The sequence below is a fragment of the Herbaspirillum sp. genome (assembly GCF_035644555.1).
GTDB lineage: Bacteria > Pseudomonadota > Gammaproteobacteria > Burkholderiales > Burkholderiaceae_D > Herbaspirillum.
The window spans coordinates 1-57,671 of record NZ_DASQOH010000005.1 but is presented as its reverse complement, the minus strand read 5'-3'; the positions used below and the strand labels follow the sequence as shown (position 1 = coordinate 57,671).

43 protein-coding genes and 2 tRNA genes (1 of these 45 running past the window's edge) are annotated in these 57,671 nt (G+C 58.6%); 21 read left to right on the top strand and 24 right to left on the bottom strand.

What is annotated here, in order from left to right; genetic code table 11:
• The 6 genes from VE092_RS01405 to VE092_RS01380 all read left to right on the top strand — a co-directional run.
• Positions 1 to 455, top strand: partial view of a magnesium and cobalt transport protein CorA gene (locus VE092_RS01405; protein WP_324873081.1) — the end only. 532 nt of this gene lie to the left of the window's left edge; the window shows 455 of its 987 coding nt (coding positions 533-987); its start codon lies beyond the left edge, outside the window; it ends in the stop codon at positions 453 to 455.
• A gap of 317 nt (positions 456 to 772) precedes the next feature.
• Complete coding sequence (locus VE092_RS01400; protein WP_414653384.1) at positions 773 to 2,905, top strand: TonB-dependent siderophore receptor; 2,133 nt, start codon at positions 773 to 775, stop codon at positions 2,903 to 2,905.
• A gap of 10 nt (positions 2,906 to 2,915) precedes the next feature.
• Complete coding sequence (locus VE092_RS01395) at positions 2,916 to 4,526, top strand: ABC transporter substrate-binding protein (RefSeq protein WP_324873077.1); 1,611 nt, start codon at positions 2,916 to 2,918, stop codon at positions 4,524 to 4,526.
• Complete coding sequence (locus tag VE092_RS01390; protein ID WP_182994379.1) at positions 4,517 to 5,491, top strand: ABC transporter permease; 975 nt, start codon at positions 4,517 to 4,519, stop codon at positions 5,489 to 5,491. Before VE092_RS01395 ends, VE092_RS01390 begins: the two co-directional genes overlap by 10 nt.
• Positions 5,488 to 6,321 carry an ABC transporter permease gene (locus VE092_RS01385; protein ID WP_324873073.1) on the top strand — a complete coding sequence of 278 codons (834 nt, stop codon included), beginning with the start codon at positions 5,488 to 5,490 and terminating at the stop codon, positions 6,319 to 6,321. Before VE092_RS01390 ends, VE092_RS01385 begins: the two co-directional genes overlap by 4 nt.
• Positions 6,318 to 7,775 carry an ABC transporter ATP-binding protein gene (locus VE092_RS01380; RefSeq protein ID WP_324873071.1) on the top strand — a complete coding sequence of 486 codons (1,458 nt, stop codon included), beginning with the start codon at positions 6,318 to 6,320 and terminating at the stop codon, positions 7,773 to 7,775. Before VE092_RS01385 ends, VE092_RS01380 begins: the two co-directional genes overlap by 4 nt.
• Positions 7,776 to 7,778: 3 nt before the next feature.
• Here VE092_RS01380 and VE092_RS01375 read toward each other — a convergent pair whose 3' ends face one another.
• The 6 genes from VE092_RS01375 to VE092_RS01350 all read right to left on the bottom strand — a co-directional run bounded on the left by VE092_RS01375 (position 7,779) and on the right by VE092_RS01350 (position 19,726).
• Positions 7,779 to 9,284: a PepSY domain-containing protein gene (locus VE092_RS01375; protein ID WP_324873069.1), complete on the bottom strand. Its 1,506-nt coding sequence runs from the start codon at positions 9,282 to 9,284 to the stop codon at positions 7,779 to 7,781.
• Positions 9,285 to 9,287: 3 nt separating this feature from the next.
• Entirely contained in the window at positions 9,288 to 11,483 is a 2,196-nt protein-coding gene (locus VE092_RS01370; RefSeq protein ID WP_324873067.1) for a TonB-dependent receptor, read from the bottom strand.
• Between the two features lie 229 nt (positions 11,484 to 11,712).
• Entirely contained in the window at positions 11,713 to 12,066 is a 354-nt protein-coding gene (locus tag VE092_RS01365; RefSeq protein WP_324873065.1) for a hypothetical protein, read from the bottom strand.
• Positions 12,067 to 12,069: 3 nt separating this feature from the next.
• The gene (locus VE092_RS01360) at positions 12,070 to 13,629 is read right to left on the bottom strand and encodes a sensor domain-containing diguanylate cyclase (RefSeq protein WP_324873063.1); all 1,560 of its coding nucleotides are present in this window, start codon (positions 13,627 to 13,629) and stop codon (positions 12,070 to 12,072) included.
• A 220-nt stretch (positions 13,630 to 13,849) separates the two neighbouring features.
• The gene (locus tag VE092_RS01355) at positions 13,850 to 17,869 is read right to left on the bottom strand and encodes a translocation/assembly module TamB domain-containing protein (protein WP_324873061.1); all 4,020 of its coding nucleotides are present in this window, start codon (positions 17,867 to 17,869) and stop codon (positions 13,850 to 13,852) included.
• An 81-nt stretch (positions 17,870 to 17,950) separates the two neighbouring features.
• Entirely contained in the window at positions 17,951 to 19,726 is a 1,776-nt protein-coding gene (locus VE092_RS01350; protein ID WP_324873059.1) for an autotransporter assembly complex family protein, read from the bottom strand.
• A gap of 385 nt (positions 19,727 to 20,111) precedes the next feature.
• On the opposite strand from VE092_RS01350, the gene VE092_RS01345 reads away from it, so the two are divergent.
• Both VE092_RS01345 and VE092_RS01340 read left to right on the top strand, forming a co-directional pair.
• Positions 20,112 to 20,903: a ferredoxin--NADP reductase gene (locus VE092_RS01345; protein WP_414653383.1), complete on the top strand. Its 792-nt coding sequence runs from the start codon at positions 20,112 to 20,114 to the stop codon at positions 20,901 to 20,903.
• A 392-nt stretch (positions 20,904 to 21,295) separates the two neighbouring features.
• Complete coding sequence (locus tag VE092_RS01340) at positions 21,296 to 21,961, top strand: response regulator transcription factor (protein ID WP_324873055.1); 666 nt, start codon at positions 21,296 to 21,298, stop codon at positions 21,959 to 21,961.
• Between the two features lie 650 nt (positions 21,962 to 22,611).
• Here the strand turns inward: VE092_RS01340 and VE092_RS01335 are convergent.
• Together VE092_RS01335 and VE092_RS01330 are read right to left on the bottom strand one after the other, a co-directional pair.
• Positions 22,612 to 23,292: a dUTP diphosphatase gene (locus VE092_RS01335; protein WP_324873053.1), complete on the bottom strand. Its 681-nt coding sequence runs from the start codon at positions 23,290 to 23,292 to the stop codon at positions 22,612 to 22,614.
• Positions 23,293 to 23,324: 32 nt separating this feature from the next.
• Positions 23,325 to 23,639, bottom strand: a complete 315-nt coding sequence (locus VE092_RS01330) for a helix-turn-helix transcriptional regulator (protein ID WP_324873051.1) — start codon at positions 23,637 to 23,639, stop codon at positions 23,325 to 23,327.
• 66 nt (positions 23,640 to 23,705) lie between these two features.
• Here VE092_RS01330 and VE092_RS01325 point away from each other — a divergent pair, with 66 nt between their 5' ends.
• Complete coding sequence (locus tag VE092_RS01325; RefSeq protein WP_324873048.1) at positions 23,706 to 24,917, top strand: N-6 DNA methylase; 1,212 nt, start codon at positions 23,706 to 23,708, stop codon at positions 24,915 to 24,917.
• Between the two features lie 6 nt (positions 24,918 to 24,923).
• Here VE092_RS01325 and VE092_RS01320 read toward each other — a convergent pair whose 3' ends face one another.
• The 4 genes from VE092_RS01320 to VE092_RS01305 all read right to left on the bottom strand — a co-directional run bounded on the left by VE092_RS01320 (position 24,924) and on the right by VE092_RS01305 (position 31,499).
• Positions 24,924 to 25,826, bottom strand: coding sequence for a hypothetical protein (locus VE092_RS01320; protein ID WP_324873046.1), 903 nt, complete (start codon positions 25,824 to 25,826; stop codon positions 24,924 to 24,926).
• Entirely contained in the window at positions 25,823 to 27,790 is a 1,968-nt protein-coding gene (locus VE092_RS01315; protein ID WP_324873044.1) for a hypothetical protein, read from the bottom strand. Before VE092_RS01315 ends, VE092_RS01320 begins: the two co-directional genes overlap by 4 nt.
• 1 nt (position 27,791) lies before the next feature.
• The gene (locus VE092_RS01310) at positions 27,792 to 28,685 is read right to left on the bottom strand and encodes a phosphoribosyltransferase-like protein (RefSeq protein WP_324873042.1); all 894 of its coding nucleotides are present in this window, start codon (positions 28,683 to 28,685) and stop codon (positions 27,792 to 27,794) included.
• A 519-nt stretch (positions 28,686 to 29,204) separates the two neighbouring features.
• Positions 29,205 to 31,499, bottom strand: a complete 2,295-nt coding sequence (locus VE092_RS01305; protein WP_324873189.1) for an ATP-binding protein — start codon at positions 31,497 to 31,499, stop codon at positions 29,205 to 29,207.
• A gap of 503 nt (positions 31,500 to 32,002) precedes the next feature.
• Here VE092_RS01305 and VE092_RS01295 point away from each other — a divergent pair.
• The 3 genes from VE092_RS01295 to VE092_RS01285 are packed head-to-tail and all read left to right on the top strand — an operon-like array spanning position 32,003 to position 34,463.
• Positions 32,003 to 32,218, top strand: a complete 216-nt coding sequence (locus VE092_RS01295; RefSeq protein WP_324873040.1) for a hypothetical protein — start codon at positions 32,003 to 32,005, stop codon at positions 32,216 to 32,218.
• A gap of 38 nt (positions 32,219 to 32,256) precedes the next feature.
• Entirely contained in the window at positions 32,257 to 33,717 is a 1,461-nt protein-coding gene (locus tag VE092_RS01290) for a radical SAM/SPASM domain-containing protein (protein WP_324873038.1), read from the top strand.
• Complete coding sequence (locus tag VE092_RS01285; protein ID WP_324873035.1) at positions 33,714 to 34,463, top strand: hypothetical protein; 750 nt, start codon at positions 33,714 to 33,716, stop codon at positions 34,461 to 34,463. The genes VE092_RS01290 and VE092_RS01285 overlap by 4 nt, the downstream gene beginning before the upstream one ends.
• 222 nt (positions 34,464 to 34,685) lie before the next feature.
• Here VE092_RS01285 and VE092_RS01280 read toward each other — a convergent pair whose 3' ends face one another.
• On the bottom strand, positions 34,686 to 34,910 hold the full coding sequence (locus tag VE092_RS01280) for a type II toxin-antitoxin system MqsA family antitoxin (protein WP_324873033.1): 225 nt from the start codon (positions 34,908 to 34,910) through the stop codon (positions 34,686 to 34,688).
• Between the two features lie 152 nt (positions 34,911 to 35,062).
• Positions 35,063 to 35,860 (bottom strand): hypothetical protein, encoded by a 798-nt coding sequence (locus VE092_RS01275; RefSeq protein ID WP_324873031.1) that lies wholly within the window; start codon positions 35,858 to 35,860, stop codon positions 35,063 to 35,065.
• A 234-nt stretch (positions 35,861 to 36,094) separates the two neighbouring features.
• Between VE092_RS01275 and VE092_RS01270 the strand changes: the two genes are divergently transcribed.
• The gene (locus tag VE092_RS01270) at positions 36,095 to 36,397 is read left to right on the top strand and encodes a hypothetical protein (protein ID WP_324873029.1); all 303 of its coding nucleotides are present in this window, start codon (positions 36,095 to 36,097) and stop codon (positions 36,395 to 36,397) included.
• 240 nt (positions 36,398 to 36,637) lie between these two features.
• Positions 36,638 to 37,741 carry an IS1595 family transposase gene (locus tag VE092_RS01265; RefSeq protein WP_324873027.1) on the top strand — a complete coding sequence of 368 codons (1,104 nt, stop codon included), beginning with the start codon at positions 36,638 to 36,640 and terminating at the stop codon, positions 37,739 to 37,741.
• Here the strand turns inward: VE092_RS01265 and VE092_RS01260 are convergent.
• The 5 genes from VE092_RS01260 to VE092_RS01240 all read right to left on the bottom strand — a co-directional run bounded on the left by VE092_RS01260 (position 37,719) and on the right by VE092_RS01240 (position 41,668).
• Entirely contained in the window at positions 37,719 to 38,234 is a 516-nt protein-coding gene (locus VE092_RS01260) for a hypothetical protein (protein ID WP_309985270.1), read from the bottom strand. The genes VE092_RS01265 and VE092_RS01260 overlap by 23 nt on opposite strands.
• Before the next feature lie 108 nt (positions 38,235 to 38,342).
• A tRNA-His gene (locus VE092_RS01255) sits at positions 38,343 to 38,418 on the bottom strand.
• Positions 38,419 to 38,543: 125 nt separating this feature from the next.
• Positions 38,544 to 39,437 (bottom strand): glutamate racemase, encoded by an 894-nt coding sequence (gene murI / locus VE092_RS01250; protein ID WP_324873022.1) that lies wholly within the window; start codon positions 39,435 to 39,437, stop codon positions 38,544 to 38,546.
• Between the two features lie 37 nt (positions 39,438 to 39,474).
• A complete protein-coding gene (locus VE092_RS01245) occupies positions 39,475 to 41,016 on the bottom strand; it encodes a fumarate hydratase (RefSeq protein ID WP_324873020.1) in 1,542 nt (513 codons plus the stop codon).
• A gap of 31 nt (positions 41,017 to 41,047) precedes the next feature.
• Positions 41,048 to 41,668, bottom strand: coding sequence for a YqhA family protein (locus tag VE092_RS01240; protein ID WP_324873018.1), 621 nt, complete (start codon positions 41,666 to 41,668; stop codon positions 41,048 to 41,050).
• A gap of 416 nt (positions 41,669 to 42,084) precedes the next feature.
• Between VE092_RS01240 and acs the strand changes: the two genes are divergently transcribed.
• The 3 genes from acs (at position 42,085) to VE092_RS01225 (ending at position 46,632) form a co-directional block, all read left to right on the top strand.
• Positions 42,085 to 44,067: an acetate--CoA ligase gene (gene acs / locus VE092_RS01235; RefSeq protein WP_324873016.1), complete on the top strand. Its 1,983-nt coding sequence runs from the start codon at positions 42,085 to 42,087 to the stop codon at positions 44,065 to 44,067.
• Positions 44,068 to 44,251: 184 nt separating this feature from the next.
• Positions 44,252 to 44,342 (top strand) — tRNA-Ser (locus tag VE092_RS01230).
• A 556-nt stretch (positions 44,343 to 44,898) separates the two neighbouring features.
• Positions 44,899 to 46,632 (top strand): methyl-accepting chemotaxis protein, encoded by a 1,734-nt coding sequence (locus tag VE092_RS01225; RefSeq protein ID WP_324873014.1) that lies wholly within the window; start codon positions 44,899 to 44,901, stop codon positions 46,630 to 46,632.
• 553 nt (positions 46,633 to 47,185) lie between these two features.
• Here the strand turns inward: VE092_RS01225 and VE092_RS01220 are convergent.
• Positions 47,186 to 48,226 (bottom strand): AraC family transcriptional regulator, encoded by a 1,041-nt coding sequence (locus VE092_RS01220; protein WP_324873012.1) that lies wholly within the window; start codon positions 48,224 to 48,226, stop codon positions 47,186 to 47,188.
• A 129-nt stretch (positions 48,227 to 48,355) separates the two neighbouring features.
• Between VE092_RS01220 and VE092_RS01215 the strand changes: the two genes are divergently transcribed.
• The 4 genes from VE092_RS01215 (at position 48,356) to VE092_RS01200 (ending at position 53,270) form a co-directional block, all read left to right on the top strand.
• Positions 48,356 to 50,011, top strand: a complete 1,656-nt coding sequence (locus VE092_RS01215) for an AMP-binding protein (protein ID WP_324873010.1) — start codon at positions 48,356 to 48,358, stop codon at positions 50,009 to 50,011.
• A 38-nt stretch (positions 50,012 to 50,049) separates the two neighbouring features.
• Entirely contained in the window at positions 50,050 to 50,814 is a 765-nt protein-coding gene (locus VE092_RS01210; RefSeq protein ID WP_324873008.1) for an SDR family NAD(P)-dependent oxidoreductase, read from the top strand.
• 68 nt (positions 50,815 to 50,882) lie between these two features.
• Positions 50,883 to 52,085 carry an acetyl-CoA C-acyltransferase gene (locus VE092_RS01205; RefSeq protein WP_324873187.1) on the top strand — a complete coding sequence of 401 codons (1,203 nt, stop codon included), beginning with the start codon at positions 50,883 to 50,885 and terminating at the stop codon, positions 52,083 to 52,085.
• A gap of 36 nt (positions 52,086 to 52,121) precedes the next feature.
• Entirely contained in the window at positions 52,122 to 53,270 is a 1,149-nt protein-coding gene (locus tag VE092_RS01200; RefSeq protein WP_324873184.1) for an acyl-CoA dehydrogenase family protein, read from the top strand.
• 71 nt (positions 53,271 to 53,341) lie between these two features.
• On the opposite strand, the gene VE092_RS01195 is transcribed toward VE092_RS01200, so the two are convergent.
• The 4 genes from VE092_RS01195 to nthB form a co-directional block, all read right to left on the bottom strand.
• Positions 53,342 to 54,265 carry a helix-turn-helix domain-containing protein gene (locus VE092_RS01195; protein WP_324873006.1) on the bottom strand — a complete coding sequence of 308 codons (924 nt, stop codon included), beginning with the start codon at positions 54,263 to 54,265 and terminating at the stop codon, positions 53,342 to 53,344.
• Between the two features lie 469 nt (positions 54,266 to 54,734).
• On the bottom strand, positions 54,735 to 55,784 hold the full coding sequence (locus tag VE092_RS01190; RefSeq protein ID WP_324873004.1) for a phenylacetaldoxime dehydratase family protein: 1,050 nt from the start codon (positions 55,782 to 55,784) through the stop codon (positions 54,735 to 54,737).
• Between the two features lie 24 nt (positions 55,785 to 55,808).
• Positions 55,809 to 57,050, bottom strand: a complete 1,242-nt coding sequence (locus VE092_RS01185; RefSeq protein ID WP_324873002.1) for a GTP-binding protein — start codon at positions 57,048 to 57,050, stop codon at positions 55,809 to 55,811.
• Positions 57,047 to 57,671, bottom strand: a 625-nt coding sequence (nthB, locus tag VE092_RS01180) for a nitrile hydratase subunit beta (protein ID WP_324873000.1), incomplete at its 5' end; no start/stop codon positions are given. The genes nthB and VE092_RS01185, both read right to left, overlap by 4 nt.

Sequence of the window (57,671 nt, the reverse complement as noted above, 5' to 3'; positions counted from 1 at the left end):
CCATCAGCGGCAAGGCCTACCTGCAGGAGCTTTACCAGTTGAAGCGCCAGCTGATCCGCCTGCGCTCGGCGGCCTCGCCGCTGCTGGATGTCTGCACCCAGCTGCTGCGTTTCCATGAAGGGCTGATCACCAAGGACGGCAAGGCCTACTTCCGCGACATCTACGACCACGTGGTGCGCTTCATCGACACTGGCGACCGCCTGCGCGAAATGGTGGAGTCGGCGGTGCAGATCAACCTGGCCCAGGTCACCATCCACCAGAACGAGATCGTGCAGACCCTGGCTGGCTGGGGTGCCATCCTGGCCATTCCCACCATGGTCTTCAGCCTCTATGGCATGAACTTCGCCAACATGCCGGGGCTGTCGTGGCAATGGAGTTTCCCGCTGGTGTTGGGCGGCATCTTCACCGCCTGCTCGCTGCTGTGGCGGCGCCTGCGCAAGGCCGGCTGGCTCTAGGCTGCCGCTCCAGTCCAAGCGGTCTTTTCCTTTCAGATCATAGCGAGGTGGGTGCGACAATTGGTCGCAGCCACCGGCTCGCCTGCGCTTTTATACTCCCGCCTGCCTTGATCGGCGGCACGAAGAGGCAGCGTCAGACACGCATGGCCGGGCCTGGTTCGGCTGGCTCGTGTTTCCAATGCCTGACTTTCTTCTTGCTAAATGCAACACTGTTGCATAAAATGCCGGCCTGACCGCGTGAGCCGGTCACCACGCTCGCGGCAAGGCAGCTCAGCACCCAGCCGCTACACACAAAAAACACAAGGGAAAAGATGAAAATGACCGCACTGCGGGCGGCCGTGCTGGGCGCGCTCGCCATGAGCCAGGCCCACAACCTGGCCTGGGGCGCTGATACCACCACCAACACCACCGCCACCACCGTCAGCGCTGACAGCGGACTGGGGCAGGTCGTGGTGACCGGCACCGGGGAGCGCCAGCAATACCGCCAGAACGCGACCTCCAGCGCCACCCGCAGCGAGACCCCTTTGCAGGAGTTGCCGCAATCGGTCCAGGTGGTGTCGCGCCAGCTGATCGACGACCTGGCCGCCACGCGGCTGGACGACGTGCTGCTTTACGTGAGCGGTGTGGCCAAGCAAAACAATTTCGGCGGTCTGTGGGACAACTATTCCATCCGCGGCTTTTCCGGTAGCGACAATGGTGGCATGAACATCCTCTGGAACGGCTTCGCCTCCAACCGTGGTTATGCGCCGCCGCGCGACATGGCCAACGTCGAGAGCGTGGACTTCCTCAAGGGACCGGCGGCGGCCCTGTACGGCAACAGCGAACCGGGCGGTACCATCAACGTGGTCAGCAAGAAGCCGCAGTTCAAGTCGGCCAATGCGCTGGACCTGTCCATCGGCACCAACAACACCTATCGCAGTGCCGTCGATTCCACTGGCGCCCTCAACAGCGAAGTCGCCTACCGCATCAACGCCGCTCTCGAGCACAAGGGCAGCATGCGCGACGACGTCACCAGCCAGCGCGAATTCCTGGCGCCGGCCTTCACCTGGGTGTTGTCGGACCGTACGATCCTGAACTACGAAGGCGAATTCCTGCGCCAGAAGGCGCCGCTGGATCGCGGCATCGTCGCCGTCAACGGTAATCCTGGCGTGCTGCCGGTCTCGCGCTTCCTGGGCGAGCCGCGCGATGGCGACATCAAGATGGAAAACCGCAACCACCTGCTGACGCTGGAACATCGCCTGGACGACAACTGGCATGTGCGCACCGGCGTGTTCCACAAGGATGGCAGCCTGGATGGCTTCTCCACCGAGGCCTTCGCCCTGCAGGCCGACAACGCCACCCTGCGCCGCCAGCGCCGCTATCGCGACTACAGCTGGCACGACACCTCATTACAGGCCGAACTGGGCGGCAAGCTGCAGACCGGTGGCATCGGCCATGAGGTGCTGGTCGGCACCGAGATCGACTGGCTGACGCTGGACCAGCGCATGCTGCGTATCAATCCCAGCGCCGCTGCGCCCTATGCGGTCAACATCTACGCCCCGGTCTACGGCCAGGCGCAACCAACGCCCCTGCCCAACACCGCTACCAGCGAGCGCCAGATCAGCACCGCGCTCTATCTGCAGGATCAGGTGAGCCTGTCGGATCGCTGGAAATTGCTGGCCGGCGTGCGCGCCGATTCCTTCCGCTCCACCCTGAACAACTGGCGCAGCGGCGCCACCACGCGCCAGGACAAGAGCGCCGTTTCGCCGCGCCTGGGCCTGACCTACCTGATCACGCCCGCCTGGTCGGTCTATGCCAGCGCCAGCAAGTCCTTCCGCCCCAACAGCGGCAGCGACGTGCAGGGCAATGCCTTCAGTCCCGAGACCGCCCGCGCAGCCGAAGCGGGCCTGAAGTTCCAGAGCGAGGACCAGCGCAGCGGCGCCACCCTGGCCGTGTTCGATATCACCAAGCAGAATGTGCTGACCACCGATCCGTCCAATCCTGCGTTCTCGGTGGCGGCCGGCAAAGTGCGCAGCAAGGGCGTGGAACTGGATGCCAATGCCAAGCTCGGGCGCCACTGGCGCCTGACCGGCAACCTGGCCTATACCGACGCCTATGTCGCCAAGGACAACACCCTCACCGTCGGTGCGCGGCTGCTCAACGTGCCGCGCGTGTCGGGCAGCCTGCTGGCAGTGTTCGAGGATGTCGATACGCACGGCGCCCCCTTTGGTGTGGGCGGCGGCGCCAGCTATGTCGGGGCGCGTACGGGCGACCAGGCCGGCAGCTTCCGGTTGCCCGCCTATGCCACGGCGCGGGCGCTGGCCTACTGGCAGTTCACGCCGCGCATGAAGCTCTCGCTGGACGTCAATAATCTTTTCAACAAGCGTTACTACACCAGCTCCTACAACAACCTGTGGATCATGCCGGGTGACGAGCGCAATGCCATGCTGGCGTTGAACGTCCGGTTCTGAGGGCGGCCCTGTGTCCCATGACCTGAAGGCAGTACGCCGCCGGGCCTTGCTGGCGGCCGCCGCCCTGGCCGCTGTCCAGCCCTGGCGCAACGCATTGGCGCACGGCGACGATGCGCCGCATTCGCATGCCGTCACCCGGGCCGATGCCGGCGTGCTGACCGTGGTCGGCCCCTGGGAAATGACCGGCCTCGATCCCTCGCGCTCCGGCTACATGTTCGCCCGCATGGAGGTGGTTGAGACGCTGCTGGAGGTGGACGACAGCGGCCACTTGCGTGCGGGCCTGGCCACTACCTGGCGGGTCAGCGATGACGGTCTGCAATGGCGCATCGCACTGCGCAGCGGGCGGCGCTACCACGACGGTAGCACGCTCACGCCGGCCAGCGTGCTGGCCTGCCTGCAGCGCGCTGCCCAGCGGCCGGGCGTATTGCAGCTGGCGGCGATCGCGGCGATGCAGCTGGAGGGCAGTGACCTGGTCATCACCTTGCGCCAGCCCTTCGGTCCTTTCCCCTATCTGCTGACGCACTACACGACGCAGATCCTGGCCCCGGCCTCCTTCGACGCCCGGGGCAATGTGCAGGCCATCATCGGTAGCGGGCCGTATCGCATTCGCTCCCTGAGCCTGCCGCAGCAATTCGATGTCGAACGCGTGGCCTTGATCGAGTCCGGGCAGGGCAGGCCGATCCAGCGGGCGCGCTACATCAGCGTTTCGCGTGCGGAGACGCGTACCCTATTGGTCCAGAGCGGCCAGGCCGATCTCGCCTTCTCGCTGGACCCGCCCAGCATACGGGCGCTGCAAGACCATCCACGCGCGGCCCTGCTGTCGACCATGCTGCCGCGTACCACCATTCTCAAGCTCAACGCCGGTCATCCCTTCCTGGCCGATGTGCGCGTGCGACGCGCCATCGCGCTGTGCATCGAACGCGAGGGCATCGCCCGCGCCCTGCTGCGCGACCCCGACCTCGGTGCTACGCAACTGTTTCCCCCCGCGCTGGCGCGCTGGCACGATGCCAGCCTGCCGCCCTTGCAGACTGACCTGAAACAGGCCCGCCGCCTGTTGGAGGAGGCCGGCTGGCGCCTCGGTGCGGACGGCGTACGGTGGCGTGAGGGCCAGCGGCTGGCCTTGAATCTGACGACCTTCGTGGATCGTCCCGAACTGCCCCTGATCGCCACCGCCTTGCAGGAAGAGATGCGCCAGATTGGTATTGCCGTGCGGGTGGTGATCGGCAATTCCAGCGATATCCCGGCCGGTCATCGCAGCGGCTTGCTGCAGATGGCGCTGGCGGCGCGCAACTACGGCAATCTCCCCGAACCGGTAGCCAGCCTGCTGCAGGATTTCGGCCCCGAGGGCGGCGACTGGGGCGCCATGGGCTGGCGCAATGCCGAGGTGCCCGCATTGCTGGCGCAACTGGCGGCCGCGCCGGCCGTGCCTGCCGACCGAGACCGAGACCGAGACCGAGACCGCAGCCTGCGCCAGCGCATTACCGCCGTGCTGCAGGAGCAGTTGCCGGTGATCCCGGTGGTCTGGTATCGCCAGACCTGCGCTGTCAGTCGGCGCCTGCGTGGCGCCAGCATCGACCCCTTTGAACGCAGTTACCGGATCTCTTCCCTGCAATGGACCTGAATCGATTATTGAGCGCGGCCACCCGGCGCCGCTTGCTGCTCGCGCTGGGGCAGCGCCTGCTGCAGGCCGCTCTGGTGGCGCTGCTGGTGGGCACGCTGTGTTTCTTCATGACGCGCATGCTGCCCGGCGACATGGCCTACCGCATTGCTGCCGGGCGCTACGGCTATGACATGGTCACCACCGAGGCCGCGCTGGCCGTGCGTGCGGAATTGGGTCTGGACCGGCCCTGGTTCATGGCCCTGAGCGAATGGTGGGGCCGCCTGTTGCATCTGGACCTGGGAATGTCCCAGGTCACTGCCTTGCCGGTGCTGGTGGAGATCGGTCATCAATTGGGCCCGACGCTGCGCCTGTCGCTGCTGGCGATGGCGCTGTCGCTGGCCATCGGCCCCACTGCCGGCGTGCTGGCCGGGCTGCACCCGGGCGGCTGGCTGGACCGTGCCACGCTGGCCGTGTCGGTGGTCCTGCGGGCCTTGCCGTCCTTCCTGCTGGGGCTGTTGCTGGTGCTGCTGTTTTCGGTGCAGCTGGGCGCCTTGCCGGCAGCCGGCCATGGTGATCATGGCGGTATCCTGCTGCCGGCCCTGACGCTGGCGCTGGGCCTGGCGGCGGTGTCCTGCCGCGTGGCGCGTGATGCCATGGTGCAGGTCCGACGTTCCGAATACTTCAGTTTTGCGCTGACCAAAGGTTTGACCTTATCCCAGGCGCTGGCGCGCCATGGCCTGCGCAATGTGGCCGTACCGGTGGTGGCTTACCTGGGCGTGCAACTGGTGATGCTGGTCGAAGGCGTGGTGCTGGTGGAAACCATCTTTGCCTGGCCCGGCATCGGCCACGCGCTGGTGCATGCCATCTTCGGCCGCGACGTGCCGATGATCCAGGGCACTGCCCTGGTGCTGGGCCTGATGTTCGTCCTCTTCAATGCGCTGGTGGATGCCGCCTGCGCCTTCCTTGATCCGCGAGGCCGAGCATGAGCCGCCTTTCTGCTTCCGATGTCCTTGTCGAGCGCGGGGCTACCCGCTGGACCTGCGGCCAGTCCACCGGGCTGCTGCTGTTGCTGGCGGTGGCGCTGCTGGCGCTGGTCGGGCCGATCGCCATCGACATCGACCCTGCGCGCCAGCATCTGGCGCGCTTCCTTGAAGCGCCCAGCCTGGCACAGCCGCTGGGTTACGACCAGCTCGGGCGCAGCATGCTGGCCCGGCTGGCGCATGGCGCCCGGCTATCCTTGTCGCTGGCACTGGTAAGCGTGCTGTCGGCGGCCGTTCCCGGCTTTCTCATCGGTCTGCTGGCGGCCTGGTGCGGCGGCTGGACCGAGCGCGTGCTGGCGGCGCTGGCCGATGCCGTGCTGGCCTTGCCGGGCCTGTTGCTGGTGCTGCTGCTGGCGGCCTTGGCGCCGGGTGGCTTCTGGCCCTTGTACGTGGGCATTTCGCTGGCGCTCTGGGTGGAATATTTCCGCGTGGTGCGTGCCGCATGCCGCGTCCTGCTGGCCAGCCCGCAGGTGGAGGCCTCGCGGCTGCTGGGCTTTGGGCCTGCTTACATTATCCGCCGTCATGTATTGCCGGCTTTGCTGCCGCGTCTGCTGACACTGATGCGCTTCGGCCTGGCCGGCGCGGTGCTGGCGATGTCGGCACTGGGCTTCGTGGGCGTGGGCCTGCAGCCGCCGACGCCGGAACTGGGCGTCATGATGATCGAACTGTTGCCCTATTACCGTGAGGCGCCCTGGCTGGTCGGTGCGCCGGTGCTGGTGCTGTTCATGACCCTGCTGGGTTTGCTGCTGCTGTCGCCGCAGAAGGAGGCCGCATGAACGCGCAGGCGCCGGTGCCGGCGCTGTGCGTGCAAGACCTGGCGGTGCTGCACGGGGAGGATGTGCTGGTCGATGCGACCAGCTTTTCCATCCCGGCCGGTGGCGTGCTGACGTTGCTGGGCGAGAGCGGCTCCGGCAAGTCCTTGCTGGCCCAGGCCATCATGGGGCATTTGCCGGCCAACCTGCGCTGTACCGGGCGCATCAGCATCGATGGCGAATCGGGCGAGGCTGCCGATGTCGCCCCGCGCCAGGCAGGGTGGGGCCGCCGTATCGCGCTGCTGCCCCAGGAACCCTGGCTGGCACTGGACCCGACCATGACCGTGGCGCAGCAGGTGGCCGAGACCTATGAGCTGGTCAGCCTGCCGGCCGTCGATACCCAGAACGACAGTCTGCGGACTGCCCGCAGCAACGCCCGGACGTCGGCGCTGGATGCGCTGGCCAGCCTGGGCCTGCGGGATGCGGCGGACAAATATCCTTTCATGATCTCCGGTGGCATGGCGCAGCGGGTGGCGTTCCTGGCCACGCATGCGGCCGGCGCACCGTTGCTGATCATCGACGAACCCACCAAGGGACTGGATGCCGACCGCCGTGGCGAAGTGCTGGCCCTGCTGCAGGCGGCCCGCAAGGAGGGGATGAGCCTGCTGTGCATCACCCACGACGTCTGGCTGGCGCGAGCGCTGGGCGGACAACTGGCGGTGATGCTGGAGGGGCGCATGGTGGAGCGGGGCGAGGCCGAGGCAGTACTGGCCGCGCCGCAGCACACCTATACCCGGCGCCTGCTGGCGGCAGATCCAGCGTGCTGGCCACTGCCTGCGCCAGTGCAGGCCGCAGCCGGCGAGGTCGGCCGGGTCATTGCCGAGATCAGCGGCGTCAGCAAGGCCTTCGGCGAGCGTGTGTTGTTCAGTGATGTCAGTGCGCGCATCCACGCCGGCGAAATTCTGGCCATCAGCGGGCCCAGTGGTGCGGGCAAGACCAGCTTCGGCAATCTCCTGCTGGGCCTGCTCAAGCCCGATGCGGGAACCGTCACCCGCGCCGCCGGCCTGGCGCCCACGGCGTTCCAGAAGATCTACCAGGACCCGGCGGCGGCCTTTGCGCCCACCGTCAGCCTGCGCCAGTCCCTGCGGGATGTGGTGCGCCTGCACCAGCTGGACTGGAACCGGCTGGAGGCGCTGCTGGCGCGCATGCGGGTCGATACCGGGCTGCTGGATCGCCTGCCGCGCCAGGTATCGGGTGGCGAACTGCAGCGCATTGCATTGGCACGGGTGCTGTTGATGAAACCGACGCTGATCTTTGCCGACGAGCCCACCTCGCGGCTGGACCCGCTGACCCAGCAGGAAGTGATCGGCCTCTTGGTGGAAGAGGCCAGGGCAGCGGGTTGTGCGGTGCTGCTGGTGACGCACGACACCGATATCGTGCGCTGCGTGGCGGACCGGCAGATACGCCTGGGCAGCTGACCCTCAGGCGCGCGCGCCGAACTTGCGGCGCAGCCGCCGCCAGCCGATCACCACGCCACTGCCCGACAAGGCCAGCCCGCCGATGCTCAGCAGGATCAATACCGCCTCGCGCAACCAGCCGGTGGCCAGCATCGGCCCCAGGTCCCAGCTATGCAGCAGGCTGAACAGCCAGCGCCCGATGCGCTGGGCGCGGTCGGCGCTCAATTCCACCAGGCCGCTCTGCAGGTTGAGGTAGACCAGGGTATCACCGGCATCGGCAAACCTCAGTCTGAGTACGGGCAACTGTCGTTGCGCGCCACCCATCATGGCCTCGCTGTCGCGGCGGTAGTAGTAGGCATCGTACTGCTCCATGCGCTCCACCTGCACCAGGGGCGCGTCCATCAGCCGGGCCCCGGCACGTTCCAGCGTGGCGCGAGACCAATGCTGCGCCACCAGCAGGCGTTCCCCCTGCGCATCGGCGGCCAGGACCAGGCGTGTGCCGTCATGGGCGTCGCGGGCCAGCACGAAGGGCTGGCCGGCCAGCGTCAGCCATTCCAGTTCCACCGGACGAAACCCGCTATCGGCCAGACTTTGCAGGATGGCTCCGGTAGGGGCCGCCAGCAGGCCGCCTTGGGCCGGCACCGCTGCATAGCGCGCCAGGTCGGGGCGTTGCGCGGCGGAGAAGATGCCCAGCGGGTTCATCGACATCAGGCCGCTGAAGATCCAGGTCAGGGTGATGGCCGCGAAGCCCAGGCCCAGCAGGTGATGCCAGCGCATCCAGCCGGGCGCGAAGGGTGAGTGCGAGCCGGACTTGTAGGGCCGGCCGAAGCGCCAGCGCCACAGTCCCACCACGATGCCGCTGCAGGCCACCAGCACGCAGCCGGCCGAGAGCGCGATCACGGTCCAGGTCCAGACCGGATCGACCGGTTGATTCTTGAAGACATACAGCCAGTGCAGCCAGGCGCCGACATAGTTCCAGCCGCGTTGCAGGCGGGTCGCCTGCATCACCACTTCGCCGCTATGCGAGGAGACGTAGACCAGGGTGTGGGCGGCATCGTCCAGCAAGATCTGGTGCAGTGGCCGATGCGCGTCCAGCGACCGGGCATGGGTCCAGCGGTCTTCGTGCAACTGGCCCAGGTAATGGGCCTCGGCGCCCGGACGGAACAGGCGTGCCGAGCGCAGCGCGGCATCGCGATCGAATTGCGCTTGGGCTGTGCCGGAAGCCGCATCCAGCGACAGCAGGCTGCCATCCTTCTGGCGCAGCAGATAGCGCGGCTGGCCGCTGGCGGCGTTGAGCACCAGTGCGCCGGCACGCGCCTGCGGCGGTGGGCCCGGCAGCTTGCTGCCGGCTTCCAGAGCCGGGAGGGCTGCCAGCCTGTCCCAGGGCGTGAGCTTGGGATAGCCGACGAACAGCATCACCACGCCGCTGGCGAACCACAGGGCCATCAGCAGGCAGCCTGCCACGCCGCACCAGCGGTGGGTCAGGTAGGTCCAGCGGCGCAGGCGCGCCGGCCAGGAAGTCGCCGCCATCGATCAGAAGCGGTGGTTCACGCTCAACTGCAACTCGCGTCCCGGTCCGTACAGCCATTGGGTATTGGTGTAGTAGGCGGTGGTGAAGTAGTGCTTGTCGAACACGTTGTTGGCACGCAGGGTCAGGGTGGTGGCTTGCGTGGCCTTCCAGCGCAGGGCCAGGTCGGTAGTGGTGTAGGCCGGCAGCTTGAGGGTGTTGGCATTGTCGGCATAGCGCGCGCCCACGTACTGCAGGCCGCCACTGGCAGTCCAGGCGGGCAGGAAGTCCCAGCTCAGCCACAGATTGGCCAGTCGTTCCGGCACGTTGGTGGGGACATTGCCGCTGCGCGAAACAGCCACGCCGGCCACCGCTTCGGCGAAGTCGTCGAAGCGCGCCCGCAGCACGGTGGCGTTGGCGTCCAGCTTGACGGTATCGGCCAGGGCCAGCGACAGGCTGGCTTCGACGCCCCGCGAGGATTGCTGGCCGACCTGGATGCTCTGGCTGGCATTGGCCGGATCGCGGGTGACCAGGTTGTTCTTGCGGATGTCATAGAGGGCCAGGGTCCATTGGCCACGCTTGTTCCAGAACACCTGCTTGACGCCCACTTCCACCTGGCGACCGGTGGACAGGGCGAAGCGGCTGTTGGACTGCGTCAGCATGAGCAGGCCCGACACCGGTGCGGCGGCCTTGGTGTACTGGCCATAGACGGACAGGTCCGGCGTGATGGCATACACCGAGCCCAGGCGCCAGCCGAGGTTGGAGTAGCTCTGGCTGAAGTCGTTGGCGCTGTTGATCAAATCGCTGCGGGAGACGTCGGCGTGGTCGAAGCGCAAGCCGGCCAGCACGCTCAGGCGTTCGGTCAGGTCCAGCTTGTCCTCGGAGAAGACCGAATACTGCGAGGCACTGTTGCGATAGCGTGGCCGGAAGGCGGGGACGCCGGTACCGCTGGCGTAGCCGCCGGGGTCGAAGTCATAGGGATTGACGCTGCTGAAGTTGCCCACATAGGTGTTGTTGGTGTGGGTGAAGCTGCTGGAATTGATGTCGAAGCCGACCGAGACCTGGTTGCTCAGGCCCAGCAGGTGGCCCTTGAAGGTGGCGTCGGTGGTGTTGCCGGTCTGCGACTGGTCATGCCGGATCTGGGTCGCGCCGCTGCGGTCGACCAGCCCGGAGGCCGGGTTGTAGACGTAGGATTCGGCGTTGCGCCAGTTGCGGTCGCTGTTGATCTGGTAGAAGCGGGTGCGCACGGTGGTGTCGGCATTGGGTGTCCATTGTGCTTCCAGTTGTGCCCAGCGGTCCTTGTAGTCGATGTTGCCGTCACCGACATTGAAGTTCTTTTCGCGCAGCGCATCGACCTGCTGGCCATTGATCAGCGGCGTGCCGAAATAGGCCATGGGACGCTGGTGGCCCTGGGCGTAGCTCAGTTGCACGAACAGGTCGGGATTGACGTCCAGCCGCAGCGCACCGGAGAAACTGAGGTTGTTGGAATAGCCGCGATCCACCCAGCCATCGGAGCGGTCACCGCTGATATCCACGCGGTAGGACAGCATGTCGTTGATGGCGCCACCACTGCCCAGGCCGAGGCGCTGCGTGTTGTGGCTGCCGATGGTGGCTTCGACCTCGTTTTCGATCTTGCCGCGTGTGGGCTTCTTCGGCACCACGTTGACCACGCCGCCGATGGCGCCATCACCATAGATCACTGAAGCCGGTCCGCGCAGCACTTCGATGCGTTCCACGCTCCAGGTGTCGAAGGGGAAGCTCACGCCGACGCCGCCGTACTGGCGCACGCCGTCGTACAGGCGCATGACCGAGGTGGTATCGGTAAAGCCGCGTGCCGACAGCGAACTGCCGCTGTTGCCCGGGTGCGCCAGGCTGCTGTAGCCGGGGGCGCGGGTGATGGCATCGACGATGCTGGCGTCGCCGCGTTCTTCCAGCTGACGACGGTCGATCACGCTGACGCTGGCCGGAATCTGCAGGGGCGTGAGGTCGAGGTTGGAACCGGTGCTCACCGGATTCTGCAAGGGCGCGGTGCTGCTGGCGCTCACCGAGATGGTGGGCAGGGTGGGCTCGTCCGGTTCGGTGCGGATCTGGGCCTGTACGCTGGCGGCCAGGCACAGCAAGGGCAGGGCGCGCGGGCCGCAGCTCAGCGTGCGGCGCAGAGCCCGCTGGAGGTGGGTCTGGGTCAATCGCAGATGGGTGCCGCCCCGGTATGGTGTTTTCATGGTCGTTGTGGTGTGGACGGGCTTGCCGAAGCAGGGCCGCCGGGATTGAGGAAATCGCGTCGCGGCCGATTCTAAAGCGCCTGGGGCGGCAGCGGCAGCGGCGAGGTCAGGCCGGAAATTTCATGCAGCAGGCGTGGAAGCCGCGCCGGCAGTGGCATTGCGGGCGATCATGAGGGTCTTTGGAAGGATGGCGGTGCGACAATTAGCCGCAGCCTGGGCGCAACGGGTGCTAGCGTGCGGAGGTCTCTGTGGCGCTGGCCGGGCTGGATTCGCCGTTGCCCAGCAAGAGCGTGGTCCATCGTCCCTGGGCGGACGAGGCGCCTTCGGGCAGTACCATGTAGGACAGGCTTTTCAGCCCGCAATACTGTTCCAGATATTCGCGTGCGTGGGCCATGCGGGCGCGCAGCTGTGGAATGTTGTCTCGGCTATCCGCTTGTACGGGGAGGAATTCGAACATCACTTCCGGATGCAGGAACTGGGTGAGGTGCTGGATGACCATGTCGGCGTCCGGCTGCTCGGCGCTGAACTCGTGGTGCGCAGGCAGTTCTTCCTCGCGCAATTGATAGCGGATCAGGCAGCGCATGCTTCACCTCAATCCCGGATAGTCCGAGACCACGGCCAGCCGCGGATACTCATGCTGGATGGCGCGGTCGCGCCCCTGCTCCTTGGCCCGATAGAGGGCAGCATCGGCGCTGTCGATCAGTTCGCGCGCGTCGACCTGGGCACCCTTGCCGCTGGCCAGGCTGGCCGCGCCGACGCTGATGGTGACGTGGCCTACCGGGCTGCCTTCGTGCGGGATGCCCAGCGCGCGCACCGCCTGCACCAGGCGGCTGGCGATGGCAGTGGCACTGGCGGCATTGCAGTTGGGCAGGATCAGGGCGAATTCCTCGCCGCCATAGCGCGCCACGATGTCGCCCTGGCGGCGCGCCACGCCATTGAGAGCGGCGGCTACCTGCTTGAGGCAGATGTCGCCGGCGGCATGGCCGTAGGTATCGTTGTAGCGCTTGAAATGGTCCACATCCACCATGATCAGCGAGAGCGATTCGCCAGAGCGGTTCAGGCGCGCCAGTTCGGCCGTGAGCGCGGCATCGAAGTAGCGGCGGTTGAAGACATCGGTCAGGCCATCCTTCTGCGACTGCGCTTCCAGCGTGCGGTACAGCCGTTCCAGTTCGGTGCGGGCGGTGATGGCTTCCAGTTCGGCGGTCTCGCGGCCGGCCACCTGTGCCACCAGCCGGTTGCCGCCGTAGCCGATGACGACCAGCAGCATCAGCACCGCGATACCGCGTATCCAGACCCGCCGCGTCCAGTCTTCCAGGATGTCGTCCTTGGCCAGCGCCACCGCCACGAACAGTGGGTACAGGCTGCAGTGCTGGAAACTGGTGAGGCGCACGATATCGTCGCGCGGCGAGCGCATCTCGAAGGAGCCCTGGTCGGCCTTGCTCAGGTATTGCTGCTGCAACACCGACTTGGTGATGTCCAGGCCGATGGAATAACTCAGCAGCGGCTGGCGATAGATCACCGTGCCTTCGTTCAGGCCGAACAGGATGGCGCCGTCGCGCCCGATGGCGAACTGTTCGTAGTAGCGCTGGAAATGGGAGAGGTCAATGTCGGCCACCACCACGCCGGCGAAGCTGCCATCGGGATGATTGATGCGCCGGCTCATGGTGACTACCCACTGGCCGCTAACGCGGCTGCGCATGGGCTTGCCCAGATAGGCCTGGTTGGTACGCAGTCGCTGGTGGTGCAGGAAGTAGTCGTCCTGGACATAGCGGTGCTCCAGGGTTCCCTGGGAGGTGCCGATGGCCAGCCCGGTTTCGTCGTAGACCATCAGCATGGCCAGTTGCGGCACCGCCGCCACCGAGGTGACCATGAATTCGTGTGTGCGCTGGCGACCGGCCGTCGCCGTACCATCGAATTCGAGGTGCTCCTGCACCGCCAGCAGTACCACGTCGACTTCCTTGAAGGTCTGGTCGGCCTGCTGGGTCATGGCCAGTGCCATGTTGGAGGCATTGCGGGTGGCTTCGTCCAGCGCCACCTCATAGGCGCGCCAGGCAGACCAGGCTTCCAGCAGCAGGATGATCAGGCAGACCACGACCACGAACAGCTTGGCTGTCCTCGATGCGCGCTGGATTGTGTGTTCTGGCATGTCGCTTTCCCCGGAAACGGCCTTTCCCCGGCGCCATTGTTGTCAAATCCGGCTGGATCGTCCATCGGGGAATACCTGAACTTGTGAGGAGATTAACAGATTCCTCCTTCTCAAGGGCAGAGCTTGCCGGTCGGTAAGCGCCGCCGCCGGGGGGCAGCGGCTTGCCGGCAGGCATTTCTTGCTGCTGGAACGCATCTCACGACTATTTATGAGATGAGCTCTAGTCGTAACGGCGGCTGAACAGGATGTTCAGGCCGTTGATGGTGCCGGCGCGGGCCACCAGCGACCAGCGCCGCGAGATCTGCCAGGTCGCCTTGGCCACGCTGGCCGCGCCTTGCAGGCTCTGTTCATAGCCCAGCGTGATCTTCTGGGTGATGGCCTTGCCCAGGTTCACCACCTGGTCGTCGGTCAGGCCGGATTCGCTGGAGCCGATGCTGAACTGGTCCAGCCCGATATCCTTTGCGATGCGCTTGCCCCCCATGTTGCCCACCAGCGCCAGCGCCTGACTGCTGGCGGTACGCTGGCCGATGTTGGAACTGTCGGTGCCGTGGCCGAACATCATCCAGGACAGTTTTTCGTCGTCCGGCACATTCGGTTCCGACACCAGCTGCACCCGTGGCTGGTTGGCGTTGCCGGTCACCGATACCCCCGCCTCGACATCCTGGTTGCGACGCATGGCCAGGATGTTGATGTTGGGATTGGTGATCGGTCCCTGGAAGTTGATGATGCCCCGCTCGATATTGAGCTTGGTGCCAAAGGCTTCGTAGCTGCCCTCGGCCACGTTGATGGTGCCGCTGGCGCGCAGCGGTGAGAGCGGCTCGCTGCGCACCATCATGTCGCCGCGCAGGCGCAGATCGGCGCCGCTGCCGCGGAAGCGGAAATCGTTGCCCAGGTCGACCGCCAGGTTGATGACCGGGGCGAAGCGGCTGGCCGGCTTTTCGGTGGCGGCTTCCAGCTTTTCCTGCGAGGAGGCGGCCGCGCCGACACGGTTCTTCCCGCTGCGGCTGACGATGACCACATCGTCACCCAGCCGCGGGGCGCTGCTCTTGGGCAGGTCGAACAGGGCGCGGTCCACCGTGAACTTGCCATCCACCCGCAACTGCTCGTTGACGTTGCCGAGGGTGCCCTGGCCGGAGAGCATCAGTTGCCGGTCAGGGCTGGCGAACAGTTCCAGGTGATCGGCGGTGACCGTGGCGTTGAGGTCGGGATTGTCGGTGCCCAGCTGGATCTTGCCACCGGCGCGCAGGGTGCCGCGCCCGCCATGGAATTCGATCTGGCGCAGCTCGATCACGTTGCTGTCCATGACGATGCGCACGATGCCGTCCTTGAGCTGGATGCCCTGGTCGAATTCGGTCACCGCCAGGTCGTCGCCATTGACCGCGCCCGACAGCCGGGGTTGGCCCAGGGTGCCGGCGGCCTTGAGGTCGGCCGCAAGCTTGCCGTTGAGGCTGAGCTGCGGACCGATCAGGTCGCCCACCCGTTTCAGTTGCGGCACGTCCAGGCGCGCCTGCAGGTTCAGCGGGGAGGCAGCGTCCAGTGCCAGCAAGGCATCGATGCGCCGCAGCCCGATCTCGCCACCCAGGCTCAGCGTCCCGATGCGGGCGGCATCGACACGTCCGTCCAGACGCATCTGCTCGCCCTGGAAGTCGCTGCGCAGCCGTAGTTCGGACAGGCCCAGCGTGGCCTCACCGGTGCTGGTGGTGACCCTGACGTCGCCTGATCGGCGGGCGATCTGCAGGTAACCGCTGGCGCGCTCGGCCAGGGTGAAATCCCAGTCGCTGTCCAGCACCAGGTCGGTCTTGACCGGGGCGGGCGTACCGGTGAATTGCTGCACCAGTTCCAGTACGCGGCCCACGTCCAGCGCCCGCACCTGGCCGGCCGACGCCAGCCGGCCCTGCTGGTAGGACAGGCGTTTGAGTTCGATGGCCGTGCGGTCGATCTCGATGCGGGTGCTGCCGGCCTCGATGCCGTCGGCCGAGACATCCAGCGCCAGCGGACTGCCCAGAGCGATGCGCGGGAAGCCCTGGTTGCTGAACTGGTCGAGGCTGCCGGCCCAGCCATAGTGACCCCTGGTCTTTTCGGTGACCTGGCCATGGGCGCCCACGGCCAGGTCCAGCGTCTGCTGCTGCAGCTTGCCCTTGGCCTGCAGGGCCAGTGTGTGCCTGGCGTAGGTGCCATCGAGCTTGATCGCCAGGCGTGACAGTTCGGCCTGCGGGCCGCGGTAGCCCTCACCCTCCAGCGTGAGCGCCAGGCGGTTGTCGGGCGAGGCCACGCCAGCGGCCAGGTGGCTGTGCAGCTCGCTCTGGCCGGCCAGGTGATGCAGCTGGTGCGGGCCGAATTGCAATTGCTCGGCCTGGAAGCTGGCCACCAGGTCGGGGCGCTGGCGCGTGCCGCTCACGGTGCCGTCCAGGCGCAACAGGCCCGACAGCCCATAGCCCAGGCGCGCCAGTTGCGGCGCGTCGACCTTGAGCCTGAGCTTGTCGCCGGCGGCGCCGAAGCTGCCGTCCAGGTCCAGGGTATTGCCGGCCACCTGCAGATTGACCTTGGAGGGCAAGAGCCGCATGCCGGCCAGCTGGAGATCCCCCCGGCCGCTCATGGGCAGGTCGCCGTAGCGGCTATCGTGGATACGGAAACCGAGTTTGACCTTCAATTCCGGCGAGAGGGCACCGGCCGTGTCGAAGTCCATGTTGATGCGGGCCGGCACCGGTTGCGAGGGGGCCGGGCGACTGGTGCGATGCCCCTTGCTGGCCGGTGGCGGCGTGACCGCCTGCAGGACGGACGTGGGATCGAAGTCCAGCAGCCGGCCCTTGAAGGCGTAATCCATCGCGCCTGCGGTCTGCAGGGTACCGCTGGTTTCCAGGCGCGATCTGCCCGCGCTCAGCGACGCCTCGCGCACCTGCACCTGGTCGGCGCCGATGACGCTGTCCACGTGCAGCTTCAGGGTGCTGTCCTGCAGGGTCAGCAGGAGCTGTTGTGCATCGGGCGCCAGCGTCACGTCCACCGGGCCGGACAGCCGGGTCGGACGCACCTGGCGATGAATCTGGCTGAGGTCCAGTTCGCTCACGCGCAGCTTGAACTGGCCGGCCATGGGCGTTTCCTTGCCGGGCTCCGCGCTGCCGGGGCGGAACTGGCCGCCCCCCTCGATGCGGGCATTGCGCGGCAGGCGGATGTCCAGCCGGGACAGGCTCTGCTGCTGCAGGTCCAGTTGCACATCGGCGCTGGCCGAGAGCAGGGGCAGCAGTTGCTGGTCCAGGCTGCCGGCGCGGGCATTGCTGATGTCCACCCGGCCGGCCACCTGCAGCGGGGCGCCGGCAGGCAGCCCGGCCGGTGGTGCAAGGTCGGCGCGCAGGTTCAGGTCGGCCGCCGGTGCGGCGGCGTTGAAGGCTTGCGGATTGAGGTGCTGCAGATCGACCCGGGCCCGCTTGAGCGGTATCGTGGCGAAGGGCGTGGCGACGATGTCGGCATTGCCCTTGAGCTGGTCGCCCCCGGCGGTCAGGGCGATACCCAGTTCCTCCAGCGAGCCGGACAGTTGGGCCGCCAGCTGGTATTGCTCCTTGAACCCGGCCTGCTGGTAGGCGCCCGTCAGCTCCAGTCCGCCGCCGATGGCGAAGGGACGCTGGCCGTTCAGATGCAACAGGGCGGTGGCCTGGCCGTATGGGGTGCCGAGATGGTCCAGCACCAGGGTGTGTTGCACACCATCGGAGTTGCCGTGCAGTTTGAGGTCCGACAGTTCGGTGGTGGAGCTGCCCTGCGTCAGACTGAGGTGGCCCAGGCTGATCTCGCCGATGTCCAGTGCCAGTGGCAGCGCCAGCGACGTCGGCAGGGTCGTCGGTTCGGAGGGTGAAGGCTGCTGGCTCAATTGCACCTTGCCCACGCGCAGGTAGGCGATGCTGAACTTGCGCTGCAGCGCGGACAGGTGCCAGCGGGCGTCGATGCTGTCGATATCGAGGATGCGCTTGTCATCCTGGTAATGCAGCGCGCGCAGGCGCAGGCCATCGGCCACGGTGCCGCCCAGCAACTGGCCGGACAGCTTGCCATCCAGTACCTTGACGGCGCCGTTCCACAGCAGGCGCGCGCCGTTTTCGGTCTTCAGGGCGTACAGCGTGGTGCCGGCCGTCGCCAGCAGCAGCACGGCGAGCGTGCCGCCACTCCAGGCGGCGAAGCGGCCGAGGCGGCGCCGCGCGCGGCGCGGCGGCGGTGCGGACGGGGGCGTCTGCGGTGCGGGGGACTGGTCGCTCATGCGTGCTTGTCGTTCGACTTCATATAAATCGTTTAAACCATTTAAGCCATCTAAAACCGGGTGCCGATGCTGGCTGCAACACTAGAAAGCGATGCCCAGCGAGATATGGGGCCGGATCTGGCGTTTCTGGATGCCATAGGCCAGGTCCAGGTTCAGGGTGCCGACCGGACTGCGCCAGCGCGCACCGGCACCGACGCCGTGATAGAAGGTCTTGTTGTTCCAGTTGTCGGCGGCCGCACCGATGTCGTAGAACACCGCCGCGCCCCATTTCTCGCTGAACCAGCGCTGGTATTCGGAACTGCCTACGGCCAGGTACTTGGTCGGGTAGACGGTGCCGTTCTGTTCGTTGCCGATGCTCTGGTAGCTGTAGCCGCGCACCGAGTCGTTGCCGCCGGTGCGGAACAGCAGCGAGGGCGGCACCGAGCCGGCGCTGCCGGTGGTGAAGACTCCGCCCAGCTCGGCCCGCAAGACCACGATGTCGCGCTTGCCGACCGGGACGAACTGCTTGAAGCGCCCATACAGGCGGCTGAAGCTCTGGTCGGTCAGTAATCCCTTGAGTGCGAAGCCGGCTTCCAGCGTCAGCAGGTTGCCCCGGCGCGGGAAGATCGGGTTGTCCACGTTGCGGCGCGACCAGGCGAAGCCGGGGACCAGGGCGCGGTGCTTGCCGGGCGTGACGATGGTATTGGCCGGCAGGGTGCTGCCGTTTTCCTGGCTCAGTTCATCGCGATAGTAGGTCAGCGAATACGTGGTGTCATAGTTTTCGCTGTTGCGGGCGCGCTTGAGCCCGATCTGCTGGCTGCGCAGGTCGATGCCTTCCAGCTTGGTGCGGTCATAGGACGTGTTGAGACTGTTGACGAAGGCCTTCTGGTCCGGCGGCATGGCCAGCGACATCAGACCATACTGGCGCTTCTGTTCCAGCCGCACCTGACTGTCGAAGACGTAGGCCTTGTCGAACACGTTGTAGTGCGAATAGCGGCCTTCGACCTGGGCGCCGGTATCGGTACTGTAGCCGACCCCGGTGCGGATGCGCTGGGCCGGGAATTCGGTGACCTGCACCTTCACCGGCGTGAGATCCGGATGTTCGGGGTCGTCGTCGATGGCCACGATGGCATTGGAGAAGTAAGGCGTGTTCTGGATCTGCCGCTGCAGGGCCAGCAGGCGATCGACGTCATAGGCTTCCCCCACGTTGAGCGGATTGACGTTGCGGATGATGGACTCGGGATAGCGGCGTGTGCCGGTGATCTGCAGGGGCCCCAGGGTGAAGGCCGGGCCGCTGTCATAGTGCACCGACAGGTCGGCCTGGTGCTCGTCCGGATCGACCCGGGCCTGCGAGGTGGCGATGCGGGCGGCCGCATATTTCTTTTGCTGCAGCTGGTCCAGACCGGCGTTTTTGGCCTTGTCCCAGTCTTCCTGGCGGAACGGCCGGCCGGGCGGCAACGACCAGTTCTCGCGCAGCGCGGCCACGCGCGCCGCATCGTCGCGCCCGGCCACGCCGGTGACGCTGATCTCGGCCGAGGCCACCTCGGTCCGCGGACCGGGATCGACACTGAGCGTGATGCGCCGCAGCGGCTCCTGGCCGGAGGAGGCCGGCCCGGTCGTCATGCTGACCCGGGTGACCGGGGTGAAATAGCCTTCGGTGGAGGTCAGCTCGCGCACCTGGTCACCGGCCGTGTCCATCATGAACCTGAGCTGTTCGTCGCTGATGTCGTCGCGGTCCTGGTAGCGCGAGAGATCCAGGAAATCCTTGAGCAGCGACTGCACCGGCTTGGGTGCTTGGATATCCACCTGGTAGGCGGCATGGGCGGTATCGGCGGCACACCAGAGAAAGGCGATGGCCAGGTGGCGGGTCCAGGTCATTGATTCACTGCATCATCTGTTATCGGTTGAGGCGTCCGGCCTGACGCGCCCTGCGGCAAGTCGGGTAGGATGGAGGGCTGGGCGCTGTACGCCACCCAGGCCTGACCCGCGCGCGGCGCGGATAGTTCCTGGCCGCTGCCGGCCGTCGGCGCTTCATTTCCGGGTCGTGGCGGGCACCGCTGCGGTGGAGCGCCAGGCACATCCGGCCGATGCGGGTCAACAGGCCAGGGCGCGCGGATCGTCCGCCTCGTTCATCCCGCTATTGTAATGCGCCTGCCACGCCGGCCGCGCGGGTATTCCGGGTATTCCGGACCAAACCCGGCATGGTACTTGTCCCGCTACCGCAGGCGTGTGCTGTACATCGAAGGAGAGTCACGTGAGTAGTGTGAGTATTGATGCGTATTCGGAGAAGGCCAGTTGCGAACGGCTGCTGTCGGTCCACCGCTGGACCGACAGCCTGCTCAGTTTCCGGACCACCCGTCCGGCCGGCTATCGCTTCACGCCCGGCCAGTTCGCCCGCCTGGGGCTGGAGATCGATGGTCAGATCGTTTCGCGAGCCTATTCCATCACCTCGGCCGAGCATGAGGATCAGCTGGAGTATTACGCCATCATCGTGCCCGGCGGCCAGTTCACCACGCGCCTGGATGCTCTGCGGCCTGGTGATGCGGTGTGGGTGGAAAAGCTCAGCTATGGTTTCATGACCGCCGAGCGCTTCGTCGATGGTCGCCAGCTCTGGATGCTGGCGACCGGCACCGGCCTCGGACCGTATGTATCCATCCTGCAGCAACCCGAGGTCTGGCAGCGCTTCGACCACCTGGTGGTGGTGCATGGCGTGCGTCGGCGCGAGGAGCTGGCCTATGCCGACAAGTTCGAGCAACTGCGCCGGCAGGCCGCCGAGCAGGGCTGGCCGGCACGCCTGCAGCTGCTGCGCTGCGTGACCCGCGATACCGACCTGCCGGACGCGCATGGCTGGCTGGCCGGACGCCTCACCACGCTGCTCAGGGATGGCGCCCTGGAACAGTCAGCCGGCCTGCCGTTGAGTGTGGAGCAGAGCCGGCTCATGGCCTGCGGCAATCCCGACATGGTCACCGAAGTACGCGAGCTGCTGCGTGAACGGGGCATGGGGCCATTGCGCCGCACCGGCGGCGGTCAGTTCGTGACCGAAGACTACTGGTGAGGCCAACGGGGACGGACTTGCTCCCCCATTTCCCCGCCGACGGGTCCTTATGCGGACTTTACAGAATCCGCTTCCATATCGATAAAGAGCGCCGATGGATTTCTGAAAAACTCCGGAAGATCGGTTCCGCTGGGCTTATTTGCTATTGACACCTCGTATAAATTCGATTTTTAGCTCGAATCTTGCGATTTCCTTTCTATTTTCTTCCGATTTTCTCTATCTCCTATGTATGGAAGTTTTGCGATGCCTCGACGGCATCGACAAACGCGGGGAGCCGACATCGATGAAGGCAATCGAGGGCAGCAAGCCAAGGCACTTCATGGGAAGACGATTCCGGGTCACAGCCGCGCGGGATCGTCACCCGTCAGTTAATTGAACCATTTGGGGGTAGCATGAATTTGAAGAAGATCCTGCACGTAGCCATTGCCGACGACCATCCTATCGTGCTGGGTGCGCTCAGGAGCGAGTTGGCGCGCCTGCCGGAAATACGCATCGATCTGGAAGTGGATACCGGCGAAGCACTGCTCACGGCACTCAAGCGCTCGCCTTGCGAGATCGTCATCACCGATTTCGCCATGCCGGCCGATGACAGCGAAGAATCCGACGGCTTCGCGCTGGTGAAGCGGATCAAGACCGAGCATCCCTCGACCAAGCTGATCGTCTATACCGCCATGAACAACGGTGCGGTGATCCGGCGCCTGTATCGCATGGGGGTCTTCGCGGTCATCAACAAGCGTGAAAAGGCCGATGAACTGATCAATGCCTGCCTGGCCACGCAGAGCAGCAAGCAACTGTATTTCCCGGTATCGCTGCGCGGTGAGCTGGAGATGAGCTGGGCCCAGGGTGAAGGTTTTGGATTGGTGCGCGAGTTGACCCAGAGCGAGCTGGAGGTGGTGCGGCTGTTTGTCGAGGGGCAGTCGCTGGGTGAGATCTGCGAACGTCTTTCGCGTACGCCCAGCACCATCAGCACCCACAAGAACAATGCCATGCGCAAGCTGGGGCTGAGCACCGATGCGGATCTGATCAAGTATGCGTATTCGACCGGAATGATCAACTAGGCGGGGCACCGCCCGCCGCCCGCCGATATTAATCCGGCGGCGGCAGGGAAGGACGGTGCGAAGGACGGTGCGTTTGTCCGCCGCAAAACGCCATTTTGCCCCTGATGCCCTTAAGATTTTGAAATGTTCGAAATGAGACATGCTCAACGCCATATTGAGGATTTGACTGAGCTCAAATTTGCCAGTAATGTCGTAGCTAGCCTTTAAGGCCTTTGTACTGCCGCTGCCCGTCGTGGCATTAAAGAAGCTCAGCTCTTGCTGGGCTTTTTTTGTTTTTGCGTCATGAGATACTTCACTCCGGTACCAGGGTACGTGCCTGAGGCCGAAATTGGCCGAGACGAACTGCACGGCAAGATGACGCAATAATTTCATTTATCCCCAGTAGAGCGCGAAATCTCTATTTGCTATGACTATTAGACCGACTGCGATCTATTCGTTAACGCACTTGATGGAGAAGTTTCTGCTTGGTGCAGGCGTCGCTTAGTTGTGGATCTCATTAGTGAGCCTCTTCGGTATGGCTGTCATCAACGAAATGCATTGCGCGAACATCATGCTCTGAATGGCGCCCGAGCAAATTATTATGCATTTCGAGAGTCGCCGTTCAGCGATAATACGATTTCTTAAGTCACTGGTAGTGCGGGGCACTACCGCTAACTAGAGGCTTCCGCATTGACTTCGCTGTAGCGTTTAACCAGTGCGTGGTAGAGGTCCTTGGCAAAAGAATCTTGTTTTGGGTCTAATGTCGAAGTTAGCTCGACCAAGTGAACGTTATCTTCTTTGCCCATCCAGGTTTTTATGTATGTCCCAGACTTATAGCCATTGTGCTGCCTGAAAATATTCAGCACATTCTTGGAAATATATTGTCGCGTTACATCATCCCATGACATATCAAGTGAATCGAAACACGCTTCGAGAACTCCGATCTCACATCGACGAACTGATGCTAATCCGCCGAGCAATTCCAGTAATGTCCTCGGGTCGTTTCGATCAAGCAAATGTGCGGAGCCATCGAATTCAATGGTGTATTGGGTGGGATTGGACTTTTCGACAACAGATTCCGCAGCCTTTCTCACGTCACCTTCGGCCTGCAAAAGTTCATGTGAAAGAATAAAGTGGAGAATATCGATAAGCTCAATTTGTACTTGTGCTAAATCGGGTTGCTCTTTTTTCCACCACTTCCATCCATAGTGATCCAAGGCCTCGGCGACTTCAACAACTACCGCTCTTAAAAAGGGGTATTTTGCAGAGATCCATTCTGGATTCACTGTGCTGTTCATCTCCCCTTGGAGAGTTAGCATTTGAGCAGCTTGTGCCATGCGTAGAGGTTCCATCCAGGCTCTCCTTTGGTTACCAACCGACCAACTCAGTTACGAGCTATCGTATCATTCTGCTGTGCTATCGAATTTAAAATCTGATTAATAGCTGATCTGGTCTCGGAGAATGCATTGTCAGCCAATTCTACGAGAATTCGATTTGCGAGTTCACTCGCAGATATCTCGTGCTTCAGTTGCAGCCCGCACTTATTCATACAGAGAATAATTATGTCGGCAGGTGGTGAGGCAGAGCCTGACATATATTTGGAAAGCATTGGCTGGCTTTTCTTTATTTCCTTGGCAAAATCTTGTTGACTAAGGCCAGACTGCTTCCATGCGGTTGTAATAATGTCTTTGGCTTTCATTGGATTCTTGACAGGGTGCACTGTTCAGATATTATTCATTATAAGAATAAATTGATATAAACAATCATGCAATGGTCAATTGAAAGTGATCGAGGAAGTGCGGACGCGGGGCAATTTGCGACTCCAAATTGGGTGGCGGAATTACTTTGTTCTCGGCTTCGAAGAACTCCGAAAGATGTCGTTGATCTGGGAGTTGGTAAAGGGGCATTGACTACTGCATTAATCGATCGATTTCCGAGCGCGCGACTTATTGGGGTTGATAATTACCCCATCCCTCAGGGAATACAAGCAGAAATGCGCGCAGATGGTGTATCCCTGATTTCTCGTGACGTAACTGAACCTAATTTTCCTGGTTGGTTTGTTCGAAGGTATGGAAAAATGAGCACGGTCATTTGCAACCCGCCATTTACCTATCTCAAAAACGATCCTCAGGTGCAGGCAAAGCTAACAGCGTTGGGTTTTGGGGCCACTAAGGGAGCCAAGTTGCAACGAATGGATTTGGTTTTTTTGGCGCATGCGCTGAAAATGCTAAAGCCCGGGGGCGAAATGGCGTTTATTCTTCCAATATCGGCGTTTGCGATGTCGCGTACGTTCGCAAATTTGAATGCCTTATCGCGATATTTTGGGCTTCGCGAAATTATTGCTCTTCCTCAGTCGGTATATCAGAGTGCCGATGTGCAAACAGCGATATTGATCTTTAGGCCTGATGTGACCAATGCGACAAGATCGAAATTTACAGTGTTCAATGCCCGAGATGGCCAAGGCATCGAGCGCATTGGCGAGTTCTCTGCTGAGCAGTTGATAAGAGAGTGCAAAGGCGAAAACAGAACCGTACGAGCCAGTACAACTTTGTCTTCTTTAGGCGCGCAAATTGCTCGCGGAAAACATTCATCTAATACATTGGCGCATCAAGGAATATCGCACTTCCATACGACTTCATTTCAGAATTATCCAACTTCTCAAATTCATTTTGAAGACGGCGTACATCCAAGTGTGACGACTCAGGTGGACTCCCCGGCTCAAGAGGGGGATATCTTAATTCCAAGGGTAGGGACTAGATGCTTAGGACGAGCCGCTATCGTTATGAGAGGCAGTCAATATATTTCGGACTGTGTTTTCCGCATTTCGGCACCGTCCGCTGAACGCCGTAACATTTGGGAATTTTTATCATCCGAGACAGGGCGCGATTGGCAGCTGGCGTTAGCGCGTGGCGCATGCGCTAAATTCATCACACATCAAGACTTGGCCAAGGCACCGTTGCCAATGACCATCGGTTAGTTTCGTTTATCCAATATTGACGCTGTATTTATGCCACAGGTTGACTCCGCTTGAACGTTTTGATTTTCTCTTGGGGTGGTCATAAATGATGCCCGTCTCGCTCGGATAAAGGCTGCAGAAGACAGCAGTTGCAATGCCACATGGCTTTGTTCCGATGGGAGCAATGAACATCTTGTCACCGGCAGAGAGAGAGAGTCTAGTCTTCTCCAAACAATCAAAGGCAGACCCAGGTTCGTTGGCCGAACAATATGCAACGTCGATTGAACCTTGTTCTGACAGAATCGAGAGGTGAGGTACGATCGCATTAAGTTCCCATCCTGCCCGAAAAGCAGGTACGCCGAAGACAACCTTGATTTCTTTCGACGAGATCATTTGAAATTCTTCCAAGGCTCGAGCCATACGCTCGGGTTCGTATCCTAAGAAGAATACTCCCGCACTAACCTCATCACTTGCCAAGTCAACGATTGAATGCGGTATCGGGCGATAGTCTGCGATAAGTTCCGATAGTGCGAACGAATTCCCTCCTACTGGCTTCGTGTAATTAGCCGGCTCAACATAAATCGTGGTGAAGACTTTAATACCAAGGGCAATCAATGCTCGAACAATACAAAAAAGCTCAGCAAAACCTAATGTTGTGGCCTCTAGAACAATTGGACGATCATCCAAATGCTCTTGGATCAAGATCTCGCAGCTGTCCGCGGAAACGGATTTTTCACCTATTTTTACCGCCATCGTTTCCACGTCATAGCTCACAAGAATGCGGTGATGTGATTCCGCATTATTGAGCTGTATTGCCAAACGTCCTCTGTCGTCAATTGGATTGCCGTGAAATACGAGGCTATTAATTGGGATGGCCAATTCGCTAGGCTCTAAATTACTGGTGCTGTAGAAATGCGCTGCCGGGTTCATTGCCATAATCCCATTTGAGTAGATCCCAGCTCATTCTGTTTTCCATTGCCTCTCACGAGCTTGTTGCTCAAATCCTGATACGCATCCTCAGTTCCTAGCGCTAACACTTGAAATTGATCTACCGAAATTTCAATCTTTCTTTTCTTTCGATAGCTGATTTGGAAATAAGGCGAATAAATTGGATTGAGTTGGTAGTCGACAATATCAGATCCGACTTTATTTTTTGTTTTAGTCTCTAGTTTTTCTACCAATATGGCGTATTTTTTTGCCTCACTAATGAATTTCATTTCAATGTCATTTAAAGCTCGATCCCCAGAGTTGATGGTGAACTGATTTTGTTCTGGCTCGCTCATTGCCGGTTGCGCCTGCAAGGAGCGAAATACTCCGCCAAGGCGTAAAACGAACATCCGCAAACGTTCACCATACTCACCAAAAGTCTTAATCTCTTCGATAAGCTTTTGCGCAGCTTCGTATGCTGCTCTGGCTTGAATATCTATTGAAAATATCTGACTGTCTTCTTCCATTAGTTCGGCTACCTCAAGTGCCTTATAAGTCAGAATCAAGAAGTGACGCAGATTATTTCCGGACATCGTGCAGAACGTATCAAAGCCGCTGTAAATCGGACAAACTGGTTGATAGGGGCGATACAGCTCAAGTAATGCACCAATCAGATTATTGTGTATCCAAGTGCTTTGAAATGATCCGCTGCTATCGTCAGAATAGAGTCTCAATTGTTTGAGGATCGACTCTGGATTCAGCGAAGATCTGTTTAATAGCGCAGGCAAAACAACAAGTGCCTCCGGAACATCGGTGAACTTGGCATATTCAAATGCTAGAGATCTTGAAAATCGACGTCGTGTAAGTGCAAGCTCCACCCGCTCCCAAAGAATTTTATTTATACGGTCGTGATTGAGAGCATCGGCAGCAAGTTCTTTGGCAGTCCTTGAGGGGAAGAGAGTTCGAATCACATTAAGAGTTCGATCTCGATAGTCTTGTGTCTGTCTAATTTTTAGATTGTCTGGCTCTAATACCGACGGCAAAAACTCTGCATCAGAATTTTTTTCTGCTAATTCCAAATTGGCTAGAAACACTTCGGCAAAAAACACCTCGCGTTGCGGGCTATCTTGAAGGTCATCTAGAGAAATCAGGCGGAAGTCATGAGTCGCGTTCACAGTCTCCAAGCCTGTGGTACGATTTTCTGGTGATAACTCTTTAGAAGTAAAACTCACAATAAGAGGGCGTTGGCTGTGCTTGAGATAGTTATTTAGCACTCGACGCTGATAAGAAACTAGATTTTCGACTTCATCGACATAGACGTAAAAAGCGATTTCTTCAAGGCCAGGTGTCGCACGAAGATCTTGAATAATGGCAGAAACGAAGTCTCGTCCAGGAGGTAAAAGTGGCTGTTCTAATGAAGAAATATTAGAAATCCAAGTGGTGAATCTCCGGCGACTCGCTTCTAAGAAAAATTCCAATTCGATTGGCGATGTTGGAAAGTCAGGGTGAAAATCAGAGGCACAAGATATTTTCAACGAAGAGTAATCATCTTTAGAGAATCTTGCGAAAGTGCTATCCGCAATAAGCTTCGTTGCTCGCAGAATTTCGATGGAGGTTACGAGTGCAAAGTAGCTGTCGAAGATAGAAATCCATTGATCTTCGGTCAGACCTCTTGATTTCAAGGAATTAGAGAATTGGGTGTCTACACGCCAATAGATTCCTACGTGGGATATTTCGTCATCAGGTATTTTTAAGCGCTTCCGTGAAAATGCAGTGTGGTAATCCATGTACTTAAGTAGCATGGTTTTTCCACAACCCCGTTTTCCGATGATGTAGGTCGAACGTGTAGCGGATCTCAGGTTCAGTTGTTGAAAGTATGGCGGAATAAAAAATCTTCCCCATACGTCGGCATCATGTTCCTCAGCTCGAGTCTTCGCGAGGATAGTATGGTCGATAATTTTGCTCATTCTATCTATCAAAAAGTGGCTTCCAAGTTTCCGATTCATCCCATAATAACTGCAAAGAATCGTCAGGAACCCCATGTTCATAGGCGACCATAAGTCCCAAGCTGCCAAAGCCTAGCGGCTGCTTTTCTTTGAAATTTCCTTTGGCCGACACAATACTCTGATAGACATCTACGGGACTTATTTCATGAGGCCATCTGTTCTCGTTAATCCAGGTGGAGGCTTGTGACGAGAAGCTATCCTCAGCGGTCATTTTTTCACCAAAAAATATCGGGATATCAGGGAAAGATTTTTGAAATCGAGAAATTGCAAATTCATGAGCAATTGCAACGACAATTCCCACCTTTCCTGGATTTCTAGTCAATGCGGATAGTCCCTGTTGAAGCATCCCTTCTAACTGGTCCCCAGTGAATACCCCATCGTCGACAAGAAGATACCTTTCGTGTTCTTGTAATGTGGTAACGGAATCTGGATATGAGATTTGTGCACCATTGATTTTGAATTCTTGCTTCAACATGCGCGTGATGAGTTCTCCACTTTTGCCTGGGCGCGTATGTTCATGCGCAGGAGGGCCAAAGTACACTTTCAAGTTGGCTGCGCCTTGCAAAATTTCGCGCCAATGAAGCCTTTCTCTATCTGTTTCATTTTGAGCGATGGTGAGCGCCATTTTCCGAAGCGCTTGAGCCAATGCGGACTCGATTTGGCCGGTAGTTCTATAAATTAAATGGCGAAGAATAAATAGTGCCAAAGAGTATTCAGGGCCTTTGGCGAATTGCTTCAGCCACGTACTAATCCGCTCTCTGCTCAGCCCATTTCGAATTCCAGTGGAGCTTAACAGCTGGATCTCCCGCTTTAGATTCAGGTCGTCGTTGACAATGGAAAGTGCCTGTTGTTGCATAAATGACGCTCTTTAATTTGACTTGTGATCGGAGCGGCCAATTAGTATCTGCAGATGTTTCCTTTATGAAAGCATCTGGTGTCTACTCCCCCTAGCCTCTTAACAAGACATTACACCAAAAAATGAGATGGTGAGCGCAGGAGTTACGTTGACGTGAGTTCTATGCGAAATGCTGGGAGGTAGAAACTCAGTGCCATGTAGCCGTTGGTATATTGGATGCTCCCCACGCTAATCCTTGGCGAAATGGATCTTAAAACAATGCTGACCTGCGGTAATTCATCTCACCGGAGTCAGGTTTGAGCCCTTTTTTTTCTAAAGTCCCATCTTGCAAACTGCATCTCAGATACCTTCGTGAACGAAGTTAAAGGACCGCCCGACTCGAGAAGATGAAAAACCTGCGGCGGCGGGAGCCGATATTATGCAGCGCACCCCTGATCTTGGCGTAGGCTCAATCGAATCTAGGCTCGACGAATCAGCCTCTACAAAAGGCGGTAAAGGTTGCCAGCACCTATCTCCAAGCTAGAAGAGCTTTGCCAAGTTTTGCGCAAACGTTGCGAAGCGCTGGCGTTCTGCCGGAGTGATTTCCGACGCCTTCGCCCTCGCAGCCTCCTCGAAAATGTCCTTCAAAGCCGGACCTATCTCGTGCTGCTGCTGTGAGTTCTGGGCCAGGGTCGACTTATCGAACGCCTTGGCGATCGACGCTGCCGCCGGCGCTTTATGCTGAACAGATAACAATAGACGAACGCTGCTGATGTCCACGCTTCGCATGAGCAACTCTGTGATTTTCCCCAGCAACTGTGGATGGACCTCGGTGCCCTTAGCCACCAGCCGTGTCATTTGAAGGGCGCCCTCGACACGATCTTGTTTGTTGACCGCATCCAGCAACAGCGTACCGAGTGTCAGATCTAGCTTGGTCTTTTCCGACGATTCGCCCATTTCCCTGAGTACGGCCTGCATCATTTCTTTGCCAGCACCTGCTTGGTCTTTCATGTAAAGGATCTGGCCCGCGTAGAAGTGGGCCTTCTTGTTCTCTGCGCCATTAGTTTGCTGCACCATGAGCTTAGCTAGCCTGTCGGCCGCGACCAGATCACCCTTTGCGATCTTGCGCTCAATGGCACCTGCAAGAACCTCCTGCCCTTTCTGGGAGTCCAGGTTGGCGACCAAAGGATTGGCTTGGCCAAGGGCATCTGCGAGCCTGGCATCAACAGCCTCCTCAAGGGCGGCACTGTTGCGCACCTTGATCGCGAGGAATTCCTTGGTCAGCGGCAATACCCCTGGCATCTCTTCTGCCTGCACGCCCTTTCTGAAGACAACACCGCGATTCTCAAGCTCGTCCAGTGCGCTAACGACTTCCTCCTCAGGGATGTCCAGCGCGATTGACAGAATGGGTAGCGTCCAATTAGTGCCCAGGTAAGGGTACAAAAGCGCAACATCGCGGGCATTTACGTCGAGCTCATCGAACATTGTCGTGAAGCAGAAGTCCAGGAACTCGCGCTTCTCGATTGGAGCTCCTTTGAACGCATCCTCCGCCGTCCTGAGCGAGCCGCTCTTGGCCGCGATGGACGCGCTCCATTTTAGGGCCAGCGGAATCCCGCCAGTGTATTTGACGATAGACCGGATCGCGGCGCTATCTGTCACTTTCCTGCTGTATCCCTGCCGTTTGAGCTCGATTTCAAAGAGCTGAATCGCCTCGTCTTCCAGCATCTCCGGAACAGGCACCGACAGGGCACCCATGTTCCGACTGATGCGACTTGTCACCAGAACCTTCACCGGGTCGGGCACCTCGCGATACAGAAAGGAGATCACCTGGTCGTCAGAAACATCCTCAATATTGTCGATCAGCAGTAGTCCTCGTATGCCGGTCATAGCATCAAGGATCGCAGCCTTGGTATCGTCCATGGATACTTGTGGCGGCAAGCCCAGGCAATTAGCGATTGTTTCCAGGAATTCGGTGATCCCGGAGAATCCGGCGACGCGCGACATCACGCTGCCTTGCCAGACCCGACTCTTGGCTGACAACGAGATCAGGAACTCGTAGTCCCCCCCGTCATAGAACTGCTTCGCTAGTTCGATCGCCACGGCCGACTTTCCGACTCCACCTAGGCCGTCCAAAGAGATAACAGGGTGCCGGAGTTGCAGTGCTTTGCGGACCTCATCTAGGACTTCGCGACGGCCGATGAACTGCTCGCAGTGAGGGGCGAGGAGCCGAAAGTAGGGTTCGTCGATGTCTAGTGCGTAAGCCTCTTGCTGTGAGGCGTCGACATCAGTGAACAGCGAATAGATGTCGATTGGATCTTGGCATGCCTTAGACTCGTCATCAACGCGTAGGAAGAATGTATTTTTCTTAAAGAGACTTTTATTGTTACTCGTATCGATAGGCGCGTCTCGTTGGGTTGCGACAGGGAGCTGATTCTTAGCGATGCCAGGTACGAAGACGATCCAGATGACCCGACCGTTCGCAAGCTCAATGGTCTCCTGAAACACTTTAACCCGCGGACCGACATACGCCTTTAACTTGTCGTTAACACGCTTCGTGTCAACCGCATCGGACGCCGGGATGCCTTTGACGACATATTTGTCGTCGATACCAATACAGATCGCACCACCCTTCGCGTTGTGAAAGGCTAGGACATGCCTGGCGAGCTTGGCAATGCCAAAGGGGCTGCTGACCTCAAGCTGTTCCTTATAATCCCACCACTGACCTTCGTTCCGGTTCTTTGCCTTGGTCTTATCCTTTGTCAGCAACTCAGATTCAAATGCCGGGTCCATGGCCATTTTCTTCAAGCTGGCGGTGATGACAGCAGCCAAACTCATCCATCTCCTCCTCTGATTGTTGGATTTTAATTTTAACCGATTAACCTGCCATCCTTCCCGCTGCATCAATACATGCAGACGCCGAGATCCATATCGGCGTTTTATGGCTGCCAGTTCGCAAAGACGCTGACGCAGTTCCTCATCGTCAGGACGACGGGATTCATAGTGACACAAGGAGCGGAAAATACCTATCAGCCCGCAGGCACGGGTTACGCCTAGACCGTGGACATGCATGATGTTCGTCACGGGGTAAGGCGAGCGTTAGTCCATGGTAGTTGATCAACATCTACCTATAAAAAAAAAATTTCCCCGAAAAATCTTTAATGCGAGCAATAAATCTCAGTTTTCGAAATAACGTTCCCCCATACCATATTGACTCACGTATTTATTGATGATAAACAGACTTTGCGCCAATGCGAGTGGTGCGTTGTTTTTAGGCATTTTTTCTCACTTTTGCGAGGCTTTACTAAACCTAGTCACTTAATTTGAAAGGGCTTTCCAATATGTCTAAGAAAATTCAACTCACTGTTGAGATTGATGTCGATGATAGTTTTGACGTGAGCAGCTTAAACAACGATGTTGGAACAGATGTTTTGAAAGCAATTAAGCCACATATCCCCATCAAATCAGCCGGCGATCTCCGAGTTTCTGGGGTGAGTGACCTGAAGGCTATGCAGCCGATGTGGGCAAAAACTACTTGCGATGTCTTCGGGAAATAATTTGGCGTCCTCACCACATAGGCGACGGGAGACTCAAAATGATAAAAGAGCTGGGTGCAACTAGATCTAGTCCTGTCCGCCTTGGTGATCATCGAACCCTAAGGCTTCGAGATGGCAATATCGCGTTACTCTCTACTCTGCATACAGGTTGGGCAATTCTTTCCGAAATGGATTTTTCTGTTCTTCCAACATGGCTTGAAACTTATGGCCACCTTGATACTTTATCGGCTACTGAACAAGAGACCCTGAGCGTATTGCAAAATGCAGGGCTCGTTGATTCGCTGAAATCAAAAAAAGTATTTTCTCCGCAACCACATGACAAAAAAACGACGACGGTTTTGGTGAAAGTTACGGGTAGTTGTAATCTTCGATGCTCTTATTGTTATGACTACGAGTCGACAAGGTTTCACCAAAAAATATCTTTAGATCGTACTAAAAGTGTACTGTCCTCAATCCTGGAAAACCAGGACGCTCTTAATATCGCCTTTCATGGCGGTGAGCCACTACTCAGACCCGATTTCATTCGAGACATTATTTCATTTCTGGAAGCTGAGTATAAGGATGAAAAGTCACTAAGGTATTCACTCCAAACAAACGGTGCTCTGCTGTCGGCTGACATAGTGCGTTTTTTAAAGGAAAAGAAATTTAACGTCGGGATTTCTGTTGACGGATTTAGTAGGCGAAGCAACCAACATCGTATGATGTCAAATGGAAAATCTTCATTCGATATTTTTCAGCGATTAATCGCCGATTTTGGGGACTTTATAAAAAGTGATTGTGGCATTCTTTCAGTTATCTCTCGAAGCTCAATAAATGAAATCCCAGAATTTTGCATTTGGTTGCAAGAATTGGGAATCTCTGGGTATTCGATGGCTTTCATGGATGCAACGGGGCGAGGACATAACCTAAAACACGAAATCCCAACGCCAATAGAAGCTGTAAATTTACTTTCCTCCATAGTAAGACTCATTCGAAGTGGAGAACTCTCTTCTCTGAACGTATCCTTAGTAACCAGTGCAATCGATAATTTATTTAACTTTCAGCCGCGTGATTTTTGTAACCGAGGTCCTTGCGCAGCTGCAAATGAGTTTGTGGTTTTAGATGCCGAAGGAGCCTTACGCTCATGCGACATTATTTATCATCCAATCTTTAAGATTGGGGACATCAGTTCTCTTCCAAAGGAAGATTCGGTGTTTGCGTCCCGCTCCTGGGTAAGCGATAGGCACATTTGGTTACGTGATCAGGGAAATGAATGTTCTACATGCTCATTGTTCGGTTTATGCGGAGGGACGTGTGCGGGCAAAGCAATCTCGTCAACGGGAGAAGTCAATTCGATTGATGCTGTGACCTGCGCCGTTTCAAAGTATCTATATAGAGAAATTCTCGAAGAAATTTCAGAGCGTGGAGTAGAAGGGGCACCACTTGTTTTATATTATCTTAGACATAGGCCACGTACCACGAATAGCACACTAGGGGTTAATCTAGGAGCCAACTTATGAAACGTGAGTCGATGTTTGATAAGCTTCGGCGACAAAAAGATAAACCAGCCCAAATTGAATTATTGCGAGAATTGTGGGACATTAATTCCCCCATGGTACTGAAGGCCAATGATAATTATCAAAATACCTGTCGTAGGCTAGGAATTGAAGCCATAGAATCGAAATTATTCATAGCGGGATATTTAGATAGCTGCTATGAAAACGCGATACTTGCCGCAGAAGCGGCCGAGATTACTCCGCATACCGTTTTAGATGGGGGAGATCGATGCCTCTATATTTGCTGGCACTTCAGAGATTATCCCGCCATTCGAAAAGAGCTTTTTAAGATAAAACCTCTAATTTTAATTGCTCAAGATGCCGATTGGTTAGTAGAACTAACCAATGCGGGATTTACGTTTAATTTTAGAACGGCTAAAAATTTTCTAAGACTAATTCGCTCGATGAAATCAGGACGTCCTCTGGTAGCGATGTTCGATTACTGTTACGAAGAAACTCGTCATATTTCCATCGATTTTTTGTCGTACAACGCCCGAACGCCGGTAGGTATCTTGCATCTTGCCAAACGATATGGCTATCGCATACAGATACTTGGAACTCAGTCCGGAGAGATAGGTACATTAAAACGAATCTCATGCATTGAAGATGTCGAGGTTATTGCGAAAGAAATAAATAAATTTCTTACTGCAGAAATTATGGCTGCCCCGACACATTGGATTATGTGGCCAGCGTTAGATCAACGTATCTAAATCGTACGTTTGAATGTCGGGGGGGGATTACATCGGTTCTCACGCCGCCAGCATAAAGGCGGCAATGGAGCGCAAGCGGGTAACATTGATAGATGTGGGATGAGCTATTCGCCTCCGTGCGCGCATCTACTCCCGCGATCTGTTCAATAAATATGCTGCGATTAAGTAGACTTTAAATATAAGGAGGCGTTTCGCATGAAGAGTATATAAACCATTATGTCGTCACCCCTCATCTGTGCGCGTAGAAGTTGATTCGAATCGTTGATTAAATGCCCTCATCATCTCCATGACCCGTTGTGTTTCGGAGGGCGAGGTCAGGTACTCATCACATGTTGTGCAAAAGTCTGCCGTCACACCAGGGAATATTGTTGTGTTTCCCTTATTTGAATACGGAACATCGCGCGTGTCGTTTATTAATTCGCCCTTACCACAAGTCGGACATTTCATTTTTCTGCTCCTTGAAACACGCGTTCATAGTTGCCTTGTAGGTCGACGAGCTGTAGGGCTTTGACCAAAAGGAAATTTTTAGAAACTCGATACGTACAAGTCTCATCAAGTCGAAAGACTTGCCGAAGGGAGTTTCTCTTCAATCGGTATAGTCAGGTTGTGCGATTCGAGGGTAATACTTTGAGCAGTACCGACGTTTTCTCGTCGTCACGTGTACTGCCGAAGATTGCGGAAATGAGCTCATATCGCGGATCGTTCAATCGTCTATATTCTACGAAGTTGACCGATAATCCGTATGCATTCAGATCTTGCTCTACGTCTATAAGATCGTCTTCCCTTAGGCAATGAATTTGTAGCGTCGAGAACCATTCAGCATAAAAAAGAAGAAGCTTGCCTAGAAATAGATTCGTAGACCAAGGCCATTTATCGGCCACTATCTTTTCATAAGTCAGTATATAACAGCCCAAATTGCCCTGAGCTTGGGCTAATCTCAAACAGAAGAGGGCCGTATTGATGCCGGCCATCGTTGTTTGATAATTCCTTAATAACGACAAGAGAGACTCTTTATAACGGCAAGCACTAGATTCCGATCTATCCGGGAATTTAGGTATTACCACGCCCATATTTTCCACGGCCGAGCGCCATGTCCACATGACATTCACGCTGGCCACGCCGGGCTCAGATAACTTCCATAATGGCATCGCAAGAAGACGGTCGGCTTCATTCGTATGTTTTGCCAATCGTCTCATCCAGTCCCGAGCCTTTGGTTCGTTGCGTTTTAATGCCCCGATTAGGTCATAGGAACCCTTCCTCAATCGTTCCCACCAGCGGGTACGTTCGTCGGGAAGGAAAGACTCGCCCGTAAGTATCTGTTCAATCTCGTAAGGCGTACCAGCGTTCAAGGCCCTTGCAGCGATATCAAAAACTTCTTCAGCCAGAAGGCGCCTCAAGTTCTTCCTGGGTGCCGATGAGCTTTGTATCCCATATATGTGACCGTTTGAAGGGCGGGAAAGCTCAACATAGCAGTCAGCTTGGGTGTCCCATTGGATCGGTGAAAACGCGTACATCAATCTTCTCAATTTGTCTAGGTCGGATTTATGCCAGCTAATAGCCATAGGCGGATGATGCAATTTAGCGCATTGTCGGTGCCTTGCGTTGCTTAGCGTGCTTTCGTGCCATTTACCATGACCAATACTGATAAGCCTCAAAGCAGTGATCCCGAAGCGTTCTTGTTAGAACGTTACGGCCCGCTGCTTCACGGTAGGAACCTTTGGCTCACATTGGGATATGTCTCCGCGCAATCTTTTCGTAAGGCAGTCAGAAACGGAACCGTTCCGGTTAGGATCTTTGCGATTGAAAATCGTCGAGGCCGGTTTGCCAAAACACACGAAGTGGCGAAATGGCTGACTAATCTGAGCGCCGGCGCGGCGGCACCACAGCCAATCGCCAGCATGTTCATTGATAAACCTATGGGAAAGGAGGAATAAAAGAGGAAGACGACGGAAAGCGGCGTAGAAAAAAGCACGGGGTCCGACAATCCGTCGGAGCGGACTGGGACCCCTTGATGTGCCACAAGCGTAGCGCCTGTGTCCATATCTTGTGCCAGCAAGCCCGGATTGTCAACGTCCGGGTGCGGGATTCTCATTATCCGAATCTTTTGCGCTACGTCATTTCATGTTTGCAACCAAGAGCCCTGCGCCTGCAGGGCAGCTATCTTAGGAACTGAAATGGCTCAAATTTTCTGCCAATCCAAGGCGTATCGCGACATCAACTTGTTCACATTCACCGAATTATCTGAAGATCAAGCTTTGGAGAAATTCATTGAATATCGATGGGGCGGACGCAATTCAATAATCTGCCCGTTCTGCAATGAGCGCGGGCAGCATTATTACCGAAAGCACCGGCGTCAATGGCGTTGCAAGAAGTGCGACGCCATCTTCAGCGTTACAACGGGGACTATTCTTGATCGTCGGCGGCTACCTCTCAGAACATTACTTGTTGCGATGTTTATTTTTGTTGCGTCGCCTAAGTCAGAAGCGGCCAACAAGTCACACGCCATGCTGGGCGTGACCTTGCGTACGATATTCATCTTGCATGGAAAGCTGCGCGAATCACTCTACGAGCAACGCGATATAACACCTCTCCGCGGCATTGTTCACATTGATGGCGGTCACTTTTGCGGCAAGCCCCGCAGGCCGAATGTGCGGAAGCGAATCACATCTGCAATAGTGAACTCAAGGCTTAGAAATCGAAAGGCCGGCATTATTCCGCCTCGACGAGGCGATTCAATTGAGCCCTGGAATGCGGAAAAGCTCAAGAACAGGCGAGTCGTGGTGGTGATGCGCGAAGTGTCACCAATGAGAGGCGTCGGGGCTACGAAGACTCGTATTGTGATCGTGGAGTCTGAATCATCACAACATGTGCTCGGGCCAATAAGAACATATGTTGACAAAGACGCATTTGTCCTAATGACGGATTTCAGCTCTGCCTATACCAAGCTTGGTAAGTGGTTCAACCACAAGGCCGTTAACCACTCAGAAGAATATTCAAGAGATGAGGTAAACCAAAATCAAGCTGAGTCTTTCATGTCGCGTATGAGGCGTTCTGAATTTGGGGTCCTGCACGGTATGCGGCCGAAGTATTGCGCGCTATATGCGAATGAGTTCGCTTGGCGGGAAGATATGCGGTTTTCAACTTTGAACCAGAAATTTCAGGCCCTTTTGAAAGCGGTGTTCGGAAGCGGCCTGTCAAAGGTTTGGAGAGGGTACAACCAAGGGCATCGATTGGCGGGCGAGTACGACGGCATGCCTAATTATCCAGAGCGTCTGTAATTAGGAGCCAGCGGGTCACTCGGCTACCCTTTTCGCAGGGGGCCCGCTCAATTTCGTTGTCTTTCGCCAAATTTTTCAGCCGGTTATGAACTGACTCTCGAAATCGTCTATAGGTTATTTCTGAGGCTATAGGATCCTCAGTGCTTTTTTTCGGTACAGCTCCGCATTCCATCAGCATCATTGCTAACGTGTCCGTTGAAAGCGGCTGCCCACCACTTTCGCGCAGAAATCGGAGAAGAGCGCGCGACACCTCTCCGTATGCAAGGATCCTTTTTTCTATCGGCGCAACGGAAGGAATGCACTCGACATCAACCTGAATGTCATGCATCCCTAACGCGCGATCGATTGCAATCAAATCGGCTTGCCAGTTGGCGCGGTCGCTTTCCAGCTTTTCTAAGCGTTCAATAGCTTTGGATGCTTTCTGAATTTTCCCATTCAGCCTAGCCCGCTTTTTGATCAGCCATACTAATGAGGGTGGAGTACGTATGCTCATCTCCCAAGTACATCAGAATCCTCGGGTAGACTCAAGGGCATCAGGGGCAAAATGGCGCCGCAAAACAAAAAGCCCGGTCACCAGGACCGGGCTTTTCATTTGAATCTTTGGGGTGGCTGATGGGACTCGAACCCACGACGACAGGAATCACAATCCTGGACTCTACCAACTGAGCTACAGCCACCGTCGACTGTCAGACAGACTTGCGTCCGTCATCAAGTAAGCAAAAGATTATACAAACACTTGCGAGGAATGGCAACATAATTTCGATGCAAAAAGGAAAGTTCGCCGAACATTCCCGTTTTCCCTTCAGGCGCTGCCTTGTGGCTGCAGCGCCTGTACCGGTGGCGCCAGCTGCAGAAGGCTGCGGAAGGCGTTATCCAGCGTGGACTGGCTGGCCGTGGTGAAGCCGGCCAGCGAGCCGGTGGCGGCCTGCGCCAGCAATCCTTGTGTTTCCAGCAGGCGTGCCAGGTGCCGCGTGACGGCCTGGCCGGTATCGATGATGTCCGGCACTTCGCCCGCCAGACGCCTGCATACGCTCTCGATGGCCGGCCGCACGAAGGGGTAGTGGGTGCAGCCCAGTACCAGGGTATCGGCACCCTGGTCCAACAACGGCTGCAGGTAGCGCTCCAGCAATTGCACCGTGGCCGGCGAGTACAGTTCGCCTTTTTCGATCAGGTCCACCAGGCCGACGCAGGCCTGCGGCAGGAAGCGCACCCGGTACTGCTCCTCCATCTGCTGCTGCAGCAAGGCAAAGCGTTTGCTGGCCAGCGTGCTGCGGGTCGCCAATACGCCCACGGTGCCGCTGCGGGTCTCTTGGGCGGCCGGCTTCAGGCCGGGTTCGATGCCGACCACCACCAGCCGCGGCCATTGTGCGCGAATGGCCTGGATCGCAGCGGCGGTGGCGGTATTGCAGGCCACCACCAGCGCCTTGACCTGCTGGCCGACAAAGAACGCGGCAATGGACAGCGACCGTTCCACGATCTGGACCTCACTCTTGTCGCCGTAGGGGGCGTAGCCGGAGTCGGCGAAGTAGAGCAGCTTTTCGCGGGGCAGGGCGGCCCGGATGTGACGCAGCACCGACAAGCCGCCGACGCCCGAATCGAAAATGCCGACCGCGGCATCGGCTGCGGTCGGCATCGGGGTCGGGCTGGCAGATTGTCCTGCAGAAGGCGCGGCGGCTTGCTTGACTGCTTCATTCATGGTGCTGCGCGCGCTCCTGCGGATCGTCTGGCGTGGCTCAGGCGGTGGTGACGGGGATCTTGGACAGGGAGACGCTCTGGGCGATCTTTTCCTTCCACTCGGCCGGCCCGGTGTTGTGCACCGAGATACCGTTGGCGTCGACGGCCACCGTCACCGGCATGTCCTTGACGTCGAACTCGTAGATGGCTTCCATGCCCAGGTCGGCAAAGCCCAGTACCTTGGCCGACTTGATCGCCTTGGACACCAGGTAGGCCGAACCACCCACGGCCATCAGGTAGGCCGACTTGTGCTTCTTGATCGCCTCGATGGCAGCCGGGCCGCGCTCGGACTTGCCGATCATGGAGATCAGTCCGGTCTGTTCCAGCATCATGTCGGTGAACTTGTCCATGCGGGTGGCGGTGGTCGGACCCGCCGGGCCCACCACTTCGTCGCGTACCGGATCGACCGGGCCGACGTAGTAGATCACGCGGTTGGTGAAGTCCACCGGCAGCTTCTCGCCCTTGGCCAGCATGTCCTGGATGCGCTTGTGGGCAGCATCGCGGCCGGTCAGCATCTTGCCGTTCAACAGCAGGGTCTGGCCCGGTTTCCAGGAGGCGACTTCTTCCTTGGTCAGGGTATCCAGGTTGACGCGCTTGGATTTCTCGGTGTCGGCCACCCAGTGCACTTCGGGCCAGTCCGACAGCGACGGCGGTTCCATGTAGGCCGGGCCGGAGCCGTCCAGCACGAAGTGGCCGTGACGGGTCGCGGCACAGTTGGGGATCATCGCCACCGGCTTGGAGGCCGCGTGGGTCGGGTGCATCATGATCTTCACGTCCAGTACGGTGGTCAGGCCGCCCAGGCCCTGTGCGCCGATGCCCAGTGCGTTGACCTTCTCATAGAGCTCGATACGCAGCTCTTCGGTCTTGTTCTGCGGGCCGCGCTTCAGGAGTTCGTACATGTCGATGTCTTCCATCAGCACTTCCTTGGCCATCAGCATGGCCTTCTCGGCGGTACCGCCGATGCCGATGCCCAGCATGCCCGGCGGGCACCAGCCGGCGCCCATGGTCGGCACGGTCTTCAGGACCCAGTCCACCAGGTTGTCGGAAGGGTTCAGCATGACGAACTTGGTCTTGTTCTCGGAGCCACCGCCCTTGGCGGCGATCTGTACGTCAACCGTATTGCCCGGCACCAGTTCCATGTGGATCACGGCAGGCGTGTTGTCCTTGGTGTTCTTGCGTTCGAACTGCGGGTCGGCCACGATGGAGGCGCGCAGCACGTTGTCCGGGTGCGAGTAGCCGCGACGCACGCCTTCGTTGACGGCGTCGGCGATCGAGCCCGAGAAGCCCTCGAAGCGCACGCCCATGCCGATCTTCAGGAACACGTTGACGATGCCGGTGTCCTGGCAGATCGGACGCTTGCCCTCGGCGCACATGCGCGAGTTGGTCAGGATCTGCGCGATCGCATCCTTGGCCGCCGGGCTTTGCTCGGACTCATAGGCGCGGGCCAGGTGCTGGATATAGTCGGCCGGATGGTAGTAGCTGATGTACTGCAGCGCGGCGGCTACGGATTCGATGAGATCGTCTTGCTTGATGATGGTCATGGCTGGTTCTCTCAGGTTTGGTGATACGGGGTCAGTGCTTGTCGGACGGATCGTCGCCGTGCGCGCCGGGATGCACCATCAGCCGGTCGCAATAGGCGATGGCCATGGCCGACAGCAGGAAGGCGATATGGATGCCGGTCTGCGCGATGAGCGTCTTGGCGTCGTACAGATTGGCATTGATGAAGGTCTTCAACAGGTGGATCGAGGAAATGCCGATGATGGCTGTGGCCAGCTTGACCTTGAGCACCGAGGCATTCACGTGCGACAGCCATTCCGGCTGGTCGGGATGGCCTTCCAGGTTCATGCGCGAGACGAAGGTCTCGTAGCCGCCCACGATCACCATGATCAGCAGGTTGGAAATCATCACCACGTCGATCAGGGCCAGTACCACCAGCATGATGGTCTGTTCGTTGAGCTTGTCGGGGCGGGTGGCGCCGGGGATGGCCACCGCATCGAGGATATGGTCCAGCGAGCTGGCACTGCCCATGGCCGCGCCGATCAGGTCCGACAGTTCGACCCAGAAGTGATAGACGTAGACGCATTGCGCCAGGATCAGGCCCAGGTACAGCGGCAGCTGCAGCCAGCGGCTCATGAAAATCAGGTTGGGCAGGATGCCGATCTTGCGGGGAATCTTGGGTGACGGGCTGGTCATGTTCTCTGGAGTACGCTGGATTTCTGGCGAGTGGGTGCGGTATCCGATTGTGTCGCCGGGCGAAAGCGGCCTGGCCTCGGATTTGGGGCCGTATTCTACACGCCCTTGGGCACAATCCGGCGGGATCGCTTCATCCTGCCCTGGATCAAATGTGAGCAATCAGGTGCCTGCGGGAAACACCGGCCTGTGCCAAAATGCACAAATGTTGTTCTGAACATAAGGGCAATATGAAGGTCTTCGTCAGTGGAGGCCAGTGCCGACATGCCTCGTCATCCTTCGCGCAAGCCGCCGCATGGCCCGCCGGGCCGGAGTGCAGGCGGGTTTGCGCGCGGTGACGGCGCAGCATGTGTAAGGACTGAGTAAGTGAAACGGCCTATGTTTTGCGGAAAGCAAAAACAAACCTAGTGGAGACTACCGTGGCAGACATCGAAACTTTCAAGCAAGAAAACCGCGTATTCGCGCCGCCGGCCGAGCTGGTCAAGCACGCCGCCATTTCCGGTATGGAGGCCTACCAGGCCCTGAACGCCGAATTCGCCAAGGATTACGAAGGCACCTGGGCCAGGCTGGCCAAGGACAACCTCAAGTGGCACAAGCCCTTCACCCAGACCCTGGATGAATCGAACGCACCGTTCTACAAATGGTTCGCCGATGGCCAGGTCAACGTCTCGTACAACTGCCTGGACGTGAACCTGGAGAACGGCAATGCCGACAAGACTGCCGTCATCTTCGAGTCCGACGATGGCAAGGTCACCCGCGTGTCCTACCGCGAGCTGCACCAGAAGGTCTGCCAGTTCGCCAATGGCCTGAAATCGCTGGGCATCAAGAAGGGTGACCGCGTGGTCATCTACATGCCGATGTCGGTGGAAGGCGTGGCCGCCATGCAGGCCTGCGCCCGCATCGGTGCCACCCACTCGGTGGTGTTCGGCGGCTTCTCCGCCAAGTCCCTGCACGAACGCGTGATCGATGCCGGCGCCGTGGCCGTGCTGACCGCCGACTACCAGGTCCGCGGCGGCAAGCAGCTGGCCTTGAAGTCCATCGTCGATGAAGCTCTGGCCATGGGCGGCTGCGATACCCTCAAGCACGTGGTCGTCTACAAGCGTGCCGGTGCCGAGATCAACTGGGTCGAGGGTCGTGACCTCTGGCTCTCCGACGTGCTGGCCAACCAGTCCGATGTCTGCGAGCCGGAATGGGTGGATGCCGAGCACCCCCTGTTCATCCTCTACACCTCCGGTTCCACCGGCAAGCCCAAGGGCGTGCAGCATGCTTCGGCTGGCTACCTGCTGTGGGCCGTGCTGACCATGAAGTGGACCTTCGACATCAAGCCCGACGATGTCTACTGGTGTACCGCCGACATTGGGTGGATCACCGGCCACACCTATATCGCCTATGGCCCGCTGGCCGTGGGCGCGACCCAGATCGTCTTCGAGGGCGTGCCGACCTATCCCAACGCCGGACGCTTCTGGGACATGGTGGCGCGCCACAAGGCCACTATCTTCTACACCGCACCGACCGCCATCCGCTCGCTGATCAAGGCCGCCGATGCCGACGAGAAGGTCCATCCCAAGCAGTACGACCTGTCGTCCCTGCGCATCCTGGGCTCGGTGGGTGAGCCCATCAACCCGGAAGCCTGGATGTGGTACTACAGGAACGTCGGCCACGAAAAATGCCCCATCGTCGACACCTTCTGGCAGACCGAGACCGGTGGTCACATGATCTCGCCCCTGCCGGGTGCGACCCCGCAGGTCCCGGGTTCGTGCACGCTGCCGCTGCCTGGCATCACCGCCGCCATCGTCGATGAAACCGGGGTGGACATCCCCAACGGCAACGGCGGCATCCTGGTCGTCAAGCGTCCTTGGCCCTCGATGATCCGTACCATCTGGAACGATCCCGAGCGCTTCAAGAAGAGCTATTTCCCTGAAGAACTGGGTGGCAACATCTACCTCGCCGGCGATGGCGCGGTGCGTAACAAGGACACCGGCTACTTCACCATCACCGGCCGCATCGACGACGTGCTGAACGTCTCCGGTCACCGCATGGGCACCATGGAAATCGAATCGGCGCTGGTGGCCAACAGCATCGTGGCCGAGGCCGCCGTGGTGGGCAAGCCGGACGAAACCACCGGCGAATCGATCTGCGCCTTCGTGGTCCTGAAGCGCCCGCGTCCCACCGGTGAGGAGGCCAAGCAGATCGCCAAGGAACTGCGTGACTGGGTCGCCAAGGAAATCGGCCCGATCGCCAAGCCCAAGGAAATCCGTTTCGGCGACAACCTGCCCAAGACCCGCTCCGGCAAGATCATGCGCCGCCTGCTGCGCGTGCTGGCCAAGGGCGAAGCGATCACGCAGGACGTCTCCACACTGGAAAACCCGGCCATCCTGGATCAGTTGAAGGAAGCGCAGTAAGCGACAACGGCACAAACGGGCGTCCCGAACGGTCGCCTGCAAGCCGGCAGGGCAGGGCGAGAAGGATTCGGCCCATACCTGCCGGCTTTTTCATGGTCTTTTTGGAAAAATGTTTAGAAAAGACTTGGCTTCTTTGGGAAGCTTGCTATAATGCATGGCTTCGCTGAATGCGAACACAAATCCAGGAGAGGTGGATGAGTGGTTTAAGTCGCACGCCTGGAAAGCGTGTATAGGTTCATAGCCTATCGGGGGTTCGAATCCCCCCCTCTCCGCCAGAACAAAACGCCTAACTTATTGAGTTTCAATAGTTAGGCGTTTTTTTTTGCGCCCCTTAAATGGGCCTGAATAGGATGCGGTTGGCAACCAAATGACAACAAAAATGCCAGCTTTAAAACCAATATTCAAGATTCAAAATCCGCCAGTCTATTCCTCGGACGGAATGAAAAATATGGGCGGCCACTCTCTTTTGCATGGTCAAGTTCTTTCCGCTGAGACATCCTGCAACGGATTGCTTCGGAATCTTTTGCTTAACTGACAAGATTACAGCCTTTCCTCAGCTTTGTGATTAATTTGCAATTAATTCACATCAGTAACGCTTGGACTGTTGTGTGAGCACAGAATCCTCGAAAGCTGACACGGCGGTCGGGAAAATTGATCTTGATCGCAAGGCCTGCCGCCGTTGTAGCTCCGTGCGAGTTTTGCAATACAAATTAGGGTGGATTGCCTGCCGGCGCGTCGACAAGAGGGGGCTCTTTCGTCGTCGTGCCCAGCGCAATCCAACGCACGAACCCAAACTCCATATCGCCAATACATTTTCATCTAGGGGAAAACATGTTTTCGTCACTCACGGTCGCCAGAAAGTTGGGCCTTTCATTTCTGGCGCTGGTCTTAGTCTCGCTGATTGGCAGTAGCGTGTCCTTGTTCAATTTTTCCAGGCTTGAAGAAGCCAGTGCAATGAACGTCCATACCTATGAAGTGATGGGTGCGGCCGACGATATGCTGCTCAACATGGTCAATATCGAAACTGGCATTCGAGGCTATGTTGCCTCGGGCAATGAAGCATTTCTCGATCCATATAAGAGTGGACGCAAGAATTTTCGCACGGCCTTCGATAAGGCAAAGTCGCTCACGGCCGACAACCCCGCCCAGCAGAAACGCCTGGTCGAAATGCTTGATCTGACGGACAAGATCGAGGAAGTCGACCAGATGCTGATGAGGCTGAGAAAACAGGCCAATGCCAGCGCCTCCAACCAGGAACTGCAGACTTATTTCGGTGCCACCCACGACAAGATTTTTATGGATCGCTTCCGTGCCGTGCAGCAAGAATTCGTGCAGGCCGAGGAATCGCTGCTGTCGGCTCGGAGCGAACAGGTCCATACCTTGAGCAAGTCAACGTTGTGGACCCTTATCGGTGCTGGTTCCTTAACCATCCTGTTGGCCATCGTCGCTGGTTTTACCATCACCCGTAGCATCCTTCATGCTCTGGGCGGCGAACCCGCTCAGGCAGCCTCGGTGGCGCAGTCCATCGCAGCTGGAGATCTGACGGTCGCCGTGGCGCTCAATCCGAACGACCGCACTAGCCTGATGGCATCGCTGGCCAGTATGAAAGATCAATTGACCAATATCGTGCGCGGCATCCAGGCTTCTGGTGAGTCAATCACAGTGGCGGCCGGGGAGATCGCTACCGGCAATACCGACTTGTCCCAACGTACTGAAGAACAGGCGGCTTCGCTCGAGGAGACAGCCTCGAGCATGGAGCAATTGACCTCTACCGTACGCCAGAACTCTGATAATGCCAAGCAGGCCAATGTTCTCGCTGAGAATGCGTCGAGCCTAGCGGTCAAGGGTGGCGAGGTGGTCAGTCGCGTTGTTGACACCATGAACGAGATTTCGGATAGCTCCAGTAAGGTATCCGACATCATTACAGTGATTGAAGGGATTGCTTTCCAGACAAACATTCTTGCGCTCAATGCGGCAGTCGAAGCCGCCCGCGCAGGAGAGCAGGGGCGTGGTTTCGCAGTAGTTGCCAGCGAAGTGCGCTCTCTGGCGCAACGTAGTGCTGCAGCGGCCAAGGACGTTAAGGACTTGATTACGTTATCGGCCGAACGGGTTGGACGCGGTACGCAATTAGTGGACGAGGCCGGGGAGACCATCGGCGAAGTGGTGCAGGCTGTGCGAAACGTGACTGACATTATGAACGAGATCAGCGCCGCGTCTTCGGAACAGACCGCCGGCATCGAACAGGTCAACCAGGCGCTGGTCCAGATGGATCAGGTCACCCAGCAAAATGCGGCACTGGTGGAGCAGGCCGCGGCCGCAGCGCAAGCGATGTCGGAACAGGCGGTTGAGTTGCGCGCGGCAGCCGGGGTATTCAAGGTGAGTGGTGCGACCCTAGCTCCCAGAGTGCCCGCACCTGCTCGTGCCGTACCACGGCCATCCCAGCCGAAACAGCCCGTAATACGCCGAGCTTCCCCTGTGCCGCTGCCCAAGCAGGGCGATGCGCCCAAGGAGAGTGTTTCTTCGTCCAGTCACAAGAAGGCGGATGAGGACTGGGAAACTTTTTGAAAGTTGATGGGATTAGACGCAAAAACGGCACCCCTCGGGTGCCGTTTTTGATCTTCTCTTACTGAGCGACTGAATATCTGAACAGCTTTCGATCCTGCTTCAGGTTGAGCCTCCTTGATCCATCTTCCGTAAACTCGAGCGATCACAGTCCAGTCTGAATGCCCCATTTGTTGAGCGACCCACACCGGTGATTTATCAATTGCCGCACGCGTGAGAGTCAGCTCAGTTAAAAAATGAATGCCACTTATGACTGATAGCTTGCGAGCCGCATGGAACGGTGGTCGTTCTGATGTTCGCTCTACTAGCATTTCGCTCTTAAGCTCCTTATTCGAGAATCTTTGCTCGCGAGATTTGACCGCCGGAACTCCGCCAAGTAGTGAGTTTAGGCATGAAATGTCGAGTCTGAGAGCGATTTCCTTGATCGGGGCGACGTCTCAAATGTCGCTGCGTCGAGACAATTCCAAGCAGGGCCACGTCGATCACTCCGTAATCCCGCTCGCTGCCGTGAGCAGGACTCTGCTCTAGCTTTGGATGCAGGTTCCTACGGACGATGTCATTCGTAGTGCTTTGAATCGGTTACTCTGACATGTAATAAGTCTCGCCGGTAAGCACCGGGGCTTTTTCCTGTCCATTTACGGAAGGCTCTGTGGAACGCACTGGCTTCGGTAAAGCCAAGATGAACAGCTATTGCGGCTACGCTCAGTTCATTTCGTCCGAGCAGTGTCTGGGCAACGCCACTACGTATCTCATCCTTGAGTGATGCATAGCTCTGTCCTTCATCACGTAGGCGGCGTCGCAGGGTTGCAGGCGATACACCGAGCCGTTCGGCAATTGCTTCGAAGTCCATCCAATCGGTCGGAGGAGATTCCTTCAGATAGGTTCGCAGCTTGGTCACCCACCCGGTGTCGTGGCGGTAACGTACCAGCAGGTTGGCTGGTACGTCACGCAGGAAGGGCTTCAAGGCGATGTCGGAGCGTATTACCGGAAGGTCGATATAGATGGCATCGAAGCTCAGGGAGCAGCGCGATTTGTTGAAGTTGACGGGCACCCCGAAGAATTCCAGGTAATCAGGCCTTCCTTCGGGAATCGAGCAAGAAAAATCGATGCACTGCAAGGGAATGCGCCGGCCCACGAGCCAGCAGGCCAGTCCGAGCAGCAGTAGCAGAAAGGTCCGGTAGGCGAAGGCGGGATAGGGCGATCTGTTCTTGATCAGGATGATGTGCGCCTTGCCGCCTTCGATGCGCAGTTCTCCATAGGGCTCATCAAGCACGATGCGCAGGAAACGCAATGCCCGGCGCAAGGCCTGCCCCAGCGACTGCGAATGCAGCACGGCATGGCACAGCAAGGTGAAACTTCCCTGGCGCATGGGACGGGCCGACAGGCCAAAGAATTCATCGTCCGTGGTGCGTGCGATGGCCAGCCACAACGCCCCATATTGCTCTGCTGTGACGGGCCCTAGCTCATCCTCATTCCTGACCAGTCCGGCTTCCTTAAGCACCTGCGCAGTGTCGTATCCCTGCCTGACCAGACAGTCCAAGGCATCTTCAACAAAAGCAAAAGGGATCGAAGGTGTGTCGCCGGCTTTTTTCAACATGGTAAATCCGATCAATGAATCAGTAGGTATTTGTCATTGCTCGCAATGTTTTGCCCGCCTAGTATCTATTGCCATACACAGCGAAGTCGCAAGTGTAAGCGCAAAAAAATACAAAGTGGAGACGAGACCATGAAGCCGGACTATGTAGACGTCTATACAGCATTTCGCGGCGAAGCGTTGCGAAAGCAGTTCCAAGGAGACTTCGAGACGGGCATCAACGCCTGCGTCGAGTGCTGTGATCGGCATATCGAGGGAGAAAATATCGCCCTGGATTTTGTCTCCCTACATGGAGAGCATCAACAATACAGTTTTGCGCAGGTCCGTTCGATGGCAGCACGGGTGGCAAATCTGCTCAAGCAGCAAGGCATACAGCCGGGCCAGATCGTGGCTGGAATGCTGCCGCGCACGCCGGAGCTATTGGCCACGGTGCTCGGTACGCTACGCGCCGGTGCGGTCTATCAGCCTCTGTTTACAGCCTTCGGGCCCAAGGCGATAGAACATCGGCTGGCGTTGAGCGGCGCCAGCCTGATCGTCACCAATGTGGCCAACCGGACCAAGCTCGATGAGATCACCAATTGTCCACAAGTCTGCACCGTCAGGGAGAGCGGCGACCCCTTGCGCGCGGGTGATATCGATTTTCGTGCGACCGTGGACGCGCAATCTGATGACTTCACCCCGGTAATGCGCAGGGGGGCCGACTTGATGCTCATGATGTCCACCTCCGGCACCACAGGCGCGGCCAAGGGGGTGCCGGTGCCTCTATCGGCCCTGCAGGCATTCTCGGTCTACATGCGCGAGGCGGTCGGCTTGCTGCCGCAGGACAGATTCTGGAACATGGCCGATCCGGGTTGGGCCTATGGTCTCTATTACGCCATCATCGGACCCTTGGCCATCGGTCAGGGCATTACCTTCAACGAAGCGGCATTCACCGTCCAGGGAACCTACGAGATCATCCGCCGCCTGGGTATCACCAGCCTGGCCGGCGCCCCCACCGCCTATCGCATGATGATGGCCGCCGGGGAGGAAGCTGCCTCCAGCGTCAAGGGCAGGCTGCGCGCCGTCAGCAGTGCCGGCGAACCATTGAATGCAGAGGTGGTGCGCTGGTTCGCCGGCGCCCTGAATGTCCCCATTCATGACCATTACGGACAGACCGAACTGGGCATGGTAGTCAACAACCATCATGGCTTGCAGCACGAGGTCGTGCCTGGGTCGGCCGGCTTTGCCATGCCAGGCTATCGTGTGGTGGTGCTTGACGACAATCGGCAGGAACTCGGTGCGAACCAGCCCGGCGAACTGGCCATCGACATTGCGCAATCGCCGCTGTTCTGGTTTTCTGGCTACTGGAAGCAGGAGACGCCCGCCATCGCTGGTGGCTATTACTCTACCGGCGACAACGTCGAGCTGGAGAAAAACGGCAGCATCAGCTTCATCGGTCGTTCCGACGACGTGATTACCTCGGCCGGCTACCGGATCGGGCCATTCGATGTCGAAAGCGCGCTGCTGGAACATCCTGCGGTGGCCGATGTGGCCGTCATCGGCCTGCCCGACCCGGAGCGTACCGAAATCGTCAAGGCCTTCGTGGTCCTTTCGGACGGGTTCAAGGCCAGTGACGAGTTGGCGGAACAATTGGCGCAACACGTCAAACGGCGCCTTTCCGCCCATGCCTATCCACGAGCCATCGAATTTCTCGATGCGCTTCCCAAGACGCCCAGCGGCAAGCTGCAGCGTTTCGTGTTACGCAAGATGGAAGCAGACCGGCGTGCTGCCCCCTCTGAAACGCGGTGATCGCGTTCGATGCAATCCAGAATAACCGAGGAGAAACAATGGCCGTCAAACATGGTGTCTATGTCGTCACCGGCGCCGCTTCCGGGCTGGGCGCTGCCACTGCTGCGCAGCTCATCAGGGCCGGCGCGGAGGTGGTGCTGGCCGATGTCAACCCGGTGGCCGGTGAAAAGATGCAGGCCACACTGGGCGCCAATGCCAGATTTGTGCTGACTGACGTCACCAGCGAGGCCAGCGCGCAGGAGGTCTTTACGGTCGCCAGCGCCATGGGGCCGCTAGTCGGCCTGGTCAACTGCGCTGGGATTGCGCCGGGCGAGAAACTGCTGGGCAAGAACGGCGTGCATCGATTGGACAGCTTCATGCGTGCCCTAAACATCAATCTGGTGGGCTCGTTCAACATGGCGCGGCTGGCGGCGCAGCACATCAGCACCAGCCAGGCCGACGCAGAGGGCGAGCGTGGCGTCATCATCAATACGGCCTCAATTGCGGCTTTTGAGGGGCAGATGGGGCAGGTGGCCTATGCCGCCTCCAAGGGCGGGGTGGTGTCGATGACCTTGCCGATGGCACGCGAGCTGGCGCGGCATGGCATACGCGTCATGACGATCGCACCCGGCATCATTGAAACGCCCATGATGGAGGGGATGCCGGAGGAGGTCCGGGAATCCCTGAGCCGCAACGTACCTTTCCCGCCTCGGCTCGGTAAGCCGTCGGAATTCGCTGGCCTGGTTATGTACATCCTGGAAAACCGCTACCTGAATGGCGAGGTCATTCGTATGGATGGTGCGCTTCGCATGAGCGCCGAGTAGCGCCATTTGGCGGGATACGTCAGCAAGCGAGATGAAGAAATATGAATGAAGCTGCAAAAGGAAAAAACATGTCCGCAGACCCGGTTGTGATTGTGTCGGCCGCCCGTACGGTGATGGGCAGTTTCCAGGGCGCACTGGCCGATCTGTCGGCGCCACACCTGGGGGCGTTGGCAATGTCGGCTGCTTTGCAACGTGCCCGGTTATCTGCGAAGCAGATCGAACAGATCGAACAGATATGGATGGGCTGTGTGCTGCAGGCAGGTCTGGGTCAGTCCCCTGCACGCCAGGCCGCCTTGCGCGCCGGTTTGCCGCAGACGGTAGCCTGCGCTACCTTGAACAAGGTCTGCGGCTCGGCCATGCAGGCCGTCATGCTGGGCCATGACAGCATAATGGCCGGTTCCGCGTCGATGGTGATAGCAGGCGGCATGGAGTCGATGTCCAATGCCCCGTATCTGCTGCCCAAGGCGAGGAGGGGGTACCGGCTGGGGCACGACAGATTGCTGGATCACATGTTCCTCGATGGACTGGAAGACGCCTATTCGGACCAGTATCGCGGCCGCCTGATGGGAACTTTCGCCGAAGATTGCGCCGGCGAGTTCGGTTTCACTCGCGACCAGCAGGATGCCTACGCGGTCCAGTCCACCTTGCGTGCACGCCAGGCGATCACCAGCGGCGGTTTCGACTGGGAAGTGGTTGCTGTCGAAGTGGCGGGAAAGAAGGGCAGCGTCGTGATCCGTCAGGATGAGGGGCCGATGGCGGTAGACCTCGAGCGCATTGCTACGCTCAAACCAGCCTTCCGTAGTGATGGCACTGTCACTGCGGCCAATTCTTCTTCCATCTCTGACGGCGCGGCGGCCCTGGTGCTGATGCGCGAATCGGAGGCGTTGAAGCAGGGCTTGGTGCCCTTGGCCAAGATACTTGGTCATGCTTCGTATGCCGGCACGCCGGAGAAATTCCCCACCGCACCCATCGGCGTGTTACGCAAGATATTCGCCAAGACCGGATTGAATGCCGCCAGCACCGATTTGTTTGAAATCAACGAGGCGTTTGCGGTGGTGCCCATGGCGGCCAGCCGGGAACTGGACATCGACATGGAGAAGATCAATGTCCATGGCGGTGCCTGTGCGCTAGGACATCCTATCGGCGCCTCCGGGGCGCGCATCATCGTGAGCTTGTTGGGAGCCCTCAAGGCGCGCGGGCTGAAGACGGGTATCGCCAGTCTGTGCATCGGTGGTGGCGAAGCGACTGCCATCGCTCTGGAGATGGCGTGACGGTCGACCACCGCCTGGATGGAGAAAGAGATGGACATGTTGCTGAGCCCTGAGCACGAGATGATTCGTGATGCCATGCGTCACTTCGCACAAGAACGCCTGTTACCATTTGCCGCTGACTGGGACAGACATCACACCTTTCCTGCCGAGGCCTTGAGGGAACTGGCCGAGTTGGGCGCGATGGGGATGTGTGTGCCGGAGCAATGGGGTGGTGCCGGGTTGGATTACATGAGTCTGGTGCTGGCCCTGGAAGAGATTGCCGCCGGCGACGGTGCCACCTCCACCATCGTGTCGGTCCAGAATTCCTTGGCCTGTGGCATCACCGAGAAATACGGTAGCCCGGCCCAGAAGGAGCAGTGGCTCAAGCCGCTGGCACGCGGCGAGATGTTGGGTTGCTTTTGCCTGACCGAGCCACACACCGGCTCGGATGCGGCAGCCATCAGGACCAGAGCCGAGCGCGATGGGGACTATTTCATTCTGAACGGGGTAAAGCAATTCATCACCAGTGGCAAGCACGCCGCGGTTGCCATCGTATTTGCTGTCACCGACAGGTCCGCAGGGAAGAAAGGCATTTCCTGCTTTCTGGTACCGTGTGACACGGCGGGCTTCGTAGTCGGACGTAGTGAAGAAAAGATGGGGCAACATGCTTCGGATACGGTCCAGATCATGCTCGATCACTGCCGCGTTCCGGCCACCGCCTTGCTTGGCAAGGAAGGGGATGGCTATCGCATCGCCTTGTCCAATCTCGAAGCGGGCCGGATCGGCATCGCAGCGCAGAGCGTGGGCATGGCGCGTGCGGCCTTCGAGGCCGCCGTCAGCTATGCCCGGCAGAGGGAATCGTTCGGGGTACCCATCATCGACCACCAGGCCGTCAATTTCCGCCTGGCCGACATGAACACCTTGCTGGATGCGGCCAGGCTCATGGTGTGGCGGGCTGCCCAGCTGAAGGATCAGGGGCGTCCTTGTCTCAAGGAGGCATCCATGGCCAAGATGTTCGCTTCCGAGGCAGCCGAGAAAATTGCCTCCGATGCGATCCAGATCCATGGTGGCGTCGGCTATACCAGCGACTTTCCTGTCGAGCGCATTTACCGTGATGTGCGCATCTGTCAGATCTATGAGGGGGCCAACGATATCCAGCGTCTGGTCATCGGTCGGGCCATTGCCAGCGATCAGGCGCTTTCGTGAACATGGCGTAGGTCGAACGCAACAATAAAGGCTGCCAATCGGCAGCCTTTATTGTTGGAAGGAGCAGGGCCCTAGTGCGACAACAGACTCTGCGGAGTACAGCCGAAGGTTGCCCGAAATACCCGGCTGAAGTGGGACAAATCGGAGAACCCGGAGTCCAATGCCGCCGTGGTGACATTGCCGGCATTGCCTTCGGTCAGCGCACGATAACTGGCTTGCAGTCGCACCCTGCGCAGCACATCCATGGGAGTCTGGTTGTGCTGGGCAAAGGCGCGGGTCAGGGTTCGTTCGGACACGTGGTGAGCTGCGGCCAGGACGTGGAGATTGAGCTGCGGGTCAGTATAGTTCTCACGCAGATAGGCGAGAACGCGTTTGTAGAGGTCATTCTTTTCTGTCGCAGTTGTCCTGGATCCGGCTGCGGCCAGGCTCAAGGCGAGTACGTCCAGCAAGGCGGCGCTGTAGCGTACCGCCGACTCGGCATCGCTGAATTCGCAGGCGCCTGCCTCTTCCAGCATTGAGCGCAGCGCCATCACACCGGGCCGACGGACATCAATCAACTGCGCTGTCGTGTGTTCGGCCTCCGGGCAGCGGCTCAGCAGGGACTTGCGCGGCAAGCGCGTCAGATAGATTTTCTCGGGGCCCAGTGCGAACTCAAAAGGACGGGCGCCATCGTACAAGGCCATGTCGCCCGATTGCATGCGCGTCTGCCGGCCATCCTGTGCCAGGAAGGCTTCGCCGCTGACCATGAAGGCGAGCCACAGGTCGTCGTCGGGATTTGAACGAATATGGTGCGCATCACGTCGCCAATGGTGCAAAGGCGAGTTCATGATGGCCATGTCGAGCATTCCGATGGAATTCACGGACATGGCACCGTCGAAGACAGGTCCTCCCAACAGCTTGCTGTCCGCCCGAAGACAATGGCGACAAACGACATCATTCCAATACTCGAAGCGCCGTGGCGCTTCGACGACCTCAGTGGTGTATTGAGCCTTCATAAGGGGCACTCCTGATGTATCGAGTCGATGCAGACATGGTGACTGATTACCGGGCTGGCGGACGAGCTTGGCTGGCTGGTTTCGTGCAGCATTGTGGCTGCTGAAGGACCGATCCCCGGTAGCAAAGTATCCGCCAGATGAACGCGCCAGGGCAATAGAATTTCATGCATCGCTGCCAATGGCGCCACATGTTTTGTGCAAAATTTATGCCTGCCTTCGACTATCACGGCAGGGTGTCCTGATGGGGAGGTTTGATTGATCGATTGGGCCTACTCCAAGACGGTCGATGGTCTGCAAAGCGGCCAGCGGAAAGGATTTTCTGCACAGTGCAGCCAATGGAGGAAGACCGGGGAGGTATCGTTCCGGGCCCTGTCCAGGATGCGGTAAAGGGCGAAAAAAAACCACTGGGTCGATTACCCAGTGGTCACGCCGATGCGCTGTTGGCTGAGCGGCCAGGGAGTGTTTCTGCTCAGGAAGTCCGGGCGTCACGCAACATGCCCGTTTTCGGATGGCAGTTGATGTATTCCAGCCATTGCGTGGCGCCATCGGAGACCGACACTTCGTGATAAAGCCTGAGTTTTTTCAAGCCTGTGACGACCTTGAAGAAGGTGGTAAAGATGCGCAGGTGGGTGGGATGTGATTCGGCCCAGCGTTCCAGCAGATCCAGCGAACGCCAGTGGCCGATGTCGTAGGCGATATCGAGCAGGTTGCCATCCAGGTCCACGTTGCGCACGAAGCGATTGCTGTAACAGCCGATATCCTTTCCCTGGTCCCGCAGAAAGTCCATGCCATCCTGCAATGGTGGCAGCATCTCGTTGAAATAGAGCGCCCGCTCCTCTGCGTCGGCATCGACCCAGTCCTGGCCGGAGCGAATCAGTGCGATGTTGTCATGGCCCTTGAGCACCACCCGGCCGCCTTCTGCGGGGTCGCCGGAGATCACTTCCAGTTGGCCGGAAGGGCGCATCCGGTCCACTTGTGAAGCGGGGATGCGATCACGCATCGATCCCCAGTATCCGTGTTCTTCGATGTCATCGCTGATGCGGTCCATGACGGCGCCCACGCCTGGCAGATCTTCCTTGAAGGCATACAGGGTCTCGAACTGTTCGGCGCGCGGCGAGAACACTTCCTTGAAGTAGCCGATGCCGTCGGCGAGTCGGGCCTCGCTATCCCACCATCCGGCCACTTCGGGCGAACGCATCCAGCGGCAATAGCGGCCTGCATCACGCCAATAGCCGACGACGATGAAGTTGCCATATCCTTCATTGTCGAGGTGATAGCTCATGTCATGGTTGCCTGGACCATCGGGTAGACTGAAGCTGGCGACGATGTGGCGCATGGCCTGCAGCGCGTCCGCACGTTTTTCTTCCTTGAACTGGATGCCGAGGTAGGCCATCGTCACCTGGGTCAGGCTTTCGTCAGCGCGACCGACCCACATCGGGAAGGGGGGCTGGTAATCGTCGCCAACCCGGCGCGAAAGAGTACGAGGGCATTTGAGGTGCTGGTCGATTGCGGATTCCATGCGGAATCTCCTTCTTTGAAAATATCAGTGCAAAGTGCTGCTGGCCTGTTGCTCGAACGCGGCAGCACCGTGTAGTTGTGCCCAGGCCTCGGGGCCTGCTTCGATTTCGGCGGTGGTCAGCAAGCAGGCATCGAGCTCCTCGGACAGCAGGTCCCAATCAATGTCCTGGCCGATGAAGACCAGTTCCTGCCGGCAGTCGCCGACCAGCGCGTCCCACTTTTCCTGGATGCCTTGCCGACGATAGCTGTCCTGTGGCCATTGATCTTGCTCGATGAAACGCCACCAGCGCCCCACGAAGCCCCACTGGAACTGACCTCCGGTCTGCGCCAGCATGGTGATGTCCGGGTATCTGCTGGACATCCAGAGATAGCCCTTGCAGCGCAGCAGGCGGCCATTGCGCCAAGGACGTCCCAGCCAGTCCAGCAGGCGCCCCGGATGAAAGGGTAGTCTTGCGCGATAGACGCTGGAGGAAATGCCGTAGGTGTCGGCCTCCGACGGCGGGTGATCGCTCTCCATGGTCTGCATCCATCCTGGCATTCGGGCCAAGCTAGGCAGATCGAACAGTTTGGTATCGAGCACCTTGTCCAGATCGATCTGCCCATGCGCCATCGGCAGAATCCGTGCAGTCGGATTGAGCGTCTGCAGCACCGCCTTGAGCGCGGTGAAGGCGCTGGCATCGATCAGATCGACGCGGCTGATCAGGATCACGTTGGCATACTCGACCTGTTCGATGAGCAGGTCGGAAAGCCGACGAGTGCTGGCGCCATCGGCCTGCGTGACGGCGGCGTGTTCAGACAATTGCTGTTCGAACGTTTCGCCGTTGACCACCGTGACCATTGTGTCCAGTCGCGCCAGTTCGCTCAGGCTGAAGCCGTCGCTGTCGAGAAAGGCAAAGGTCTCCGCCACCGGAATAGGCTCGGAAATGCCGGTCGATTCGATCAGCAGATAATCGAAGCGGCCCGACCTTGCCAGCGCGCTGACCTGCTCGAGCAGGTCGGCGCGCAAGGTACAACAGATGCAGCCATTGCTCATCTCCACCAGCTCGTCGTTGCCACGGTACAGTTCGGTGTTACGCCTTACATCGTCGCCATCCAAGTTGACTTCGCTCATGTCGTTGACGATCACCGCCACTTTCATTCCAGCGCGGTTGCGCAGGATATGGTTGAGCAAGGTGGTCTTGCCAGATCCGAGAAACCCCGATAACACCGTCACCGGGATTCTCTGCGCCTGAGCATTCAACGATACCTCGGGCGCCGGTTTGTTCATGCGCGTCCACCCTGTTGCGGTACTTTGTCCAGATAAGCTTCGAACAGGTCGACCACCACGAAACCATCATCGCAGGCATCGCCCCACACATCACGGTTCCTGAACTGAACGTGATAAGTCGGCTGCATCACGGCAGTCTTGTCACCGTGACCGATGGTATCCGGGAAGGGCCACTGTTCGGTAGTGCGATGGAGCACCACGCCTTCCTTACCACGGACATAGCCAGGGCAGCGGATGTGGCCGGTGACACGTTCGTCGCGCACCAGTACGCGGTCGCCGACTTCGAAGGGGGGGCGGCCGGTGATGGCGGGCCGGCCTTTGGACTGCGCAGGGCTGGCCAGCTTGAAGTGGGAGCCCAGCGCCTCGTCGAGTTCCTGCTGGGTGAGCACACCTTGCTCGACCAGCAGCGATGCGGTGGCAATGACATAGCGTTCGTAGTACTGGGTGTTGGCGTGCTGGCGGAATTCGATGCGTTCCACCGCGTGACGCACTTCGTCCACGCTGTAGAGCTTCATGTGATCGGCACCCAGGAACATCAGGGTATAGGCCAGGTGTTCCCAGTCTTGCTTGAAGACCTTCTTGTAATCGAGGCTGTTGATGGTATGCGGAATCCGGCCGAAG

Excerpts from the sequence above, each read along its gene's own strand:
- VE092_RS01310 (WP_324873042.1), bottom strand. The coding sequence starts at position 28,685 with ATGCAACAACAGGCACTTTCCATTGTCAACGACGACCTGAATCTAAAG.
- VE092_RS01385 (WP_324873073.1), top strand. The coding sequence starts at position 5,488 with ATGAGCCGCCTTTCTGCTTCCGATGTCCTTGTCGAGCGCGGGGCTACC.
- VE092_RS01265 (WP_324873027.1), top strand. The coding sequence starts at position 36,638 with ATGGCTCAAATTTTCTGCCAATCCAAGGCGTATCGCGACATCAACTTG.
- VE092_RS01245 (WP_324873020.1), bottom strand. The coding sequence starts at position 41,016 with ATGACCATCATCAAGCAAGACGATCTCATCGAATCCGTAGCCGCCGCG.
- VE092_RS01190 (WP_324873004.1), bottom strand. The coding sequence starts at position 55,784 with ATGGAATCCGCAATCGACCAGCACCTCAAATGCCCTCGTACTCTTTCG.
- VE092_RS01375 (WP_324873069.1), bottom strand. The coding sequence starts at position 9,284 with ATGGCGGCGACTTCCTGGCCGGCGCGCCTGCGCCGCTGGACCTACCTG.
- VE092_RS01225 (WP_324873014.1), top strand. The coding sequence starts at position 44,899 with ATGTTTTCGTCACTCACGGTCGCCAGAAAGTTGGGCCTTTCATTTCTG.
- VE092_RS01305 (WP_324873189.1), bottom strand. The coding sequence starts at position 31,499 with ATGAGTTTGGCTGCTGTCATCACCGCCAGCTTGAAGAAAATGGCCATG.
- VE092_RS01285 (WP_324873035.1), top strand. The coding sequence starts at position 33,714 with ATGAAACGTGAGTCGATGTTTGATAAGCTTCGGCGACAAAAAGATAAA.
- VE092_RS01220 (WP_324873012.1), bottom strand. The coding sequence starts at position 48,226 with ATGTTGAAAAAAGCCGGCGACACACCTTCGATCCCTTTTGCTTTTGTT.
- VE092_RS01270 (WP_324873029.1), top strand. The coding sequence starts at position 36,095 with ATGACCAATACTGATAAGCCTCAAAGCAGTGATCCCGAAGCGTTCTTG.
- VE092_RS01380 (WP_324873071.1), top strand. The coding sequence starts at position 6,318 with ATGAACGCGCAGGCGCCGGTGCCGGCGCTGTGCGTGCAAGACCTGGCG.
- VE092_RS01260 (WP_309985270.1), bottom strand. The coding sequence starts at position 38,234 with ATGAGCATACGTACTCCACCCTCATTAGTATGGCTGATCAAAAAGCGG.
- VE092_RS01240 (WP_324873018.1), bottom strand. The coding sequence starts at position 41,668 with ATGACCAGCCCGTCACCCAAGATTCCCCGCAAGATCGGCATCCTGCCC.
- VE092_RS01325 (WP_324873048.1), top strand. The coding sequence starts at position 23,706 with ATGCAATGGTCAATTGAAAGTGATCGAGGAAGTGCGGACGCGGGGCAA.
- VE092_RS01280 (WP_324873033.1), bottom strand. The coding sequence starts at position 34,910 with ATGAAATGTCCGACTTGTGGTAAGGGCGAATTAATAAACGACACGCGC.
- VE092_RS01290 (WP_324873038.1), top strand. The coding sequence starts at position 32,257 with ATGATAAAAGAGCTGGGTGCAACTAGATCTAGTCCTGTCCGCCTTGGT.
- VE092_RS01295 (WP_324873040.1), top strand. The coding sequence starts at position 32,003 with ATGTCTAAGAAAATTCAACTCACTGTTGAGATTGATGTCGATGATAGT.
- VE092_RS01335 (WP_324873053.1), bottom strand. The coding sequence starts at position 23,292 with ATGGAACCTCTACGCATGGCACAAGCTGCTCAAATGCTAACTCTCCAA.
- VE092_RS01205 (WP_324873187.1), top strand. The coding sequence starts at position 50,883 with ATGTCCGCAGACCCGGTTGTGATTGTGTCGGCCGCCCGTACGGTGATG.
- VE092_RS01315 (WP_324873044.1), bottom strand. The coding sequence starts at position 27,790 with ATGAGCAAAATTATCGACCATACTATCCTCGCGAAGACTCGAGCTGAG.
- VE092_RS01330 (WP_324873051.1), bottom strand. The coding sequence starts at position 23,639 with ATGAAAGCCAAAGACATTATTACAACCGCATGGAAGCAGTCTGGCCTT.
- VE092_RS01355 (WP_324873061.1), bottom strand. The coding sequence starts at position 17,869 with ATGAGCGACCAGTCCCCCGCACCGCAGACGCCCCCGTCCGCACCGCCG.
- VE092_RS01215 (WP_324873010.1), top strand. The coding sequence starts at position 48,356 with ATGAAGCCGGACTATGTAGACGTCTATACAGCATTTCGCGGCGAAGCG.
- VE092_RS01210 (WP_324873008.1), top strand. The coding sequence starts at position 50,050 with ATGGCCGTCAAACATGGTGTCTATGTCGTCACCGGCGCCGCTTCCGGG.
- VE092_RS01340 (WP_324873055.1), top strand. The coding sequence starts at position 21,296 with ATGAATTTGAAGAAGATCCTGCACGTAGCCATTGCCGACGACCATCCT.
- VE092_RS01350 (WP_324873059.1), bottom strand. The coding sequence starts at position 19,726 with ATGACCTGGACCCGCCACCTGGCCATCGCCTTTCTCTGGTGTGCCGCC.
- VE092_RS01200 (WP_324873184.1), top strand. The coding sequence starts at position 52,122 with ATGTTGCTGAGCCCTGAGCACGAGATGATTCGTGATGCCATGCGTCAC.
- VE092_RS01390 (WP_182994379.1), top strand. The coding sequence starts at position 4,517 with ATGGACCTGAATCGATTATTGAGCGCGGCCACCCGGCGCCGCTTGCTG.
- VE092_RS01365 (WP_324873065.1), bottom strand. The coding sequence starts at position 12,066 with ATGCGCTGCCTGATCCGCTATCAATTGCGCGAGGAAGAACTGCCTGCG.
- VE092_RS01360 (WP_324873063.1), bottom strand. The coding sequence starts at position 13,629 with ATGCCAGAACACACAATCCAGCGCGCATCGAGGACAGCCAAGCTGTTC.
- VE092_RS01370 (WP_324873067.1), bottom strand. The coding sequence starts at position 11,483 with ATGAAAACACCATACCGGGGCGGCACCCATCTGCGATTGACCCAGACC.
- VE092_RS01185 (WP_324873002.1), bottom strand. The coding sequence starts at position 57,050 with ATGAACAAACCGGCGCCCGAGGTATCGTTGAATGCTCAGGCGCAGAGA.
- VE092_RS01195 (WP_324873006.1), bottom strand. The coding sequence starts at position 54,265 with ATGAAGGCTCAATACACCACTGAGGTCGTCGAAGCGCCACGGCGCTTC.
- murI (WP_324873022.1), bottom strand. The coding sequence starts at position 39,437 with ATGAATGAAGCAGTCAAGCAAGCCGCCGCGCCTTCTGCAGGACAATCT.
- VE092_RS01320 (WP_324873046.1), bottom strand. The coding sequence starts at position 25,826 with ATGAACCCGGCAGCGCATTTCTACAGCACCAGTAATTTAGAGCCTAGC.
- VE092_RS01400 (WP_414653384.1), top strand. The coding sequence starts at position 773 with ATGACCGCACTGCGGGCGGCCGTGCTGGGCGCGCTCGCCATGAGCCAG.